Source organism: Shimia fortis (assembly GCF_040225985.1).
Taxonomy (GTDB): domain Bacteria; phylum Pseudomonadota; class Alphaproteobacteria; order Rhodobacterales; family Rhodobacteraceae; genus Shimia.
This window is the reverse complement of record NZ_JBBPEU010000002.1, coordinates 55,626-111,286: the sequence shown is the minus strand read 5'-3', so window position 1 is coordinate 111,286 and position 55,661 is coordinate 55,626. Positions and strand designations below refer to the sequence as shown.

The window sequence follows — 55,661 nt, the reverse complement described above, 5'->3', positions numbered from 1 at the left end:
ATCGGCTATTGGCATTTCTTTCCGTCCGGCATCACGGGACAAGGCATCGTGCCGGTCTGGGGCTTTGCCGAGGTGGTCGAGACCCGCTCGGACCTTGTGACGGTGGGCGAGCGGTTATACGGCTTCTACCCTCTGGCGGAGGAATTGGTCATTGCTCCCACCAAGGAAGGCGAAGCCGTGATTCTGGACGCCGCACCGCATCGTGCCAAGCTGCCGCCGGTCTATAACCGTTATGTGCGCAGCGCGCCCAAATCCGCGACGCAGGAAGGGTTGCAATCGCTTTTGCAGCCGCTTCTGGCGACGTCCTACCTTTTGTCAGACTGGCTGCAGGACAACAGTTTTTTCGATGCAGAACAGGTGGTTGTCGGCAGCGCCTCATCAAAAACGGGGCTGGGTCTGTGCAAGTTCCTGGCCGAACTGTCCCCGCGCCCCGTGCGGGTCGTGGGCCTGACGTCGTCGGGCAACAAGCCCTTTGTTGCGGCCGAGGCGGGCTGTGACGCTGTGATGAGCTATGACGACATCGAGACGCTGGAAAAATGTCCGTCTGTCTATGTGGACATGGCAGGCAATGCCGAGGTCAAGGCACGGCTGCACAGCCATCTGGGCGACCAATTGCGCCATTCCAGCGCCGTCGGCACCAGCCACTGGGATCAGTTCCAGCCCAAGCAAAAGCTGGCCGGCCCCAAGCCGCAGTTCTTCTTCGCCCCCAGCCAGATCGAAAAGCGCCGCGCCGACTGGGGCCCGGGTGAGATCGAGCGCCGGATTTCGGCGGCGTGGAAACGGATCGCGGCAGATGCGGAAAGCTGGCTGACCTTGCGCGAACATGCGGGGCTTGAGGCGGCGGTACCCGTCTATACTGCGCTGGCCAAAGGGCAGGCGGCGCCGGGCGACGGGCATGTCGTCGTGATCTAGGCCGAGCAGGAGGCCCCCCCCAGAACGCAGAACTTGGCGCAATGGGGGTGGTTCAGATGTACCGGGCGTTCGGCCTCTTCCAGTGTCTGGCCAAGGTCGAATTCCCGTTCGTAGGGCAGCAGGGTACAGGCGATCACCGAAGGGGCCTCTGCGCCCTTGTGTTTGACCACCATGCGGGATGACGCGCACATCACGTCATCAGGCGATTTGCCAAGAATGCCCCAGCAGGCCGTGGTGATCTCGGGCACCTCGACGGTTTCGTCCATTTCTGGAAACAGAACCGTCTCTGCGGGGTTCGTGGCGTCGATGTCGAAGCGGTGCGCCGCAAACAGCGCCGCATAGCCCGCGCGCGCCTCTGTCTCGGTCTCGCCCCAGACGGTGCGGCCCGCGACGGTCATGCGGATCCCGTGGTCGCGCAGCCATGCCATCCCGTCCAGCGTCCGCGCAAAGCTGCCGGCCCCGCGTTCCCTGTCATGCTGTGCCGCGTCCCAGTGATCGACCGAGATCCGCAAGGTCAGCTTGTCGCCATACTCTTCGTGCAGGTCCAGCAGGCCCGCCCGCACCCGTTTGCGCATCATCGGCTGCATGGCGTTGGTCAGGATCAATACCTCGTACCCCCGCGCCAGCGCGCGCCGCGCCATCTCGATCATCTCGGGGTTCATAAAGGGTTCGCCGCCGGTGAACCCGATCTCGCGCACGCCCCAGTTGCGGGCTTCAAGCTGGTCCAGATAGGTGCTGACCTCATCCGCAGTCAGATAGACCAACGCGTCATTGGTGGGCGAACTGAGGATATAGCAGTTCTCGCATTCGATATTGCAGAGCGTGCCGGTGTTGAACCAGAGCGTTTCAGGGTGGCTGAGCGCCACTTCGGCGCGCGTTTCGCCTTTGGCCGTGACAAAAGGATCCTGAAACTTGCCGAGATTGGCTTGCGGGGTCACGTGGTCTTTCATCTGGTCTTTCCTGTGGTCTGGCCGCGGTCCGGCCCGTTTTCCTGCACGCTAACCTACCCGCGTGTTTCGTAAAACCGCCATTCCGTCCGACTGACACGGTTGTGATACACGGTTGTGATGAAGACGGGGGATGTTACAGTCATCGCAACGAAGGCTTTCGGCCCTGATTGGGGGCGCGGATCACAAGAAAAGGGGCGGAACGACCATGGAGTCCCGCGAAAACCCGGTAGACCCGTTCGATCTGGTGGTGTTTGGCGGCACCGGTGATCTTGCACAGCGCAAGATTCTGCCGGCGATGTTCAAACGCTTTTGTGCGGGGCAGATGCCCGGTGAGTCGCGGCTGATCGGGGCGGCGCGACGCGAATTGTCGTCGGAAAGCTATCGCGTGCTTGTGGGCGAGGCGCTCGCGGCCCACCTTCCGGCACGCCCGGATGGCGACACTTTGGCGGCGTTTCTGGCGCGCATCGACTATGTGCAGATTGACGGGCGCGGCGATACCGGCTGGCAGGATCTGGCGGCGCTGCTGTGCCCCGACCGGATTCGCGCGTTCTATTTCTCGGTCGGGCCATCGCTGTTTGGCGATCTGGCGCAACGCATCCGCGCCGAGGGGCTCGCCGATGACCAGAGCCGGATCGTGGTTGAAAAACCCTTCGGGCATGATCTCGACACCGCCCAGAGGCTGAACGCCGACCTGGACCGCCAGTTCATGGAATGCCAGATTTACCGGATCGACCATTATCTCGGCAAGGAAACCGTGCAGAACCTGATGGCGGTGCGCTTTGGCAACATGCTGTTCGAGCCGCTGTGGAACTCGCAATATATCGACCACATCCAGATTACGGTGGCCGAAACCGTGGGTGTGGCGGGGCGCGGCGACTATTACCAGAACGCTGGCGCGATGCGCGACATGATGCAGAACCACATGATGCAGCTTCTGTGCCTCATCGCGATGGAACCACCCGCCAAGTTCGACCCCGACGCGGTGCGTGATGAAAAGCTGAAAGTTATCCGCGCGCTGGATCCGGTCGAGCCGCACCACATCATCCGGGGCCAGTATACCGCCGCCGAAGGCGTGCCCAGCTTCCGCGAAGACGTGGACAATCCTCGCTCCAAAACCGAGAGTTTCATTGCCTTGCGCTGTCACCTGAGCAACTGGCGGTGGGCGGGCACTCCGTTTTACCTGCGCACGGGCAAGCGGCTCAAGACCCGCAGTTCACAGATCACGGTGGTATTCAAGGATGCGCCGCATTCGATCTTTGGGCGCGAATCTGGGCGTCATAACAACGAGTTGACGATCCAACTTCAACCGGACGAGGGGATCACGCTGGACGTGACCATCAAGGAGCCGGGCGCGGGCGGGATGAAATTGATCGACGTGCCGCTGGATATGAGTTTCGCCGAGGCGCTTGGCCCCGAGGCGGATGGGCCGGATGCCTATGAACGGCTGATCATGGACGTGATCCGTGGCAACCAGACCCTGTTCATGCGTAACGACGAGGTCGAGGCCGCCTGGGCCTGGACCGATCCGATCATCAAGGGCTGGGAATTGCGGGGCGATGTGCCGAAACCTTATGATTCCTTTACCAACGGGCCGGACGATTCGTCCCAGTTGTTGCGCCGGGACGGACGTGAGTGGCGGGGGATAAAACGTTGAATATCATAGACTATCCCGACGCAGACATGATGGCGATCGACGTTGCCGCCAAAATTGCAGGCGAGTTGACCGAGGCGCTACATCTTGGTGAACGGGTGCTGTTCGCTGTGCCGGGCGGCACCACGCCGGGGCCTTTGTTCGATGATCTTTGCGGGGTGGATCTTGACTGGTCGCGGGTGGACGTGGTGCCCACCGATGAACGATGGGTGCCCGAGGATCATCCACGTTCCAATGCCCGCCTTATCAAAGAGCGTTTGTTGGTGAACCGGGCCGCCAAGGCGCGCTTTTTGCCGTTGTTTACGCCCGCCCATGCCCCGACCGAGGTTTTGCCGGAACTGGAATCGATGATCGCGCCGGAATTGCCGATTGCCGTTGCCCTTCTGGGTATGGGGGCGGATATGCACACGGCCTCGCTGTTTCCCGGCGCAGCTGAACTGGAGGCGGCGCTGGATCCGCATGCGCCGATCCTTGTGCCGGTCACGCAGCCGGGCACCGGAGAGCAGCGTATTTCCGTGTCGGCGCGTGTGCTGGACGAGGCGCTGTCCAAACACATCCTGATCACTGGGGCTGCCAAGCGTGACGCCCTTAGGGAAGCGACGAATTTGCCAGTTGCGCAGGCGCCGGTCCGAGCCGTATTAACGGGCGCGACAATCCATTGGGCGGAATGAATTTTATGTGGACTGAATTAGAGGCTTTGGCCGTCGAAACGCGCAGGCGCGACATGGCGGGTCTGTTTCGAGATGAAGCCCGGGCCGAGACATTTTCTCTGACGCATGACGGTCTTCTGTTCGACTTTTCCAAGACCCAGATCGATGGCCCGATCCGCAGGGCGCTGCTTGATCTTGCGCGCCAATCCGGCGTCGAAGACAAGCGCGCCGCGATGTTCCGGGGCGACAAGATCAACGAAACCGAGGGCCGGGCGGTACTGCACACGGCCAGCCGTGCCCTGGTGAGCGCACCCACGGCATCAGAGATTCAGGTCGACGGACAGGACGTCATGGCGCAGGGCCGCGAGACCTATGCCCGCATGGTGGCCTTTTGCAGCGACGTGCGTTCGGGCAACTGGCCCGAAGCGGGGCCCAAGGTCACCGATGTGGTGAATATCGGCATTGGCGGGTCCGATCTGGGGCCGGTGATGGCCTACCGGGCACTGGCGCCTTATGTCGACGGGCCGCGCTGCCATTTCGTGTCCAACGTGGACGGGGCCGATATCCATGACACGCTGAAAGGGCTTGATCCCGAAACGACGCTGGTCATCGTCTCGTCCAAAAGCTTTGGCACGCAGGAAACCCTGATGAATGCCCGCACCGCGCTACGCTGGATGCAGGCGGGCAGCGACAGCGCGATGGACCGGTTTGTGGCGATCTCGACCTCACGTGAACGGACCGAGGCCTTTGGCATCGCCCCGGAACGCGTGTTCGGCTTTGGCAGCTGGATCGGCGGGCGCTATTCCGTCTGGAGCCCGATCGGCCTGTCGCTGATGCTGGCCATTGGCCCCGATAATGCGGCCGAATTCCTGCGTGGCGGACATGCCATGGATCGGCATTTCACAGATGCGCCGCTGGACCGGAACATGCCGGTGCTGCTGGCGCTGGTGGGGCTGTGGCACCAGAAGTTCTGCGGCTATGCCACCCGCGCCGTAGTACCTTATGAACACCGCCTGTCGCGCCTTCCGGCGTATTTACAGCAGCTGGAAATGGAATCGAACGGCAAGAGCGTCGCGCTTGACGGCAGCCCGCTGGCCCATGGCGGCGGCCCCGTGGTCTGGGGCGAGCCTGGCACCAACGGGCAGCACGCATTTTTCCAGCTGATCCACCAGGGCAGCGACGTGGTGCCGGTGGAATTCCTTGTCGGGGCCAACGGACACGAACCCGAGCTGCGCGACCATCACGAGGCGCTCTTGGCGAACTGCCTCGCGCAATCCGAGGCGCTGCTCAAAGGGCGCACCTTTGAAGAGGCCCGCAACCAGTTGATCGCGCAGGGAAAACAGGGAGATAACCTGGATGCTCTCGCGCGCCATCGCGTGTTTCCGGGCAACCGCCCCTCGACCACGCTGGTCTATGAAAAACTGACGCCCTATGTGCTGGGCCAGATCATTGCGCTCTATGAACACCGCGTGTTTGTCGAGGGCGTGATCCTCGGACTGAACAGCTTTGATCAATGGGGCGTGGAACTTGGCAAGGAACTGGCCGACGGTCTGGTGCCCGCGATTGCCAAGGGACAGGCGCCCAAAGGTGCGAACGGATCGACAAAGATGCTGCTGGCGCATCTGGTCGGGCTGGCAAACTCGCAAGGCTGATCTGGAGCGGGTAACGGGAATCGAACCCGTAACTTAAGCTTGGGAAGCTCGCGTGATACCTTTTCACCATACCCGCGCCTGAGACCTGACCTATTGAAACTGTGGGGGGAGGTCAAGCGGGCGACGACGGGAAATTCTTCCAGAAGAATTTCCCGCGTCAAATTTTCAGAAAATTGCTGATTACCCGCGTCTGCGGCGTCTGCGGCGGCCGCCCTCGGCGCCATCCTCGCCGGTGCCCGCGTTGAAATCGCCGGTGGGCAGGGTGACGATGCTGTTCAACTCGGGGAACGGATCGGTCGCGTGCGGAATGGCGTTGGCGTTGACGAAATGTTCCTGGAAGCGGGGTTCGATCGCGGTCTCGACCTTGGTGATCTGGCGCACGACGCGTTCGATCTCGCGGCGGGCGGCAAGGTTTGACAGGGCGATGCGCGCGCCAGTGCCCGCCGCGTTGCCCGCCGAGGTGACCTTGTCCAGCGGGGCGTCGGGGATCATGCCCAGCACCATCGCGTGCTTGGTCGAGATATGCGCCCCGAAGGCCCCGGCCAGCACCACGCGGTCCACGGTGTCGACCTGCATTTCATCCATCAACAGCCGCGCGCCGGCATAGAGCGCCGATTTGGCAAGCTGGATCGCGCGGATATCGCCCTGGGTGACGGTGATGCGCGGGCCGCCCTCGGCGCTGCCGTCATAGATCACATAGGCGTGGGTACGTCCCTCGGCGACACAGCGGTCGGTGCCGGTCTGGGCTGCGGATCCGATCAGGCCCTTGGCGTCCAGAAGCCCAGCGATCCGCATCTCTGCCACGGCTTCGATGATACCAGACCCGCAGATGCCGGTGATGCCGGTGGTGGCGACGGCTGCTTCAAACCCGTCTTCGTCGGACCAGATGTCCGACCCGATTACGCGGAAGCGGGGTTCCTTGGTCTTGGGGTTGATCTCGATCCGTTCGATGGCGCCTGGGGCGGCACGCTGGCCGCTGGAAATCTGCGCGCCCTCAAAGGCGGGGCCAGTGGGCGAGGAACAGGCCAGAACCCGTTCCTTGTTGCCCAGCAGGATTTCCGCATTGGTACCCACATCGACGATCAGGACCAGATCGTCGGATTTGCCCGGCTCTTCCGACAGCGCCACGGCGGCGGCATCCGCCCCCACATGGCCTGCGATACAGGGCAGGATATAAACCTGTGCGTTTTCATTCATGACCGTAAGGTCAAGGTCACGCGCCGCCAGCGACAGCGATTCCGAGGTGGCCAGCGCAAACGGCGCCTGTCCCAGTTCAACGGGGTCGATACCCAACAGCAGGTGGTGCATGACCGGGTTGCAGACAAAGACGGTTTCCAGAATTTGGAAAGGACGAATGCCGGCCTCGGTCGCGATGGCCTCGGTCAGCCCGTTGATGGCATTCCGGACCGCATTGGTCATCTCCTGATCCCCGCCGGGGTTCATCATCGCGTAAGAGACGCGGCTCATCAGGTCTTCGCCAAAGCGGATCTGCGGGTTCATCACACCGGAAGAGGCCGCGACCTCGCCATTGCGCAGGTCACAGAGATGCGCGGCGATGGTGGTCGAACCAAGGTCGATGGCAAGGCCATAGATCCGGTCTTCGGTCATGCCGGGCCAGATTTCGAGCACCTTGTGCACGCTGTCCTTGTGCGATTTGTGCAGGGCGACCGTGACCGCCCATTTGCCCTTGCGCAGTACGGTTTGCAGGCGTGACAGGATCGACAGGTCAGCAGTGATGCCCTCGATCTGCCATTGCTCGCGCAGGGCGCGTTCGAGCCGTTCCAGATCGCCGGTCGGTTCGTGCATGTCGGGTTCCTGCACCTCGACATAATAAAGATGCGTGGCGGGATCCATGGTGATGGTGCGGGCCGAGGCGGCCTTGCGCACCACCTGCCGATGGACCTGCGATTCCGGCGGCACGTCGATCACGATGTCGCCCTGCACCGTCGCCTGACAGCCCAGACGCCGCCCGTCAATCAGGCCGCGCTTGTCCTTGTAGCGCTGTTCGACCGCGTTCCATTCCGAGATCGCGCCCTCCTGCACCGTAACGCCATGCTTGGGGAATTCCCCGAACGAGGGCGTGATCTGGCATTTCGAGCAGATGCCCCGCCCGCCGCAGACCGAGTCGAGGTCCACGCCAAGTTGGCGGGCGGCGGTTAGGATGGGCGTGCCGGCGGGGAAATGCCCGCGTTTGCCGGACGGGGTAAAGATGACGAGGGGATCGCTGCTCATGGTGGAGGCCCTGTTTCAGTGTTCGCGCGTGTGTGAGGATATGTGACCTGTGCGCAAGGGAAAGGCAAGGAGCGGCATGGAAAGGTAAAAGCGCGGCATTTGGAGGAAAAAGTTTCGGGGTATGGGGGGCAGGGGCGCTGCCCCTCTTGGCCCCGGGCGGGGCCAATTCACCCCGGAGTATTTTCACGAAGGTGAAGCAGGGGTTTTGGCGGCGACAGCGCTTTGTGCATTTAGGGGGTTTAACGTTTCTGCCGCACATGCGATATGGACGCGCCAAACGAGGTTCCCCCAGGAGATGTGTGATGGAGATTCGTGAGGCGCTCACTTTCGATGATGTACTATTGGTTCCGGCGGCGTCTGACGTTCTGCCCACGACGGCGGATACGCGCACGCGCGTGACGCGCAGCATCGCGATGAACATCCCCCTTTTGTCGAGCGCAATGGACACCGTGACCGAGGCCCGCATGGCGATTGCCATGGCGCAGGCTGGCGGCATGGGGGTGATCCACAAGAACCTGGATGTCGAGGCGCAGGCCCGCGAGGTGCGGCGCGTGAAACGGTTTGAATCGGGGATCGTTTACAACCCCGTCACCCTGCGCCGGGACCAGACAATTGCCGATGCCAAGGCGCTGATCGAACGGTACAATTTCACGGGCTTTCCGGTGGTGGACGCCGAAGGCCGTGTCGAGGGCATCGTGACCAACCGGGACATGCGGTTTGCGACCTCGGATGATACGCCGGTGAGCGTGGTGATGACCGCCGACAACCTTGCCGTGCTGCAGGAACCCGCCGACCTTGAGGAAGCCAAGAGCATGATGCGGGCGCGGCGGATCGAAAAGTTGCTGGTGACCGATGGCAAGGGCAAGTTGACTGGCCTTCTGACGTTGAAAGACACCGAACAGGCCGTGCTCAACCCTACCGCCTGCAAGGACGATCTGGGGCGGTTGCGGGTCGCGGCGGCCTCGTCCGTGGGCGACAGCGGCTTTGCCCGCTCCGAGGCTCTGGTAGATGCGGGTGTGGATATCGTGGTTGTTGATACGGCGCATGGTCATTCCGCCGGCGTGATCGAGGCGGTCCAGCGGATCAAGGCCCAGTCGAACGCGGTGCAGGTGATCGCGGGCAATGTCGCCACGGCGGATGCCACGCGGGCGCTGATCGACGCGGGCGCTGATGCGGTCAAGGTGGGGATCGGGCCGGGCTCGATCTGTACCACGCGGATGGTGGCGGGTGTGGGTGTGCCGCAGTTGACCGCGATCAGCGATTGTGCCGGAGCCGCCGGGGACACGCCGGTGATCGCCGACGGGGGCATCAAGTTCTCGGGCGATTTCGCCAAGGCCATTGCGGCGGGTGCGTCCTGTGCCATGGTCGGCTCGATGATTGCGGGCACGGATGAAAGCCCGGGCGAGGTGATCCTGTACCAGGGCCGCAGCTTCAAGAGCTATCGCGGCATGGGCAGCCTTGGCGCGATGGCGCGGGGGTCTGCCGACCGCTATTTCCAGAAAGATGCCGCCAGTGACAAGCTGGTGCCGGAAGGGATCGAGGGGCAGGTGCCCTATAAAGGCTCGGCCGGGGCGGTCATTCACCAGCTGGTGGGCGGTCTGCGTGCAGCCATGGGCTATACCGGCAACGCTACGGTCGAGGATATGCGCCGGAACTGCCAGTTCGTGAAGATCACCGGCGCGGGTCTTAAGGAAAGTCACGTGCATGACGTCCAGATCACGCGTGAAAGCCCGAATTACCGGATCGGCTAGGTGACACCGGCGGCGCGCGTCCAGACGGCGATCGAGATTCTCGATCAGGTATTCGACGGGGCCCCGGCGGAAAAGGCCCTGACGGGATGGGCGCGCCGGTCGCGGTTTGCCGGATCCAAGGACCGCGCGGCGGTGCGTGATCATGTCTATGATGCCCTGCGGCGGCGCGCCAGCGCGGCGCGGATGGGGGGCGGCCTGACCGGTCGGGCGGTGATGGCGGGCCTGTTGGTGCAGGATGGCGCCGAGCTTGAGGCGCTGTTCACCGGCGCGGCTTATGCGCCCTCTCGGCTGAGCGAGGCCGAGTTGGCCGCATTGGCGGCGGCGGCCCCGGCGGATGCGGTCGAGGATATTCCGGAATGGATGCGGCCGGCGTTTGACCGCACCCTCGGGGCAGACCTGCCGCGGGTGGCCGAGGCGATGCGCCAGCGCGCGCCCGTGTTCCTGCGGGTCAACTTGCGAAAAGGAACACGTGCGGCAGCGCAAGCTCAACTAAAAGGTGAAGGTGTGCAGACGGAGGCGCACGACCTGAGCGACACCGCGCTCGAGGTTGTCGAGGGCGCGCGGCGCGTGGCGGGAAGCGCGGCTTATCGCAACGGGTTGGTGGAGCTGCAAGATGTTTCCAGCCAAGCCGCAGTGCAGGCCCTGCCACTGACCGAAGGGCAGCGCGTGCTGGATTTCTGCGCCGGGGGCGGGGGCAAGGTGTTGGCCATGGCCGGACGCTGCGCCGCGCGGTATTATGCCCATGACGCCCACGCGCAGAGGATGCGGGACCTGCCCGAGCGTGCGCGACGGGCTGGCGTGGATATCAAGGTAGCATCCCTGAAAGACTTGGAAAAAGGCTATCCTTTTGATCTCGTGTTTTGCGATGTTCCCTGTTCGGGCAGCGGTACTTGGCGTCGGACGCCGGATGCAAAATGGCGGTTTGACGCGTCGGATCTGGCAGATCTGCAGCGTATCCAGAGCGACATTCTGCGACAGGCTGCGGGGTTGGTTGCCCCGGGCGGCACGCTGGCTTATGCAACCTGTTCTTTGTTTGCCGAGGAAAACGGCGCGCAGATTGAAAGCTTTCTTTCCGAGTTTTCCGGCTGGCATTTGACGTTTCAGAACCAGTGGACCATGCAGGCCGGATCAGATGGGTTTTTCCTTGCTTGTTTGACGCGCCGCGCAAACTGAATTATCAACTTTAAGTAGAGTAGCGACAGTGCGGCCCTTCAGGGTTTCTTAAGGTTTCTGTCTTTTGCTGCCGCAAAGCCGCCTAAGGAGGAGCCTTGTTTGTCCGAAATATCCGTGCCTGAGACCTCACATACCGGCCTGCCTGCGCGCGCGATCACCGTGGGGGTGACCCTTTTGATCCTATGCCTTGGGCTGGGTATGGCGTGGTGGATGGCGGAGATACGTCCGGTGTCCCCATTTCTTGCCTTGGCGGCGGGGGGCGTGGTGACTGCGGCGCTTTGGGGGGGGATCCGGGCCGTCTATGGCCGTCTTCTGGGCCTGCTTGGCGACCTGTCAGATGCGGGCGTGCAGGTCTGGGTGACAAACGGGCAGGGGCGGAAGTTGGGATCGGGGCCGGATCCGGGCCAGTTTTCCCTTGCATTTGATGCGCGCGACACAACGCAGATACTTTCCGAAGCGCGGGCCGGGGTATCGGCTCTTCGAACGGGACTGGGCCCCGAGGCACGGCAGTGTTTGCAGGTCGTATCTGTGGGGTTAGGTCTTTTTTTGTGGCGGTTGCAGACCGTGATGCCTGTTTCGGAAGATCGGTCAGAGACCGGTTTGGATCATCTTCCCCATTTCGTGCTCGCACGAGATGGGTCGCCGATTTATTTGAACGCTGCCGCGCGTCGCCTGTTCGGATCACATCCGCCCACGATTCCCGAAACGGAACCGCCCGGCGCGCCCGTCTTTATCGAAACCGCGGCGCGCCCGGTTCAGTGCCTTGTGTCGCGCGTCGCCTTGCCTGAGGGGCGCAAGGCGGTGTTTCTGGTGCCGCTTGATCCCGGTCAAAGTGACCGCGAGGCGATCGGGTTCGAGGATCTGCCCGTGGCCCTGTTAAAGGTCGCGCGCGCGGGGCAGGTGCTGGGCGCGAACAAGGCCGCGCGTGCCATGCTTGCGAACGAGACGGTCGAGGGACTGCAACTGCACGACCTGATGGAGGGGCTGGGGCGGTCGATCAATGACTGGCTGGCCGAGGCGGCCTCTGGGCTTGGCGACAGCCATACCGAATTTCTCGTCCTCAGACGTGCAGACCGAGAGGTGTTTGTGCAGGTCTCGCTGACGCGGGTGATTGACGACGAAGGGGTCGCGCTGATGGCGGTCCTGACCGATGCAACCGAGTTGAAGTCGCTTGAGGCGCAATTCGTGCAAAGCCAAAAAATGCAGGCCATTGGTCAGTTGGCGGGCGGGGTTGCGCATGATTTCAATAATCTTTTGACCGCAATAACAGGGCATTGCGACCTTTTGTTAATGCGTCACGATCCGTCAGATCAGGATTATGCCGATCTTGTGCAGATAAATCAGAACGCCAACCGCGCGGCCGCGCTGGTGGGGCAGTTGCTGGCGTTTTCGCGCAAGCAGAATCTACGGCCCGAGGTGCTTGACCTGCGCAACACGCTGGCGGACCTGACCCATCTTCTCAACCGTCTGGTTGGGGAACGGATCCGGCTGACGCTTTGCCATGATCCCGACCTGCGATCCGTTCGGGCGGACAAGCGGCAACTGGAACAGGTGCTGATGAACCTTGTCGTAAACGCCCGCGATGCGATGCCGGACGGGGGCGAGATTGTCATTGAAACCGAAAGCATGACTTATGCGGATCCGGTGCGGCGCGACCGTGCGACCGTGCCCGCGGGCGACTATGTCTGCGTGCGGGTCAAGGACCAGGGCACCGGCATTGCACCTGACAAACTGCAGAAAGTGTTCGAGCCTTTTTACACCACCAAGCGCACGGGCGAGGGCACGGGGTTGGGCCTGTCGACGGCCTATGGCATCGTCAAACAGACCGGCGGCTATATCTTTGTCGACAGCACGCCGGGCGCGGGCACGGTGTTCTCGCTCTTGTTTCCGGTTCACGAGGTATATGAGGCCGCGGCGCCGCCCGTGCCCGAATTGCCCGAGCATCCCGTCCGCCACGTCGACGGGGGCGTCTTGCTCTTGGTCGAGGACGAGGCACCGGTGCGGTCCTTTGCGTGCCGGGCGCTGCGCCTCAAGGGGCTGACGGTGCTTGAAGCTGCGTCGGGGGAAGAGGCGCTCGAGATTCTTGAGGATCCCGCGCTGGGGGTGGATCTGTTCGTGTCGGATGTGGTCATGCCCGGGCTGGACGGGCCGGGATGGGTCACGCAGGCGCTTCAGTCGCGCCCAGACGTGCCGGTGGTATTCATGTCAGGCTATGCCGAAGACAGTTTTTCGGACCGGCAGGCCGAGATCCCGCACACGGCCTTTTTGCAAAAACCGTTTTCGTTGAACGATCTGACCCAGACGGTACAGACCATGCTGCAAGAGGTTCAGGAAAGAGAGTCGTAAAGTTCAAACTCGGCGCTGCATTTGCGTCTCAACTTGGCCTCGGTCCGGGCGGACAGGTCCAGCGGGTGCTGTTCCGACACGTTGCGCCGGGGCAGGTCGATCTTTGTGGCAAGGCGGTCTTCCAGAAAACCGATCAGTGCGGGTTGGTCCTCGTAACGGAACAGGTGATTCACCCGCGTGCCATTGGGGCGGGGTTCGAGAAACTTGGCCTGGCTGCCAACATTGGCAAAGGCGGGCTGGTCGCCGCGCGTGTAGGCATCGACAAAATCATCAAAGTTCATCCCGCGGGTGGACCGGTTGGTCCCGACCAGAAAATCCCGCTGGCGATACCGGTACCAACTGCCCAGCCAACTGATCGGTTCCCGCATCACGGCAAGGGTTTCCATGTTCTCTTCATTGCAGGCTTTTTCGAACATGGGCCGGAAAAACCGATTATAACGATAGACCGGCGCGTGTTTCAGTTCGGGCGGGTTGGAGACCACAATTGACGCAAGCGGCGCAAGGGCGGCCTCGATCGCGGTCGTGCCTGTCTTGGGAACCGACAGGAAGACCAGCTTTTCTTTCCAGAAAACAAGCATTTAATCGCCTCCATCTCAGATTGCCCGATGTTTTTTGCAATCGTAAACCACTCTTTAACCTGCGGGCCAGAAAAATATCATCGGAAAATTTATGTTGAAATGTTCTTGTTTTGATCTCATAAACAAAAAGAACAAGACAAGAACAAACCGAGGCATTGCCGCAGGCAGCGCCGTGTGGAATAAGGAACTGAACCTATGGCAACGGCAGATCTTTTGGAAATGAGCAGCAAGAAAACCGCAGACAAGCAAAAGGCGCTGGATAGCGCGCTGGCCCAGATCGAACGGCAGTTCGGCAAGGGGTCAATCATGAAGCTCGGGGCGGACAATCCTGCCCAGGAGATCGAGGCGACCTCGACCGGATCGCTGGGGCTGGATATTGCCTTGGGAATCGGCGGTCTGCCCAAGGGCCGGATCATCGAGATCTATGGCCCGGAAAGCTCGGGTAAGACGACGCTGACCCTGCATTGTATCGCGGAAGAGCAGAAAAAAGGTGGCGTTTGCGCATTTGTCGACGCCGAACACGCGCTGGACCCGCAATATGCCAAGAAGCTGGGTGTGGATCTGGACGAGCTTCTGATTTCGCAACCCGACACGGGCGAGCAAGCCCTAGAGATCACCGACACGCTGGTGCGGTCGGGTGCCGTGAATATGGTGGTGGTCGATTCGGTTGCGGCCTTGACTCCCAAATCGGAACTTGAAGGCGACATGGGCGACAGCAGCGTCGGCGTGCAGGCCCGCCTGATGAGCCAGGCCATGCGTAAACTGACCGGGTCGATCGCGCGGTCGAACTGCATGGTCATCTTCATCAACCAGATTCGCATGAAGATCGGTGTGATGTTCGGCAGCCCGGAAACGACCAGCGGCGGCAACGCCCTGAAATTCTACAGCTCGGTACGTCTGGACATCCGCCGCGTTGGCGCGGTCAAGGATCGGGACGAGGTCATCGGCAGCGAAACCCGCGTCAAGGTCGTCAAGAACAAGGTGGCCCCGCCGTTCAAACAGGTGGATTTCGACATCATGTACGGCGAAGGAATCTCGAAAACCGGCGAATTGCTGGATCTTGGGGTCAAGGCCGGTGTCGTCGAGAAATCCGGTAGCTGGTACAGCTATGGCGACGAACGGATCGGGCAGGGGCGCAACAACGCCAAGATTTTCCTGAAGGAAAACAAGCGTATCGCCTATGAGATCGAAGACAAGATCCGCGCGGCGCACGGGCTTGAGTTCGACATGCCCCCGGGGATGGAAGACAACGATTCCCTGATGGAAGACGAGGCGTGACGCAGGTCACCCGCGCAGAAATGGATCGGGCCTTGCCCGACGTGATGGCCGCCCCAAAGGATGGGGCGGCCATTTCCATGTTGTGCTTGCGCCCGGACCGGAACCAACGCCGGTTCGTGGAGAACATCACCCTGACACGAGAACACGGGATTCCGGGTGAACGCTGGGCCACGCAGCCGTGGTTGCGCACCGCAGATGGCATGCCGCATCCGGGCATTCAGGTCAGCGTCCTGTCGCAACGGGTTCTGGATCTGGTCTGGCGCGACCGCGAAAACACCGTGCATCCCGGTGATACCTTCATTGTGGATATGGACCTGTCTGAATCCAACCTGCCCGCAGGTCAGCTGCTTTCGGTGGGGGACGCGGTGCTTCGGGTGTCTGAGGTGTTCAATGACGGCTGCGTCAAATGGAAGGCGCGCTATGGCGCGGATGCCAAAGACTGGATCACGGCACCGGGGCACCCCGCGCTGCGCCTGCGGGGAATTCTGTGCAGCATCGAACAGGATGGCGTGATCCGCATCGGCGACCGGATGCAAAAGATCGACGCGATATAAGGCCAGTTGACGCGTCGCGCGTATGAGATGTGGACAGGCGCGGGCAGGGGTTATAAACCCTGCGGGAACCTGAAAATACAGCCGCGAGTGAGCATCTCATGCCCAGCCTGAACGACATCCGGTCGACCTTCCTCAACTACTTTGCCAAGCAGGGCCACGAGATCGTGGAGTCCTCGCCCCTGGTGCCGCGCAATGACCCGACGCTGATGTTCGTGAACTCGGGCATGGTGCAGTTCAAGAACTGCTTTACCGGCGTCGACAAGCGCGACTATGTCCGGGCCACCACGGCGCAGAAATGCGTGCGTGCCGGCGGCAAGCACAACGATCTCGACAACGTGGGCTATACCGCACGCCACCACACGTTTTTCGAGATGCTGGGCAACTTTTCCTTCGGGGATTACTTCAAGCATGAAGCGATCCCGTTTGCGTGGGAGCTGATCACCAAGGAATTCGATATTCCGAAAGAGAAGCTATATACCACCGTCTATCACACCGATGACGAAGCCTTTGAAATCTGGAAGAAAGTCGGCGTTCCCGAGGACCGGATCATCCGCATCGCGACCTCGGACAATTTCTGGCAGATGGGCCCGACCGGCCCCTGTGGTCCGTGTACCGAGATCTTCTATGACCATGGTGATCACATCTGGGGTGGCCCTCCGGGGTCGCCAGAAGAGGACGGCGACCGCTTTATCGAGATCTGGAACATCGTTTTCATGCAGAACGAAAAGTTCGAAGACGGTTCGATGGTGGATCTCGACATGCAGTCGATCGACACCGGCATGGGGCTGGAGCGGATCGGCGCGCTGCTGCAAGGGTCGCACGACAACTATGACACCGACCTGTTCAAGGCGCTGATCGAGGCCTCGGCCAATGTCACCTCGACCGATCCTTACGGCGACAAGAACGTGCATCACCGCGTGATTGCGGATCACCTGCGCTCGACCTCGTTCCTGATTGCGGATGGGGTGATGCCGTCGAATGACGGGCGCGGCTATGTGCTGCGCCGGATCATGCGCCGTGCCATGCGCCACGCGCACCTGTTGGGGGCCAAGGATCCGGTGATGCACCAGTTGGTGCCATCGCTGGTCACACAGATGGGGCAGGCTTATCCGGAACTGGGCCGCGCTCAGGCGCTGATCGAGGAAACTCTGAACCTTGAAGAAACCCGCTTCAAGCAAACGCTGGATCGCGGTCTGAAACTTCTGGATGATGAGTTGGAGGGGCTGGCCGAAGGTGCGCCGCTGTCTGGCGAAGCCGCGTTCAAGCTCTATGACACCTACGGCTTCCCGCTTGACCTGACGCAGGACGCGCTGCGGGAAAAGGGCCGCGAGGTTGACACCGACGGCTTTGACAGCGCGATGGCCGAGCAGAAGGCCAAGGCGCGGGCGGCATGGGCCGGCTCGGGCGATGCGGCTGACAACGCGATCTGGTTTGATGTGGCCGAACAACACGGCGCGACCGAATTCCTGGGCTATGACACAGAGAGTGCCGAAGGCCAGATTCTGGCCATCGTCGTGGATGGAGCCGCAACCGACAAGCTGGACGCGGGCGCGACCGGCTGGATCGTCATGAACCAAACGCCATTCTACGCTGAGTCCGGCGGTCAGGTGGCTGACCACGGCTATGTGGCGCGTCTGGAAAACCGCGACGAGATGGCCAAGGTTGTGGATGTTCAGAAGTTCGCTGAAGGCAAGCTGTTCGCCCACAAGGTCACCGTGGAACGCGGCGTGATTGCCAAGGGCGACCCCGTGGCGATGGAGGTCGATCACATCCGCCGCAGCGCGATCCGGGCCAACCACTCGGCCACGCACCTGTTGCACGAAGCCCTGCGCGAGACGCTGGGCGATCACGTGGCACAGCGCGGCTCGCTCAATGCCGAGGACCGTCTGCGCTTTGATTTCAGCCATGCCAAGGCACTGAGCGCGGACGAGCTGCATAGGGTCGGTCTCGACGTGAACGCCTATATTCGCCAGAACACCGCGGTTGAAACGCGGGTCATGACGCCCGATGACGCCCGCGAAATCGGGGCGCAGGCACTGTTCGGCGAAAAATACGGCGACGAGGTGCGGGTCGTGTCGATGGGCCGTGCCAATACGGGTAAGGGGCTGAATGGCGACACCTATTCGATCGAACTCTGTGGCGGCACCCACGTGAAACAGACCGGCGATATCGGGGTGTTTGTCCTTTTAGGAGACAGCGCGTCGTCGGCGGGTGTGCGCCGGATCGAGGCCCTTACCGGGCAGGCCGCGTTTGAACATCTGGAACGCGAAGCGGGCCGCATGGCCGAGGTTGCAGGCGCTCTCAAGGCGCAGCCAGCCGAGGTTCTGGACCGCCTGAAGGCCATCATGGACGAGCGTAAGGCGCTGCAAAACGAAGTCGCGCAGCTGCGCCGCGAACTGGCCATGGCCGGTGGCGCGGGGCAGGGCGGGGCGCCCGAAGCCAAAGAGGTGAACGGCATCAAGTTCCATGCACAGGTTCTGACCGGCGTATCGGGCAAGGATCTGCGCCCGCTGCTGGACGAACACAAGTCCCGCCTGGAAAGTGGCGCGGTGCTGTTGATCGCGGACGAGGGCGGCAAGGTTGCCGTCGCGGCGGGTGTGACCAAGGACCTGACCGATTCTCTGTCGGCGGTTGATCTGGTGCGCGCCGCGGTCGAAGCCCTGGGTGGCAAGGGCGGCGGGGGCCGTCCCGACATGGCCCAGGGGGGTGCCAAAGACGCCAGCAATGCCGAGGCCGCCATGGCCGCCGCCGAGGCGGTGATCGCAGGCTGACCATTTGGTCAAAAAATACTTGGCCTGCCCGGCGCTTTGTCTAAACTGCCGGGCAGGACATCAAATTGGAGACCTCCCATGCCCGCACTCTGGATCGCCCACGTGACCGTCACCGATGCTGACGCCTATGGCAGATATGCCGAACTGGCCGGCCCCGCGATTGCCAAACATGGCGGGACGTTCATCGCGCGCGGCGGGCGGTTCGTACAGCTTGAGGGCAAGGAGCGTCCGCGCAACGTGGTGGCAAAGTTCCCCGATGTGGACACGGCGGTCGCCTGCTATCACAGCCCCGAATACCAAGAGGCGCTGAGCCATGCGCGCGATGCGTCGGAACGTGAACTGATGGTCGTGGAGACCAGCGAATAAAGGAGCAGTCGGATGTGCCGTTGGGCCGCCTATATCGGGCAACCCTGTTTTCTTGAGGATGTTGTCACACGGCCCGATCATTCGCTGATCCATCAATCCATTCAGGCGACCGAGTGCAAGACCCAGACCAATGCCGATGGCGTTGGGCTGGCATGGTATGATCACCGGCCCGTACCGGGGCTGTATCGTGACACGCATCCGGCCTGGTCCGATCCGAACCTAAAATCGCTAACGGCGCAGGTGCGTTCGCGCCTTTTTCTGGCGCATGTGCGGGCCTCGACCGGCACGGCCACCAGCCGTAACAACTGCCACCCTTTCGTGGTGGACAACTGGGCGTTCATGCATAATGGGCAGGTCGGCGGATTTGAAAAGTTCCGCCGCCGCGCCGATATGCTGATCCCGGACGAGCTGTATCATGAACGCAAGGGCGCGACCGACAGCGAGGTGCTGTTCCTCCTGGGACTGAGCGAAGGGTTGGACGAACGCCCGCTGGAAGCGATGGAAATCGTGGTCGGGCTGTTGCAGCGGATGAGCCGCAACAAGGGCTGCAAGCCCCATATCCGGCTGGCGGCAGCTTTTAGCGATGGTGAGAAACTCTATGCGGTGCGCTATGCGTCCGACGATCATGCGCCGACGATCTATCACCGCTGGAGCAAGAGCCGGCAGGGTCGCGCGGTGGTCAGCGAACCCCTTGTCCAGACCGAGCGCGACTGGCAGGCGGTGCCACCCGGATCCTTCTGCACGTTTACGGAAACGGATGTCGAGATCCAACCCTTCCGCCCGCTGCTTTAGTTCCCCGAGAACATAAAGAACCGGATCGCCCAGAACAGGAAGCCGGCATACATCAACGGGTAGACCCAAATCACCAGATAGCGGTCGATCTTGCGGGCAAGGACCTCGCGGTCGTTGAGTTTCAGTCGGCGCAGCGCAATGTTTACCAGAACCATCGACCCGGTGATGATGAACATGCCCACCAGAAGCGAATCCATGAAGGTGAGATAGCCCAGACGGGGCAGGGTCGTGGAAATGGCAAAGTTGAACGCCACGAAGACCAGAAGATTGGCATTCGCCATGTCGATGCGGCGGCGGTACTCTTCAAGGAAGAACGTGGCCCAACTGACGAACAGGATGATCAGCAAAGGCAGCAGGATGCGCAGCGCGTAATACTGGATGTGGCGGTGCGCCTCGAAGGAAAGCTGCACCTGTGTTGTCTCAAGCCCCGTGGCCCCCGCTGTCACCAGCGATGCCATGCGGGCGTTATAAGGCACCCATTCTTCCTCGCCCAGCATATCGCCAAGCCCCGACAGGTCGTCCAGCGGGTAGAATTCGTAGTAATCCGCCGGGAGGACGGACAGAACTTCGACGAAAAACTTCTGTGTATCAAAGGGGTATTTGCGAAAGTTGAAGTGCGGCGCCTGCAGGGTTGCGCTGAACCGTTCAAGGTACATCACGTCACCATGGCTGTGCTGGATGACGATTTCCTGCTGGGCAAATCGGCGCCCTTGCTGATTTTTCAGGATGAAGGCAGGCAGGTTGACCCGTTTCTCACCCGCCAGTTTGACAAAGGCATCCAGTGGCATGGTGCGGAACGTCTCGCCGCCGGGGGCAACTTCGAAGCCGAGACGGGGATCATTGAAGCGCAGGATCAGGGTCGCGACGATACCGAAATTCTCGGCCTGCTGGTCGATAAAGGTGATCTGGTCGACCTGAATGGCGATACCGACCCGCGTCGGGGTGTCGGGTGCCTCGGCCGGGGTCCAGTTCGCGCCGCTGGAAAACCCTTCGGCCTTGGCGGGGACGGCACACAGCAACAGAAGGCTGGTCAGAAGAAGGGCGGTGTAATGTCGAAGGCAGAACAGGGACATGGGCAGGCGGCTTTGTCAAAGTGATACGCCACCTTCCGACAGAACCGCGATCCTGACAACCCGCCACGTTCAAAGAAAAAGGCCACCCGAAGGTGGCCCGTTCCGATCATTGGGTGGTTTTCGACATGCGCTTGCGCTCGTGCGGGTCAAGGTACCGCTTGCGCAACCGGATGTTGTTCGGCGTCACTTCGACCAGTTCGTCGTCGTTGATATAGGCAATCGCCTCTTCCAGCGACAGGGTCATCGGCGTGGTGAGGCGCACTGCTTCGTCCGAGCCCGAGGCGCGTACGTTGGTAAGTTTCTTGCCCTTGAGCGGGTTCACCTCGAGGTCATTGTCGCGGCTGTGTTCACCGATGATCATGCCGGTATAGACGTCGGCCTGTGCGCCGATCATCATCTTACCGCGATCTTCGAGGTTCCAGAGGGCATAAGCGACGGACTGGCCGTTTTCCATCGAGATCAGAACGCCCGCGCGACGGCCAGGGATCGAGCCTTTGTAGGGGGCCCAGCCGTGGAATACGCGGTTCAGCACGCCGGTGCCGCGGGTGTCGGTCAGGAATTCGCCGTGATAGCCGATCAGACCGCGCGACGGGACATGCGCAATGATGCGGGTCTTGCCCGCGCCAGCGGGGCGCATCTCGACCAGTTCGCCCTTGCGCGAGCCGGTCAGTTTCTCGATCACGGCGCCGGAATATTCGTCATCCACGTCGATGGTGGCTTCTTCGATGGGTTCCATCTTCTGGCCGTCTTCTTCGCGCATGATCACCTGCGGGCGCGAGATCGAGAGTTCGAATCCTTCGCGGCGCATGTTTTCGATCAGAACGCCCATCTGGAGTTCGCCCCGACCCGAGACTTCGAACGCTTCACCGCCGGGGGTGTCGGCGATTTTGATCGCGACGTTGGATTCGGCCTCTTTGTAAAGGCGGTCGCGGATCACGCGCGACTGGACCTTTTTGCCGTCCCGACCGGCCAGCGGGCTGTCGTTGATGCCGAAGGTCACGGTGATGGTGGGCGGGTCGATCGGCTGGGCCTCCAGCGGTTCGTCCACCGCAAGCGCACAGATGGTGTCGGCCACGGTGGCCTTGGCCATACCCGCAATGGACACGATGTCGCCGGCCTGCGCCTCGTCGATGTCCTGTTGGGCCAGACCGCGGAACGCCTGAATCTTGGTCACGCGGAACTGTTCGATTTTCTGGCCGATGCGGGAAATCGCCTGCACGGTGGCACCCACTTTGAGCGTACCGGATTCCACGCGGCCGGTCAGGATACGGCCCACGAACGGGTCACTGCCCAGCGTGGTGGCCAGCATGCGGAAATCTTCGTCCTGGTGGTTGACCTGCTTGGGGGCGGGCACATGGTTCACGATCAGGTTGAACAGGGCGTGCAGATCCTTGCGCGGGCCGTCGAGTTCAGCATCGGCCCAGCCGTTGCGCCCCGAGGCATACATGTGCGGGAAATCCAGCTGGTCGTCATTGGCGTCGAGCGAGGCGAAGAGGTCGAAACATTCGTCGAGCGCGCGGTCGGGTTCGGCGTCGGGCTTGTCGACCTTGTTCAGAACGACAATCGGGCGCAGACCCAGCGCCAGCGCCTTGGAGGTCACGAACTTGGTTTGCGGCATCGGGCCTTCGGCGGCATCGACGAGCAGAACCACACCATCGACCATGCTCAGAATACGCTCAACCTCGCCACCAAAATCGGCGTGGCCGGGGGTGTCGACGATGTTGATCCGCGTGCCTTTCCATTCGACCGAGGTCGGCTTGGCGAAAATGGTGATGCCGCGCTCGCGCTCGAGGTCGTTGGAGTCCATGGCACGTTCGGCCACTTCCTGGTTCTCACGGAATGCGCCGGACTGTTTCAGCAGCTCGTCCACGAGGGTGGTCTTGCCGTGGTCAACGTGCGCGATGATTGCAATATTGCGAAGGTCCATACTACATGCCTTTCCTGTTCGCGCCCCGCCTATAGCGTGTTGCGCGAAAAGGCCAGAGGTAAATAGAGCGCCCTTGCGGGCGCGCAGGTTTTGCCGGTCTGACGACCGGCGGTTTGCCTCCGGCGGAGGTATTTTTGACCAAGAAAAAGCCGGGGGGCATCAGGCGTGTGTCAGTGGCCGACGGTTTTCGAGAACATGTTGATCACGAGGATGCCCAGCACGATCAGCCCCAGCCCGAGAACGGCGGGCAGGTCAAGTGACTGTTTGAACACAACATAGCCGATGATCGCGATAAAGACGATGCCCAGCCCCGACCATATGGCATAGGTGATGCCGACGGGCAGGTATTTCAGGGTCATCGACAGAAGGTAGAACGAGATCACATAGGCCACCACCACCAGCACCGAGGGCCAGAGGCGTGTGAACTGCTGGCTGGCCTGAAGCGCAGAGGTTCCGACGGTTTCCATGAACACGGCGGCGATCAGGAACAGGTAGGCATTGTGCATGGGTGGGGTCCTTTGTCGCGAGTCACTGCCTGTTGCTAGCCTGTTTTTGCCGGGGCGGACATCTTTAGCGCGACACGCCGTGCGGATTTTTCGCCCTTTTGTGTGTGGCGCGGCCTATTGGATCAGGTTGTGGGCTTTGCTGGCGGCGGGGTTTTCGAATTCGTAGCCGAACATCTCGATATCGCGGGGGTGGCGGCGGGCCACGATATCAACGCCCTCGCTGTCATATTCGCTGCGGTAATCGCCGAAGAAAGACTGGTTGCGGCGGGTTTTCGGGATATGCAGGCGCAGCCCGTGTTTGGCCTGCAGGCGTTCGAGGTCTTCGACCAGGGCCTCCTGGCGCAGGATATCGGGCACCCTGACAGTCCCTGCTTCATCGACGAACCAGTCCGAGACCTGGTTCAGGTAATACTGGTTGGGTTTGCCGGTGATCAGCGGATCTTGGAGCCAGCGCAGGTAGTCGAGGAACGAAAAATTGCGAAACAGCGCATGTTCGTCGGGCAGGCCCGATTTCTTGCCGTCCGTGTCCTTGCGGATGTAGTTGTACCAGCTCAGGTGCCATTGCCACGGGTTCCGAATGACCGAGAACAGGGCATAGTCGTCCAGCGCCCACCCGTTTTTGCGGAAGGCGTCGCGGTACTGGATATAAGTCAGGTGACCGCGCAGGTCGGGGTGATGCAGGCTGAAACAGGTCTTGAAGCGGCGGCCAAAGGCGCTGCCGATGAATTTGCCGCCGCATTTCGGCGTGTGGATGAACAACATTTTCTTGCCAGCCTTGGGAAAGAGGCGGTCCAGCGGTTTCTGGGGCACATACACGGGCGCTCTCCTTTGCTGCGGCGGCTGCGGGTCTATCGGGATTGGCCCGCGGGCGCGGCCAAGTCAAGCACTCAGCGCGCGATATAGCGGTCGCGGCGATGGTTGGTGAGGATTACGATATTGGTGACGACCGCCCCGAACAGCGACCAGCCGACCACCGGAAGCGGGAACAGCAACAGGGCCAGCGAGAAGACCACCACGTCAAAGCCCAGCTGCACGTGGCCCGCCTTGATGCCGCGCGTATCCTGCAGCCAGACCGCGACGATGCCGACCCCGCCCAGCGTGGCCCCGTGCCGGAACAGCGCCAGGAGACCGGCCCCCGCCGTGACGCCTGCAAGCCCGGCTGCCGCGCCGGGGTGAATACTGCCGATCAGGAACAGCTGTGGCAACACATAGGTCCAGGCGGTGAGCGTGGCGACCGCAGCAAAGGTTTTCAGGGTGAACACCCATCCCATGCGCAGAATGGCCACGGCGTAGAAGGGCAGGTTCAGCACGAAGAACACCGCGCCAAAGGCCCAGTCACCCCAATAGGCGACAAGCAATGACAGGCCCGCGATCTGCCCCGTGATCAACTGGCTGGCCTGCAAGAACTGGACCGACAGGGCCACCAGAAGGGTGCCCACGATCACGCCCTGCACATCCTCAGTCACGGAATGGCGGTCGGCGGGCGGGGTATCAAGCAGGAAGGTCATGTCCTGCATCTGCGCCGATCCTCCGGGTTTGTCCAGAGGGGCAACCCGCGCGCGATGCATAGCCGATATGCGCTGCTCAAAAGCGGGGCATTGCACGGTCGTCAGATGCGAAAAAGCGCATCTGGATTGTCGACCGGCGCGGCAAAAGGCGCTAGGCTTTTTCCAAGAGGCAGGAGGCACGACATGCAATCAGAAAGATCACTCGGGGTTTACGACGCATTTGCAATTGCATGGCGGTTGCGCTGGCCCTTCCTGCTCAGTCACTTGACCTTCAACGTGGTACTGACGGCCTTTCTCGCGCCGCTGGTGGCGATAGTGGTTCGGGTGGCGATTTCACTTTCGGGCAATCCGGCGCTGTCGGATTTCGACATTGCATTTTTCCTATTGTCTCCAGTGGGTTTCGTGGCGTTCCTTATCCTTGCGGGGATTTTTATTTCGCTGATGGTGATGAATTCGTCCTTCATGATGGCGGTGGCGCTGCATGACCGGCGGACCGGGCAGCACCGGTTTCAGGAGGGGCTTTTGCTGGTGGTGCCGCGCCTGCCGCAGATTGCGACCTTCGGCGGCCTTCTGGTCCTGCGGGTGCTGGCGATCACCGTGCCGTTCCTGATCGTGGCGGGGTTGATCTATCAGTTCCGACTGACGGCCTATGACATCAATTATTACCTGACCGAGAAACCGCCCGAGTTTATGACCGCCGTGGCGGCCATTGCTGTGATCCTTGCGGTGATGGGGGTGATCCTTGTGCGGCGGTTGCTGGGCTGGGCGGTGGCTTTGCCGCTGGTGATCTTTGACAAGGTGGCGCCGCGCCAGAGCTTTGCAGCCAGCGAACAACATATGGACGGAGCGCGCCGTATCCTGTTCGTGAAACTGATTGGCTGGGCGATTTCAGGCGCGATCGCGGGCGCGGTCGCCTTTGCGGCTGTCAACTGGCTGGCGGAATGGTCCATCGGCGGGGCGGCCGAGTCGCTGCGTGACCTCGTACGCCTGTTGGTGGTGTTTGGCGTGGTCTGGAGCGTTTTGAACCTGATCGTGTCGACGGTGGTGACCGGGGCGCTGGCGGTGCTGTTGATGGACGAGGCGGGGTGGCCCGGGCAGGCCGCAGCGGCCGGCGCGCCGCCGCGCTGGATCCTGCCCGCCGTGATCGTCGCTTTTGTTGTGACGGCGGGGGTTCTGGCAGGGGCCATTGCCAACCTCAACCAGTTGCGCACCGACCAGCCCGCCGAGGTGATCGCCCACCGGGGCGCAGCGGGCGCGCGGCCGGAAAACACCATGGCGTCGATCGAGAAAGCCCTTGAGGACAAGGCCGACTGGGTCGAGATCGACGTGCAGGAAACCGCAGATGGCGAGGTCGTGGTGATCCATGACAGTGACTTCATGAAAATCGCGGGCGTGGACCTGAAAATCTGGGATGCCACGATGGAGGATCTGGCCGGGATCGACATCGGCAGTTGGTACGCGCCGGATTATGCCGCGGAACGCACGCCGACCCTGTTGCAGGTGCTGGAAGCCGCCAAAGGGCGCAGCAACGTTCTGATCGAATTGAAATATTACGGCCATGATGAGATGCTGGAACAGCGCGTGTCCGATGTTGTCGATGCGGCGGGCATGGCAGACTCGGTCAAGGTCATGTCGCTGAAATATGACGCGGTGAAAAAGATGAAGGGCATCCGGCCCGAGTGGGACACCGGGCTTTTGGCCTCGGCCTCGGTCGGGCGGGTTTGGGACCTTGAGGCGGATTTTCTGGCGGTGAACCAGGCGATGCTGACCCCGCGCCTGTCTCGGGAAATGAAGGCACGCGACAAGGCGCTTTATGTCTGGACGGTGAATGATCCGCTCAGCATGTCGCGGGTGCTGTCGCTGGGGGCGACCGGGCTGATCACGGACGAGCCTGCTCTGGCCCGCGAGGTGATCACCCAGCGCGCGGCCCTCAGCAATGCCGAGCGCCTGGTGCTGGCGATTGGCAGCCTGATGGGTGTGGATCTGGAACAGAAGGTGTATCGTGACAATTCTCCGTAAATTTGTGCTGACCGTGTTGGCGGCCTGCCTTTGGGCGCCGGTCGCAGGGGCCGAAGAGCCCGGCCTGTTCGAACGGCTGGAACTGCGCAACCATGCCAAGCTGGCCGAGGTGCGGAAAGGGGCCGAACTGGCGCCCTTTACCACGGATGGCTGTTCGGGCGGGATGTCGGCGACATGGTCGCTGGTGGCGCGGATGTTCCCCGATTTCGAGGATATCCACCTTGAAACGCCCCCCTGGCAGGGCTGTTGCGTGACTCATGACCGGGCCTATCATCTTGGCAATGCCGATCCTGCGCCCGAGGCCAGTTTTGCAGCACGGCTGGCGGCGGACGAGGCTCTGGCCGCTTGTGTGACCGCAGTGGCCGAAGACCGGCGCGCGGTGTTGCAGTCGGAATACGGGATGAGCGACGCGCAGATCGACATGGCCTATCGGCTGATCGGGTCGGCCATGTATGATGCGGTGCGCTTTGGCGGTGGGCCCTGTTCCGGGCTGCCCTGGCGCTGGGGCTATGGCTGGCCGCAATGTCTTTTGGAATAGGCGGTTGCGTGTGTGGCGATGCCCGATTGGGGGCCAGCCCCCAAACCTCTGCAAAATTGGGGGCCAGCCCCCAAACCCCCGAGGTATTTGACCCAAGAAAAAGAGTAGGGTGACGTCAGCCGTGGGCGGCGAACCAGGCGCGGATGCGCGATTGTAGATGGGTCCACAGGGCAGGCGCGCCCTTGGCCACTTTCCAGCCGACCCGCGCCTCGAGCTGTTCGGCGGTGACCTTGTATTCGGGCCATGTGCCGCCGCCGGTTTCAAGGTTGCAGATCACCGGCTGGACCCTGTCGATGGACTTGGCGAAAACCGCGTCATCCGTTTCAGCCGCTTCGAATTCATCCCAGAGCGCGCGGAATGTGGCGGCCTGATCGGGCGGCAGCAGGTTGAAAATCCGGTCGGCGGCGGCCTGTTCGGCGGCTTCCATCGCGGCGATGTCATGATCGCCGTGGATCGGGCTGTCGCCCACGTCGATTTCCACAAGGTCATGGATCAGCAACATGCGGATCACCCGGTCGATATTGACCGGGCGGGTGGCGTGCTCGGCCAGAACCATCGCATAGAGCGCAATGTGCCAGCTGTGTTCGCCGGAATTTTCACGGCGGCTGTTGTCAAGCAGGCGCGTTGCGCGGATCACCGATTTCAGCCGGTCCGCTTCGTTCAGAAAGGCGATCTGAGCGTCGAGACGATTGGTCATTGCGACCGCAGGGCAAAGCCCTTGGCCTTGAGCCTCGCGGTCAACTGTGCGCGGGCGCGTTCCTCGGCCATGTAAACGCGCACCGCAGTCATGAATGCTTCGTGCATGGTGGACGATGTCGCCTCGAGCGTCTTGGCGATGTCCTGGATCAGTTGGTCATCGTCCATCGCCTTTTGCGCCTCGATCACGTCGAGGGCCAGCTTGTTGGCAAGATCGTCGTAATAGGCCATGGTTTAGCGCGAGGTTTCGGTCAGGCGGCGTTTGACGTAGTCGGAGACGTTGCCGACCATCGTGTCCATGTAGTCTTCGGTTTCGAAGAAATGGCCCGCACCCTCGATCTGCTGGTGGGTGATGGTGATGCCCTTTTGTTCGTGCAGCTTGTTCACGAGGATCTCGGTGTCAGCCGGCGGCGCGACGCGGTCGGCGGTGCCGTTGATGATGAGACCGGACGAGGGGCAGGGGGCGAGGAACGAAAAATCGTACATGTTCGCCGGAGGAGCCACCGAGATAAAGCCGGTGATCTCGGGGCGGCGCATCAGAAGCTGCATGCCGATCCAGGCCCCGAACGAGAATCCGGCCACCCAGCAGTGTTTCGAGTTGTTGTTCATCGACTGCAGGTAATCCAGCGCCGAGGCCGCATCGCTGAGTTCGCCGACGCCCTGATCGTATTCGCCCTGCGACCGGCCCACGCCACGGAAATTGAACCGCAGCACGGTAAAGCCCATGTTGAAGAACGCGTAATGCAGGTTGTAGACAACCTTGTTGTTCATGGTGCCGCCGAATTGCGGGTGCGGATGCAGCACGATCGCAATGGGGGCGTCACGGTCTTTTTGAGGGTGGTAGCGGCCTTCAAGGCGGCCTTCGGGTCCGGGAAAAATGACCTCGGGCATGTGTGTCCCTGTCTCCTGCGGCAAATGTGACAGAAATTCTTGACGAATTTGCTCGGTCACATTAGAACGTTTCTAAACTTGCAGACATATTGTCGAATGCGTTCCTAGCGACTTAAGGGCTGGCGCGCCGCTCGTCAATCAATTCGCTATGGGGTTGTGCCATGAAACTGTCCACCAAGGGGCGCTATGCCGTCGTCGCGCTGGCCGATATCGCGCTGCAGAAGGACAAGCCCCTTGTGTCGCTGTCCGAGATTTCCGAGCGGCAGGACATTTCGCTGGCCTATCTGGAGCAGCTTTTTGTGAAGCTGCGCCGTGCCGGGTTGGTGGAGTCGGTGCGGGGCCCCGGCGGGGGCTATCGCCTGTCACGGCCTGCCGCCGAGATCCGCGTGGTGGATATCCTGTCGGCGGTGGACGAGACCGTTTCAGCACTGCACACCGGTGCGGGCGCCTCGGGCGGCCTGTCCGGGTCGCGGGCGCAGTCGCTGGCCAACCGCTTGTGGGAAGGGCTGTCGGCGCATGTCTACGTCTTTTTGCACCAGACGCGCCTGTCGGATGTGGTCGAAAACGAGCTGGCGCCCTGTCCGGCATTGCCGAATATTTTTGCCGTGGTGGACGAGGCATGAGTTTGCGACGCGACACCCTGCAGGACAGGGCGCGGGATGCAGTCCCGTGCGCCCGTACCGTTGAGGCGAGGGGCGCTGCCCCTCGCGCTCCACGAGGTATTTTGCCCAAGAAAAAGCCCGGGGTGGTGGTGTGATGGCCCGCGTGTATCTTGACCATAACGCCACGACCCCGCTGCGTCCCGAGGCGCGGGCGGCGATGATCGAGGCGATGGACGTGGTGGGCAACCCGTCGAGCGTGCATGCCGAGGGGCGTGCGGCCAAGGCATTGCTGGAACGGGCGCGGGGCGCGGTGGCGTCGGCTTTTGGAGCGGACGGGGCGGACGTGATCTTTACCGCGACGGCGACCGAGGCGGCGGCTTTGGCGCTGCGCGGGCGGGGCCTGCATGCGGGTGACATCGAACATGATGCGGTGGCCGCATGGGTGACATCGGATTTGCCGGTGGGCCGGGATGGCGCAGTGCAGGTGGCTGACCCCGCGCAGACCGCTCTGCAGGCTGCCAATTCCGAAACCGGCATCGTACAGACCCTGCCCGAGGGGCTGGCCGTGAGCGACATGACACAAGCCTTCGGCAAGCTGCCCGTGGCCTTCAACTGGGCCGGTTGCGAGATGGCTCTGATCTCGGCGCACAAGCTGGGCGGGCCGAAAGGGATTGGCGCGCTCGTGGTCAAGCGCGGCACCGATGTCGCGGCCCAGATCAAGGGGGGCGGTCAGGAGATGGGCCGGCGCTCGGGAACGGAAAATATTATTGGCGCAGCGGGGTTTGCGGCCGCTGCAACCGCCGCGGCGCAGGATCTGGCCGCGGGGGTCTGGGACCGGGTTGCATCTCTGCGCGATATGCTGGAAGAGACCCTTGCCGCCGAGACAGAAGATACCATCTTTGTGGGGCAAGGCGGGGCACGGTTGCCCAATACGCTGTGTCTCGCGACACCGGGCTGGAAAGGCGAAACGCAGGTCATGCAGATGGACCTTGCCGGATATGCCATTTCCGCAGGATCGGCCTGTTCTTCGGGCAAGGTCCGCGCCAGCCGGGTGTTGAAGGCGATGGGATATGACGAACAGGTCGCCGCCGGGGCGATCCGGGTCTCTTTGGGGCCCGAGACAACGAAACAGGACGTGATGGGGTTTGCCGACAGATGGCTGACCCAATATCGGAAACACCGCGCCCGAGCGGCGTAAGCGAACAGGAGACGAACATGGCCAGTCTGGACCAGACCACCGAAGTCAAGGAAGGTGTCGATCAGGAAACCGTGGATGCCGTGCGCGAAGTGGGCGGCAAATACAAATACGGTTGGGAAACCGAGATCGAGATGGAATATGCCCCGAAAGGGCTGACCGAGGACATCGTCCGCCTGATTTCGGACAAGAATGAAGAGCCCGAGTGGATGACCGAATGGCGCCTCGAGGCGTATCGCCGTTGGGTGCAGTTGGAAGAGCCGGAATGGGCGATGCTGGACTATCCCGAGGTGGATTTCCAGGATCAGTATTACTATGCCCGCCCCAAGAGCATGGAAGAAAAGCCGAAGTCGCTGGACGAGGTCGATCCCAAGCTACTGGCCACCTATGAAAAGCTGGGAATTCCGCTGAAAGAGCAGATGATCCTTGCCGGTGTCGAAGGCGCAGAAAACGCCCCGGCCGAAGGCCGCAAGGTGGCCGTGGACGCGGTGTTTGACTCGGTTTCGGTGGGCACGACCTTCCAGAAAGAACTGAAAGAGGCGGGCGTGATCTTTTGCTCGATCTCCGAGGCGATCAAGGACCACCCCGAATTGGTCAAGAAATACCTTGGCTCGGTTGTGCCGGTCAGCGACAATTTCTATGCCACGCTGAACAGCGCGGTGTTCTCGGACGGCTCGTTTGTCTACGTGCCGCCGGGCGTGCGCTGCCCGATGGAGCTGTCGACCTATTTCCGCATCAACGCGGAAAACACCGGTCAGTTTGAACGTACCCTGATCATTGCCGACAAGGGATCGTATGTCTCGTATCTTGAAGGCTGTACCGCGCCCCAGCGCGACACCTCGCAGCTGCACGCGGCCGTGGTCGAGATCATCATCGAGGAAGACGCAGAGGTGAAATACTCGACCGTTCAGAACTGGTATCCGGGCGACGAGAATGGCAAGGGCGGTATTTATAACTTCGTGACCAAGCGTGCCGATTGTCGGGGCGACCGCTCCAAAGTGATGTGGACGCAGGTGGAGACCGGGTCTGCCGTGACATGGAAATACCCGTCCTGCATCCTGCGCGGCGACGACAGCCAGGGCGAATTCTATTCGATCGCCATCACCAACAATTATCAGCAGGCCGACACCGGCACCAAGATGATCCATCTTGGCAAGAACACCAAGTCGCGGATCGTGTCCAAGGGGATCTCGGCAGGCTTCGCCCAGAACACCTATCGCGGGCAGGTGTCGATGCACCCAAAGGCCAAGAACGGGCGCAACTATACCCAGTGTGACTCGCTGCTGATCGGTGACAAATGCGGGGCGCATACTGTGCCTTACATCGAAGTGCGCAACAACTCGGCCCGTGTGGAACACGAGGCGACCACGTCGAAGGTGGACGACGAACAGATGTTCTATTGCCGCCAGCGGGGCATGGACGAGGAAGAGGCCGTGGCGCTGATCGTGAACGGCTTTGCCAAGGAGGTGCTGCAGGCGCTGCCGATGGAATTCGCCATGGAAGCCCAACAGCTTGTGGCGATCTCGCTGGAAGGCTCGGTCGGGTAACATGGAGACCCTGAACCAGTTGATGCAGCAATCCGCCGGGGTCGGTGGCGGTGTTGCGATTGGTGCGGCCGTCGGGTTCAGCATCAAGAAACACCGCACCGGATCGACGGACGGCCTGATCGGCGGATCGGTCTTCGTGACGTCGGCGGTCTGCGGCATGGTCGGCATGGGATGCTACATGCTGGTGCTGTATCTGGGCTTCGGGGGGTAAGCGATGATCGTGACAACCACACCTTCGGTCGAGGGGCGCAAGATCACAGAATATCGTGGCATCGTCGTGGGCGAGGCCATCATGGGCGCAAATGTCGTGCGGGATGTCTTTGCGTCGATCACCGACATCGTGGGCGGCCGCTCGGGCGCCTATGAAAGCAAATTGCAGGATGCGCGCGACACCGCGCTTGGCGAGCTGCGGGCGCGCGCAGAAGCGCTCGGGGCCGACGCCGTGGTGGGTGTCGATTTGGATTACGAGGTTGTGGGCGGGTCGATGCTGATGGTGTCGGCCAGCGGCACGGCAGTGGTTTTGGAGTAGGTCATGGCAGCAAAAGATACGCAAAACACGATTGCCCGGCCCGACCTGACTTTTCCCGACGAGGTGAGTGATTGGGTGCGGTCACACTATGAAAGTGCTGGGGTCATTCTCGAATATGGCTCGGGCGGATCAACCGTGATGGGGTCGGAACTGTCCGGCAAGCACCTGTTCTCGGTCGAATCCGATCGCCGTTGGTATCGCATGATGCTTCGATATCTGCGTCAGGCGGGCACGACATCGCCGGTGAAACTGTCTTATGCCAATATCGGTCCTGTTGGGAAATGGGGGCGTCCGAAAGACGACGAAGGCTGGCGGGGCTATCACCGGTATCCGAACCTGGTTTGGGACAGCGAGGGCTTTCTGGCGCCTGATCTTGTGCTGATAGACGGGCGGTTTCGGGCGGCCTGCCTGATGACGGTGATGCTCCGCACGGAGAAGCCCGTGACCGTGCTGTTCGACGATTATGTCGGGCGCAAACAATATGAACGGGTCGAGCGGTGGCTCAAACCCGTCGAAATCCGGGGGCGCATGGCAAAATTCGATGTGTCCCCGACCGAACTGCCGCGAAAGGATCTGACCGAGATCCTGACGCTTTATACGAAACCGTTTTAATGCCACTGGCATTGTTGGAAATGCGCGAAGGAACAAAAAATGCTGGAAATCAAGAATCTGCACGTCAAACTTGAAGAAGAGGAAAAGCAGATCCTCAAGGGTGTAGACCTCACGGTCGAGCCGGGCAAGGTGCATGCCATCATGGGGCCGAACGGATCGGGCAAATCGACCCTGTCCTATGTCCTGTCGGGGCGTGACGGCTATGAGGTGACCGAGGGCGCGGCGACGCTGGAAGGCGAAGACCTGCTTGAGATGGAAGCAGAAGAGCGCGCGGCAGCGGGCCTGTTCCTGGCGTTCCAGTACCCGGTCGAAATTCCCGGCGTGGGCAACATGACCTTCCTGCGCACCGCCGTGAACGCCCAACGCAAGGCGCGCGGCGAAGAGGAAATGAGCGCGACCGACTTCCTCAAGGAAGTGCGCGCCAAGGCCAAGACCCTAAAGATCGACGCCGACATGCTCAAGCGTCCGGTCAACGTGGGCTTCTCGGGTGGTGAGAAAAAGCGCAACGAAATCCTGCAGATGGCGATGCTGGAGCCCAAGATGTGCATCCTGGACGAAACCGACTCGGGCCTCGACGTGGACGCGATGAAGCTGGTGTCGGAAGGCGTGAACGCCCTGCGCGACGCCGGTCGCAGCTTCCTTGTCATCACTCACTACCAGCGCCTGCTGGACCACATCAAACCCGACGTGGTGCACATTATGGCCGATGGCCGCATCGTGAAATCGGGCGGTCCCGAGCTGGCGCTCGAAGTGGAACATAACGGTTATGCAGACATTCTGGCGGAGATCGCATAATGGCTCTTTCGCAACCCAAACAGGACGCCACCGAGGCGCGCTTGTCGGCGATGACGCTGCCCGAGGGCGGTGCATGGCTGACCGAGGCACGCGGGGCCGCCTTGACGCGGCTGCGCGAAATGGGCCTGCCGGCCCGTCGCGACGAATACTGGAAATACACCCGCCCCGACACGCTGACCGCGTCCGAGGTCACACCCGCAGCGGTGTTCGACCATGGCGAGTCGCCGGTCTTTGGCGACATTGATCGTCTGAAAGTCGTGTTCGTGGACGGTGTGTTCGACCCCGAACAGTCGGATGATCTGGAAGGCGAGAACCTGACCATTGAACGGCTGGCCGATGTGGCCGCGTCGGATATTCACTGGGCCAAGGATCTTTATGGCGTGCTGGAAGCCAAGGGGCAGGATCCCGTGGAGCGCCCGCTGGCCGCGCTGAACTCGGCCTATGCCACCGATGGCGTGGTGATCCGCGCCACGGGCAAGGTTTCGCGCCCCGTGAGCCTGATTTATCATCACCAGTCCGAAACCTCGGATGCGATCCTGCACCATGTCATCAAGCTGGATGAAGGTGCGGACCTGACCCTGCTGGAAAACGGCCCGGCTGCGGCGCGGTTCAACAAGGTGATGGAAGTGGACGTGGCCGACAATGCCGGGTTCCACCATGTGCGTGCGCAGGGGCGGGACCATGAACGCCGCGCGGCGACCTTCATGTTTGGCCGTCTTGGCACGGAAAGCACCTTCAAATCCTTCACGCTGACCGTGAACGGCGTGATGACGCGCAATGAATGCGTGCTGGAACTGACCGGTGACGACGCGATTGCACATGTCGCGGGCGCAGCACTGGGGGATGGCGATTTCCACCATGACGACACCGTGTTTATCACCCATGACGCGGTGAATTGCGAAAGCCGCCAGGTGTTCAAGAAGGTGCTGCGCAACGGTGCGACCGGCGTGTTCCAGGGCAAGATCCTCGTGCAGCCGGATGCCCAGAAAACAGACGGCTACCAGATCAGCCAGTCGCTGCTTCTGGACGATGACAGCCAGTTCTATGCCAAGCCCGAGCTTGAAATCTATGCCGATGACGTGGCCTGTTCTCACGGGTCCACTACCGGCGCGATCGACGAAGAGGGCCTGTTCTATCTGCGCGCCCGTGGTGTGCCCAAGGATATCGCGACCGATCTGATGACGCTGGCCTTTCTGGCCGAAGCGGTGGAAGAGATCGAAAGCGAGGAACTGGCCGACGAGATCACCAGCCGACTTGAAGGCTGGCTCGTACGTCGTCGGCAGGGCTAGGGGACGGGCCGCATGTCGGTGATCCGTGATATCGGGGCGACCTATGCCGGCCCCCACAAGGTGGTGGCCCGGCATCTGGCCGTGGGGCCGCGTGAAGACCGGGCGCTGGTCATCCTGATTGCGGCCTGCGCCCTGTTTTTCGTGTCGTCTTGGCCGATCAATGCGCGGATTGCTCATCTGGAAGGCAAAGAGCTGAACCCGCTTCTGGGCGGGTCGCTCATGGCGTGGATCTTCATGGCGCCGCTGGCCTTTTACGTGCTGTCCTTTGTCGTGAAGATCGTGCTGTCGCTGTTCGGCTGGAAAGGCGGCGCCTATGGCAGCCGCATCGCTCTGTTCTGGGCGCTTTTGGCGGCATCGCCAGTGGTGTTGCTGAACGGGCTTGTGCTGGGCTTTATCGGGCCCGGCATTCAGGCGCAGATCGTCGGACTGATCTGGTTCGTGCTGTTCATGTGGTTCTGGATTTCGGGTCTGTTTCAGGCCAACAGGAGTGCTGCCGCATGATGCCGTTTCTGACTGCGCTTCTGGTCCAGACCCTTCGCGCGCCGGCTGAGGCGGGCCGCACGCTCTGTGCGCTGAACCTCAATCGCGAGATGGGGTGGAGCGCGCTGTTTCTGGCCTGTATTCTGAACACGCTGGCCTATTTCGCCTCGATCAGCCTGTTTCCGGTCCCATCCGAGGCGATGCTGCCCATGATGGCAACGCCGATCCTGACGCTGATCACGCTGTTTTCGGCGATGACCGTGACCGTGTTTGCGCTGTTCTGGACCGGACGCATTCTGGATGGCGAAGCGCGCTTCGGCGATATCCTGACCATGATTGCCTGGATGCAGTTCCTGCGCGTGCTTGTACAGGTCGCCACCATTGTCCTGATGTTTGTTCTGCCCAGCCTGGCCTATGTTCTGGTCATGGGGGCGGGTCTCTACGGGATTTGGATCATGGTGCATTTTCTTCAGGTGGCACACGGGTTTGACGGCCTGGGCAAAGCCATCTTCACACTTGTTTTGGCCGTCCTCGGCATGACCATGGGCCTGTCCCTGTTCCTGTCTGTGATGGGCGTCACCGCCATGGGAATAAGCTGATGTATGACGTGAACGATATCCGCCGCGATTTTCCGATCCTGTCGCGCGAGGTCAACGGCAAGCCGCTGGTCTATCTTGACAACGGGGCGTCGGCGCAGAAACCGCAGGTGGTGATCGACGCGATCACCAATGCCTATGCCCATGAATATGCCAATGTGCACAGGGGTTTGCACTATCTTTCTAACCTTGCCACCGACAAGTACGAGGCCGTGCGCGGCATCATTGCGCGGTTCCTGAATGCCAAATCCGAAGACGAGATCGTTCTGAATTCGGGCACCACCGAGGGCATTAATATGGTCGCCTATGGCTGGGCCATGCCGCGGATGCAGGCGGGCGACGAGATTGTCCTGTCGGTGATGGAGCACCACGCCAATATCGTGCCGTGGCATTTCCTGCGCGAACGGCAGGGCGTGGTGATCAAATGGGTAGATGTGGATTCTACCGGTGCGCTTGACCCGCAGGCGGTGATTGACGCGATCGGCCCGAAAACGAAACTGGTCGCCGTCACGCAATGTTCAAACGTGTTGGGCACGATGGTCGACGTCAAGGCAATCACCGAAGGCGCCCATGCCAAGGGCGTGCCGGTTCTGGTTGATGGTTCGCAAGGGGCGGTGCACGGGCCTGTGGATGTGCAGGAGATCGGCTGCGATTTCTACGCGATCACCGGCCACAAACTGTACGGGCCTTCGGGGTCGGGGGCGATCTATTGCAAAGCCGAACGCATGGCCGAAATGCGCCCCTTCATCGGCGGCGGCGACATGATCAAGGAGGTCTCGAAAGACGCGGTGGTCTATAACGATCCGCCGATGAAATTCGAGGCCGGCACACCGGGGATCGTGCAGACCATCGGTCTGGGCGTTGCGCTGGACTACATGATGGGCTTGGGGATGGAAAACATTGCCGCCCACGAGGCCGGTTTGCGCGACTATGCGGTGCAGAAATTCGCAGGCCTGAACTGGATGCAGGTGCAGGGCACCACGGCAGACAAAGCCGCGATCTTCTCGTTCACGCTGGATGGGGCGGCACACGCGCATGACATCTCGACGATTCTCGACAAGAAGGGCGTCGCGGTGCGGGCCGGGCATCATTGTGCCGGTCCTTTGATGGATCACCTCGGGGTTTCGGCCACCTGTCGCGCGTCGTTCGGGCTCTATAACACCACCGACGAGGTCGACACGCTGATCGAGGCGCTGGAACTGGCGCACGAGTTGTTCGCCTGACGAAAAACCGATTGCGGGGGGCGGCAAGGCTGGCTATACCCCCGCATAACGCACCTTTAGCTCAGCTGGATAGAGCGCTGCCCTCCGAAGGCAGAGGCCAGAGGTTCGAATCCTCTAAGGTGCGCCACTTTTCTTTCGATATTTCAGGTATCTGTTGCGGGCGCATCGCGTTGCCGCCGGTTTACGCACGCCGTGGCTTTGCGAACGCCCTGCATTGGGGCAATATGCGCGTGAAGGGGTCTGGACAGGGCCAAGAGGCACGGGCGTATGCGGACAGGATGGATCAGGGTAGGGGCACTGACCGCCGGGATGGCGGCGACGGCGCTTTGGGCCGATCCCGACCGTGACGCCGGCGACACCGTGTCGCCGAATATCCGTCTATATGGGCATTTCACGCCCTCGATCCTGTCGATTGATGATGGTGTGGACACCTATACCAACCTCGTCGATAGCGCCCATTCCGGCGGACGGATTGGCCTGTGGTGGGACAATGCCTTTGGTGAGCCGCGCCTGCAGTTCAATGCCGAGTTTTCCCTGGGGCTGCGGTCGTCCTCGGCGATCAGTCAGGGGGCTGTGCCGCCGCTGATCGACTTTGGCACCTACAGTGTGCGCAAGTTCGAACTGGTCTACACCGCGGGAAACTGGGGCAGGGTCTCGGTCGGGCAGGGATCTATGGGGTCGGACGGGGTGACCGAATCCGACCTGTCGGGCACCGGTCTGGCGACCCATGTCGGCATCACCGACACGGCGGGGGGCTATCTGTTCCGCACGGCCGCCGGAACGATATCCACCCTGCGGATCAAGGATGTCTTTCCCACATTTGATGGCGGGCGCACGCGGCGTCTGCGCTATGACAGCCCTGATCTGAACCTGTCCTATTTTGGGCAGTTGCGCTTTGCTGCCTCGGTCGGGGTCGAGGATATCGGGAGGATTGAAACCCTCAACGATGCGTTGTCGGATGTGGGGGTGTTCTATAGCAACCGTCTGGGCACGTTCGATATCGCGGGCAGTGCGGGGCTTTCCCTTGCCGAGACGGCCACCGGCCGCGAACCCCAGATCGCCGGATCGTTCAGCGTGTTGCATGCGCCCACCGGGCTGAACGTGACCGCAGCGTCGGGCAGCCGGAACAATGGCGGCTCTTACGGCTATACCAAGATCGGCATCCGGCGGGATTGGTTCGATGTGGGCGAGACCCGGCTTTCGCTCGATCTTTATGAGGGGATCGACACGTTCGGGGCCGGCACGCGTACGCGGTCCGTTGGGCTTGGGCTGGTGCAGGATCTCGAAGCACAGAATGTCGAGGTCTTCCTTGGCCTGCGTGAATTTTCGGCCGATGGCACGGGCGCGGTGCGCTATCGCGACATGCGGTCGGTGATGTTCGGACTGCGCTGGAAATTCCGCAAACTGCAAAACCGCCGCAGTGTTTTCGAGGGAATGTGGCAGGGCTGAGCGAAACCTGTCTGACAGGGGCGAAAACCTGTGCAATGCCTCTTGCGCAGGGCGCGCGGGACCAATAGAAGGGCAAAAATTTTCGCCCGCGCGCGGACCCGCGCGCCGTTAACCTATGGGGAACCGACATGCAGGTCACCGAGACTCTCAACGAAGGTCTGAAGCGCGCTTACGCGATCACCGTCACTGCCGCCGAGCTGGACGAGAAAGTCAATGAAAAGCTGACAGAAGCTCAGCCCGAAATCGAAATGAAGGGCTTCCGCAAAGGCAAGGTGCCGATGCCGCTTCTGAAAAAGCAGTTTGGCGAGCGTCTGCTGGGCGAGTCGATGCAGGAAGTGATCGACGGTGCGATGAACAAGCACTTCGAAGACTCGGGCGACCGTCCCGCCCTGCAGCCCAAGGTCGAGATGAAAAACGGCGAAGACTGGAAACCCGGTCAGGACGTTGAAGTCACCATGGAATACGAAGCCCTGCCCGAAATCCCCGAGCTGGACCTGTCGGGCATCTCGCTTGAGAAAATGGTTGTAAAAGCCGACGACGCCGCCGTCGACGAGGCGCTGGCCAACCTTGCCGAAACCGCGCAGGATTTCAAAAAGCGCCGCAAAGGTTCCAAGGCGAAAGACGGTGACCAGGTGGTCATGGACTTCGTTGGCAAGATCGATGGCGAAGCCTTTGAAGGTGGTTCGGGCGACGACTTCCCGCTGGTTCTGGGGTCGAACCAGTTTATCCCCGGCTTTGAAGAGCAACTGGTCGGCGTGAAAGAAGAGGAAGAGAAGGACGTGACCGTCTCTTTCCCCGAAGATTACCAGGCCGAGCACCTGGCCGGTAAAGAAGCCGTGTTCACCTGCACCATCAAGGAAGTGAAAGAGCCGGTTGCGGCGGAAATCAACGACGAGTTGGCGCAGAAATTCGGCGCGGAAGACCTGGCCGCTCTGAAAACGCAGATCGGCGAGCGTCTGGAAGCAGAATATGCCGGTGCCGCCCGCGCCGTGATGAAGCGCGCCCTGCTGGACAAGCTGGACGAGATGGTGTCGTTCGACCTGCCGCCGTCGCTGGTCGAGGCCGAAGCCGGTCAGATCGCGCACCAGCTGTGGCACGAAGAGCACCCTGAAGTGACCGATCACAACCACGGTGAGATCGAGCCGACCGAAGAGCACACCAAACTGGCCGAGCGCCGCGTCCGTCTGGGCCTGCTGCTGGCCGAAATGGGCCAGAAAGCCGAGGTCGAAGTGACCGACGCCGAGATGACCCAGGCGATCATGAACCAGGCGCGCCAGTACCCGGGTCAGGAACGTCAGTTCTTTGAATTCATCCAGCAGAACCAGCAGATGCAACAGCAACTGCGCGCGCCGCTGTTTGAAGACAAGGTTGTCGATCACGTGTTCGACCAAGCCACCATCGCCGACAAGGAAGTCACCAAAGACGACCTGCAAGCGGCTGTCGAGGCCCTGGAAGACGAATAAACACGCCCTTTCCACTGAGGAAAAGCGTGGGGTCCGGTACCGAACAGGTGCCGGGCCTTTTTCTTTGCACGTTGTGTCTATGCGACAGTGGGATGTGAAGCGTGGCGGCTAGCGGATTGAAACAGTGCGGAAAATTAGGGTTCGCGCCGCGCGTCTGCAACCGCGCGGCGGTGTAAAACCATGCAACCTGCGACAATCCCGCACAGGGGCGGAATTCTGTGCTAGGCTTTCCCCGTTTGCAGACAGGGAGGAAGGTCATGACAAACAAACTGTTGGCGGAATGTTTCGGAACATTCTGGCTGGTCTTTGGCGGATGCGGCAGCGCCGTTCTGGCCGCGGGTGTGGCCGATGTGGGCATCGGGTGGCTGGGGGTCAGTCTGGCCTTTGGTCTGACTGTGCTGACCATGGCCTATGCTGTCGGCCATATCTCGGGCGGGCATTTCAATCCGGCGGTGTCGCTGGGTCTGATGATCGCGGGACGGTTTGAAGCCAAGGAACTGGTGCCTTACTGGCTGGCACAGGTGGTGGGCGCGGTGATCGCCGGAGGGGTTCTCTATGCGATTGTCTCGGGCGCACCGGGGTTTGAAGGCGCGGGCAGTTTTGCATCGAACGGCTATGGCGAGGCGTCGCCGCAGGGCTATACGATGATGGCGGGCCTTATTGCCGAGGTTGTCCTGACGGCGTTCTTCCTGATCATCATTCTGGGCGCGACGTCGGAAGGGGCGCCCGCCGGGTTCGGGCCGATCGCGATCGGTCTGGGGCTGACACTGATCCACCTGATCTCGATCCCGGTCACCAATACCTCGGTCAATCCGGCGCGGTCGACCGGCGTGGCACTGTTTGCCGATGCGCCTGCGCTGGCGCAGCTCTGGCTCTTCTGGGTGGCTCCGCTGATTGGCGCGGCGCTTGGGGCGATCCTGTGGAAACTGGTGACGTCGGACGAATAATCCGACGAGACGCTACGAAAGAATTGCAGAGGCGGGGTGGGTTGCTAGGCTTTCCTGACAGAAGAGGAGACTGTTCATGGCCCATCTCGCCTTTGACAAAGAAGATTTCGACGCTTTCAAGGCCAATGACAGGCCGGGTCCGATCCACATGCTGAACCTTGTCAAACTGCATGACACGGCGCGTTATGAGGACGGCACCGAAGTCACCGGCGCCGAAGCCTATGCTGCCTATGGGCGTGAAAGCGCGCCGGTTTTTCAACGGCTTGGCGGTCGGATCGTCTGGCGCGGCAAGATGGAGCAGATGGTCATCGGCCCCAAGGACAACGAGGACTGGGATCTGTGCTTCATTGCGGAATACCCTTCGGTACAGGCCTTTGTCGATATGCTGAAAGACCCCGACTATCGCAAGGCGATGGTGCACCGGCAGGTGGCGGTTGCGGATTCGCGGCTGGTCCGAATGCAGCCGGCGGACACGGGCGGCACTTTCGGCGAATGATCAGGTTTTGAGACCGGTTTCCTCCAAGAGACCAAGACGCTTGGCCTCGTAGTAATAGCCGCGCGCATACCAGTTGATCGCGCCGTCAATATCCCCGCCTGACACAAGCCATGCGCCGCGCAGGTATTTACCGGCATATTTCAGGTTGGTTTCGGCATCCAGAAGATCTTTGGGCTGGCCCTCGAATCCCATGGAGCGCGCGGTGGCGGGCAGGATTTGCAACAGGCCGTAATAGGGACGGTTCACCGCCCAGGGCCGGTGCGTGCTCTCGCGGATGGCCAGCTTGTGCAAAAGTTCCGGCGGCAGCTCGTAATGGCGTGCATATTTGTTGATCAGCACGCGCAGTTCCGGCGTCTCGTTCGGATAGAGCGGCGGGTTGAACTCTTGCCGTTCAAGTTTTTTGGCTCGACGCCCGCCGCCGCCACACGCGGCGACAGGGATTGCAAGGCCAAGGCCGAGAAAAGCGCGTCTGGACAGTCTGAACATTCGGGCACCCGTTGTTTTGCCGGCAGGATAGATCGGCGATGCACCGGCGCAATTGGCGATCTGCGACACCGGCACAAACCCGCCATTGCGCGACGGGGCCGATCTTAGTGCCCGCCCGAGAACACCAGCGTCTTGAAGGGCAGCAACACCGACCGGAAACGCAGGATCAGCGCATGGGCCAACCCGACCGTGTCGATGATATGCAGCCCGATATACCGGCCCATGCCGATGTCGGGGTCCTGAAGGCGGTCATGGTTGCTGGTGTAGGCGTTCACCTCGCAGCGGCTGCCCGGCGGGATGTTGTCGGCCTGTCCGGCATAAAGCGGTTCCAGATAGGCGACAATCGTACCCGGGCGCGGGGTGTCCTGTGGGTCGCGCAGCCGGTCGCTGGGGCGGATCTGGCCTGCCGGGATCACGTCCTGCACATCAACGATCACCATCGGAATGATCTTGAGAGGGTGCGAGAGGCAGGACATTTCCGCCACCATGCCCGGCTTGATGATCTGTGCCGCAAGCTGGCCGAACCCGGCCTGGAACCGGCCCTGGCCGCTGTCGCTTGGCACCAGAATGCCCGCCGGGCGCAATACGGGGTTGATGAAATCCCCGACCCGCAGGTCGAACTGTTCCACCCGCCCGTCGGTGCCCGCATAGACCGTCATCTTGGAAAGCTCGACCTCGGCCTGATGCAGGGCCGCCTCGGCGCTCTGGCGTTGGGCCGGAATCTGCGCCTCAAGGCGGTGGGTGGCCGAGGTGACACCGGATTTGGCGGCCTCGATCCCGGCCAGGCGTTCGTTCACGAGGTTTTCCAGCCGTTCAACCTCGCGCGCGGAGACCGCGGCCGAGTTTTCGCGGAACAGCGTGTCCTTGCGCACGAATTCATCCATGGCCTGTTCATGGGCCGCGATCGCGGCATCAAGGTTGGCCTGCGCAAGCCGCAGGTCGTCGCGTGCCAGAATTTCGGCGGCTTCCAGTTCGACCAGATTTGCGCTGGCCGTGGCCTCTGCGGCCCGCTGGCGGCTGTCATCCAGCCGGAAGATCGGTGCACCCGCCGCAACGGTCTGGTTGTTGTCAACCATGACTTCGACAACCCGTCCGCTGAGTTCGGGCAGGATCGTCACGGTGCGGAAATAGGACGAGACATTCTGCGTCGAGGGGTGGAAATAGAGGATCAGCGTGATCAGGGTCGTGGTCAGAACGAAACAGGCGCTCAGCCCGTAGCGCAGTTCGTACCACATTGAAAACAGGGTTATTTCCTGACCAATCCTCTTGCCTTGCCGGTAACGGCGAAACAGGTAATCGGGCAGGATGGTAAGCATCGAGCAGACAAGGAATTCCAGCATGGATCAGGCCTCCTCGGATTTCTGGGCGGGGGCCGCATCATGCGATTTGGCCGCGGAGTCCGGTTCCGGGTGCGGCGATGTACGCCCGGAAACCGCATCCGCGATCCGGTCCAGCGGCGTCTGGTAATCGGGTATCTGGATCACTGCCAGCAACAGCGCGGCCACCCAGTAAAGGTTGTTATGGGTGAACAGCGCGATCAGCCCCAGAATGCCCACGATCTGAAGCTGGGTCGCCCCGACCTTGTGGGCCAGTTGTTCGGGCAGAGAGTGCAGGCGCAGGAACAGGGTGATCAGGATAAACACCAGCACACTGACGAAAAGCACCATGTGGATCAGCATCGGGTCGTGGCCGGTGGCATCGGGCAGAAAACCGGGAAGATGGGCGGGGGCCATGGGGTGCAGCGTGGCGGCGGTGGGGTCTGACATGAGGAACCTGCGTGAAGTGTAAAATCAGCGTTGAAAAGCGATGGGCCCGCAGAGGGTAGGAAAGTGGATATAAAAAAACCGGCACGTTTGCACGTGCCGGTTTTGATATCTTTGGGTCGACTCTGTCGATTAGGCCTTGGTGTCTTCCTCGGCAGCTTCTGCTGCGTCTTCGGGAGTCGCGACCAGGTCGGAATCTTCGTCAGCCGCGGCGCCGATGTCTTCAAACAGCTCGGCAATTTCGAATTCTGCTTCGGCTTCTGCTTCGGCAGCCAGTTCCTGGATCGATTTGCCCGAGGCTTGCAGCTCGGCTTCTTCTGCCGAACGGGCCACGTTCAGCTGAATGGTGACGTCGACTTCGGGGTGCAGCATGACGTGAACGTCGTGCAGGCCCAGTTCCTTGATCGGACGCGACAGGACAACCTGTTTCTTGTCGACCGAGAAGCCACCTTCCGATGCGGCGTCTGCGGCGTCACGCGGGGTGACCGACCCGTAGAGGGCGCCAGCGTCCGATGCCGAACGAATCACGATGAACTGTTGTCCGTCAAGCTTTTCGCCCAGAGCTTCGGCTTCTTTTTTGGTTTCGAGGTTGCGCGCTTCCAGCTGTGCCTTTTGCGCTTCGAAGTTCGCCACGTTGGCGGCCGAAGCTGTCAGGGCCTTGCCTTGCGGCAGCAGGAAGTTGCGGGCGTAGCCGGGTTTCACGTCAACGACGTCACCCATCTGGCCCAGTTTGGCAACGCGCTCAAGCAGGATAACTTGCATGTCAGATACTCCTTACTTCACAGCGTAGGGCAGCAGGGCGAGGAAGCGGGCGCGCTTGATCGCACGGGCCAGTTCACGCTGCTTCTTGGCCGAGACGGCGGTGATGCGCGACGGCACGATCTTGCCACGCTCAGAGATGTAGCGTTGCAGCAGACGGGTGTCTTTATAGTCGATCTTCGGTGCGTTGTCGCCCGAGAAGGGGCAGACCTTGCGACGGCGGAAAAACGGTTTTGCAGCCATGGTTTAGTGTCCTTTCTTCAAGCGATGATCAGCGGCGCTCGCGACGGTTGTCGCGTTCGTCACGTTTCTGCATCTGGACCGAGGGGCCTTCGGCGTGCTCGTCGACCTTGATGGTCAGGACGCGCATCACGTCATCATGCAGACGCATCAGGCGTTCCATTTCCTGAACGGCAGCCGACGGTGCGTCGGTGCGCAGGAAGGCATAGTGGCCCTTGCGGTTCTTGTTGATCTTGTAGGCCATCGTTTTGACGCCCCAGTATTCGCTGTCGACGACTTTGCCGCCATTGTCAGCGAGGACGGTGCCAAAATGTTCGATGAGGCTTTCTGCTTGCGCGTTGGACAGGTCCTGGCGCGAGATGAATACATGCTCGTAAAGGGGCATGCGAACTCCATTCATGTTCAGGCGCATTTCAAAGAGCGGGGCATCTCGCCTTTCGCACCCCACCCACGAGAGACTGCGCGGTTCATAACTTTGCGAAAGGATGGCGCTGTATAGCCGAAATTGACCGGGGCGCAAGGCTTGATTGCCCTTTTGCGGAATGCCGCCGAGAGACCGGACAGAGCAGTCCGGGGCAGGGTATTTCCCCACTCGTGCCTCATTCTTGCCCGATTTCACAACCATGCTGGTTTCAGTTGAATTTGAACCCGCGAACCAAGGAGTCTCAGGGGATGGCTGCCGCTTCGGAATACCTTACCCAAATGCATGTGAAAACCGCGACCAAACCGGGTGCGGGACATACGATGCCGGTACGTATGGCCTGTATCGTGTTCGGCTTTGGCTTTATCTGGGCCGGGGCGGGGCTGTGGCTTGTGCCCGGGCCCGAGCTTGAGGCGTCTGTGCTGGCGGCCAAGATGATCCTGTCGGTGCTGATGGTGACGGCCGGGGTCGGCATGACCCATATCGCCACCGAGAAAGCCGAGCAGGATCTGCACTTCGATCCGCGCCACCGCCAGATCCATCTGGTGGAGACCATGCCGCGCGGGCGCACGAAGATCGTGAAAACCGTCAACTACGAAGACATTGGTCGCGCCGACGTCACCGACAGCTGCCTGTCTTTCCTCGATCACACCGGCAAGCCGATGCTGGAACTGCCGCTGGACGGTCCGCATGCGCGCCTTGATGCCATCGCCCGTCTGCGCAGCCAGGCACTCATCACTTCGTGATGTTCATTCTTCCACATCTGATGTGAAATTCTGGAGAATTGAGAGCTACGCCCAAAGGACACACATAGGGTACATCAACACTGCACCCTATGGAGTCCCATGATGAAGCTTCCCTTTCTCGCCGCCGGTCTGATCGCTGCCGCCGGATTTGCAACCGCGGAACCCGCGAAATACACGCTGGATGCCAGCCACAGCCAGATTGTGTTCAGCTATAACCACCTTGGGTTTTCGACCACTTACGGCATGTTCTCGGGCTTTGAAGGTGAGATCATGTTCGATCAGGAAAACCCCGCTGCGTCTTCGGTCACTGTGTCGATGCCCGTGAAATCGATGTTCACCGGCTGGGAAGAGCGCGACGCGCACTTCATGTCCGAAGATTTCTTTGGCGCGACGGATGGTGATCTCGTAACCTTCACCTCGACCGCGATCGAAGTGACGGGCGACACCACGGCCAAGATCACTGGCGACCTGACCCTGAACGGCATGACCAAGCCGGTCGTGCTGGACGCCACGCTGAACCAGGTTGCGAAACACCCGATGGCAGGCAAGGACTGGGCCGGGTTCGACGCGACCACCACCCTCAAGCGCAGCGATTTCGGCGTCGACAAGTTTGCCCCCTTCGTCAGTGACGATGTCGAGGTGATGATCTCGATCGAGGCAATGAAAGCCGAATAAGTTCAGACACATACGCCTTGCGAAGGGCCGCCGGGGATCACCGGCGGCCTTTTTTTGTGTGCGCACGGGGTGCGCCGGTGGCGTAACGGCTACAAAAAAGGCCCGCCACGCAGGCAGGCCCTCCTTGGGTCTTGTCCTTGGGATATCATCCACGCATGGCGGTCAGGGTCACCTCGATCTCCACTGGAAAGCCAAGCGAGCTTTCGTCGGGCATGTTGGTGCCGATCCCGAAATCAAGCCGGTTCAGCGTGGTCTGTCCCTGCATCGTGGCGGTGTCGCCTTTGATGGTCAGGGCAAAGGGCAGGGTGACGGGAACGGTCATGCCCTTCAACGTCAGAGTGCCCTTGGCAACATAGCCTTGTTCGGCGGCCATCAGATCGGCGGCAAAGTTGGCGGTTGGATGTGCGGCGACGTCAAAGAAATCCGCGCCGAGGGCCTGATCCGTGACCGATCCAAGCGTGAGCGAGTCGATGGCCACGGTCACTGCGACATCACCGTGACGCCCGTCCGTGGCGGTCTCGTCAAAACTGATGGCGGCGGTCCAGTTGCCAAAGCTGCCAGTGACCTCGGACCCGAACTGCACCACGGACAGGGACAGGGTGCCTTCCTGCACCTGCCAGTCCGACGGCACGGCCTCAAGCTGGGCGGTGGTGGCGGGTTTGTCGGTGCCAAGCCCTGTGACCACGCCCGCCGTGAGAGCCACGACCCAGATCACCAGCGCGGTGACAAAGGGGGCGCGGGAATGGGTTTCGGGCATCGGGTCGGGGGCGGTGTTGCGGCCCGGCAGCATCCGTTGCAGCGTCTGGTCACGGTCAATAACAAAGTGTTTCATCGCCCCGCCCACATGGGCCAGGATCGACAAGCCCAGAACGATGATAAAGGCAAAGTGCAGGTTGGCTGTCAGGTGGGCCAGCGTTTCGGATTTCGGCACGAGCGGCAAATCCTGCCCAAGCGGCCACAGGATCGGGGCGAAGCCCGTGGTCGCCGCGTGGTGGATCCAGCCGGTCAGCGGCACCATCAGCATTGCGCCATAAAGCAGCCAGTGCACCAGATGCGCGCCGAACGCCTCGAGCCGGTTGTCGGCGTTCAGAAGGCCCGGGCGGGTCTGGGTCAGCGCCCAGAGGATACGCAAAATCGCGGTAAAGAAGGCCGCGATCCCGACAGTCTTATGCAGGCTGAACAGCATCGCCTTGCGGGCCAGCTGCTCTCCGTCGGCATAAGGCGCGTTTTCCGCAATCAACCCCAGCGGCAGCGCCGTCAGGATCAAAAGGGCCGTCAGCCAGTGAAAGGTCTTGGTCAGGCCACCATATTGGCGGGTCGTGTTGGTGAGGGGCATGAAAGGGCTCCGCAATGTCGTGTTCTGTCCAAGATAGGGGGCTTGCTCCCGCTTGAACACGGCGCAAACCGCACAGGCCCCGTGCAAGGATGCGCAAGGCCGTTGCACCGCTGGGCAGGGCGGGGTATCCCAACGGCAGACGTAAAGTAAACGAGGTATCAGATGAGCCGCGCATTCGTATTTCCCGGGCAGGGTGCCCAAACCATCGGAATGGGCAAGGCCCTTGCCGACGCCTATCCGGCGGCCAAGGCCGTTTTCGACGAGGTGGACGAGGCTTTGGGCGAAAAGCTCAGCGCCCTGATCTGGGAAGGCGAGCAGGATCAACTGACCCTGACGCAGAACGCGCAACCGGCGCTCATGGCGACCTCGCTGGCGGCGATGCGCGCGCTGGAATCCGAAGGCGTGACGATTGACGCGGCCTCTTACGTGGCGGGGCATTCTCTGGGCGAATATTCGGCGCTGGCCGCCGCCGGATCGCTGAGCGTGGCGGACACCGCGCGCCTGCTGCGCACACGCGGCGAAGCCATGCAGGCCGCCGTGCCCGTGGGCGTGGGTGCCATGGCCGCGCTTCTGGGGCTGGATTTTGCCACTGCGCGCGATGTCGCGGCGGCGGCCTCGGAAGGCGAGATCTGCCAGGCGGCGAACGACAATGATCCGGGGCAGGTCGTGGTCTCGGGCCACAAGGGCGCTGTGGAACGCGCGGTCGAACTGGCCAAGGAACAGGGTGCCAAGCGCGCCGTGCTCCTGCCGGTTAGCGCGCCTTTCCATTGTGCGCTGATGAAACCGGCCGCCGAAGCCATGGCCGAGGCGCTGAGCCATGTCGATCTGCAGGAGCCGAAGGTGCCGGTGGTGGCCAACGTGATCGCTGAGCCGGTCAAGGATGCGGCCACGATTCGCGCACTGTTGGTCGATCAGGTGACAGGGTCCGTGCGCTGGCGCGAGTCGGTGGCCTGGATGAGCCAGAACGGCGTTACCGAGGCGTGGGAGATCGGCGCGGGCAAGGCGCTGTCGGGGATGATCCGCCGGATCGACCGCGCGATTGTCTGCAAGGCCGTCGGCACGCCCGACGACGTCAAGGCCGCCGCCGAGAGCCTGAACAACTGATCCGCGCAGAAGATTTGGGATATATTCCGGAACCGACCGCCAAAGCGGGCGTTCTGGACGAAGAAGGAAAAGTAAATGTTTGATTTGACTGGAAAAACGGCGCTGGTGACTGGCGCGTCTGGCGGTATTGGCGGGGCCATTGCCAAGGCCTTGCACGCGGCGGGCGCCACCGTGGGTCTGTCTGGCACGCGGGTTGAACCGCTCGAGGCGTTGGCCGCTGAACTGGGCGAGCGCGCGCATGTGCTGCCTTGTAATCTTGGCGATTCCGAGGCTGTGGATGCCCTGCCCAAACAGGCGATCGCGGCGATGGGCAGCCTTGATATCCTTGTGAACAATGCGGGTATCACACGGGACCAGATCTTCATGCGCATGTCTGATGAAGAATGGCAGAATGTGCTGGATGTGAACCTGACCTCGACCATGCGCCTGTGCCGTGGCGTGATGCGTCCGATGATGAAGGCGCGCTGGGGCCGGATCATCAATATCTCGTCCATCGTGGGTGCCACCGGCAACCCCGGTCAGGCCAACTATGCCGCGTCCAAGGCGGGCATGGTCGGGCTTACCAAGTCGATCGCCTATGAGGTCGCCAGCCGGGGAATCACTGCCAACGCCGTGGCGCCAGGCTTTATCGCGACGGCGATGACCGACAAGCTGACCGATGACCAGAAGGGCAAGATCAACGCCCAGATCCCGGCCGCCCGCATGGGGTCGCCCGAGGAAATCGCGGCGGCGGTTTTGTATCTGGCCAGCAACGAGGCCGGTTATGTCACGGGCACGACCCTGCACGTGAATGGCGGCATGGCCATGCTGTAACAAAAGCCCCGTCCGCGAACCGGGCGGGGTTGTAATTGCGCCAATAGCGCACATCTGTCGAAAGCGTTTGCCTCAGCAGTCGGATGTGCTATAGGCGGCGAAGATTTTACCGAGGGTGCCCTAGGGGACCTTGGGGGATTTCGGGTTTAACCGGATCAAAGAGCCGCCCCTTGGGGCACAACAGAACCCGCCGTTCACACCAGATGGGGAAACGGCCGGCGGGAGAGCACAGGGCCAGAGCGCCCATGACGAATGAGGAATTGACATGAGCGACGTCGCAGACCGCGTGAAGAAGATCGTTGTAGAGCACCTGGGTGTTGAAGAGGACAAGGTTACCGAAAACGCCTCGTTCATCGACGATCTGGGCGCAGACAGCCTCGACACCGTGGAACTGGTTATGGCCTTCGAAGAAGAGTTCGGCATCGAGATCCCGGACGACGCCGCCGAAACCATCCAGACCTTCGGCGACGCGGTGAAATTCATCACCGAAGCCTCCTAAGTTTCTGACACCCTTTTCAAGGGTATCGGGGAACCCCTGCCATTTGGCGGGGGTTTTTCTTTTGCGGGGGGCATCTAGAAACGCCTCCGGAATGCGCCCACCCGACAGGTTGATTTTCGCCTGTACGGGCAGAAACCTGGCGCAAGCCTGCAGAAAGGCGGGCTGGCCCTTGCCCCTAGGGGGTAAGGCGCGGTAATAGCGTTCGAAACGCTTTTGAGGAAAGGGCTGCAATATGCGTCGTGTCGTTGTCACTGGGCTTGGTCTGGTTACCCCGCTGGCTTGCGGAGTTGAGGAAAGCTGGTCGCGGGTTTTGGACGGTCAGTCGGGCGCAGGTCCGATCACCCGGTTCAACACCGAACGCGTGACCACCAAATACGCCTGTGAGGTGCCGTATGGCGACGGGACGGAGGGGACGTTCAACCCGGATGACTGGATGGCCGCCAAGGAGCGCCGCAAGGTTGATGACTTTATCCTGTATGGTATCGCCGCCGCGACGCAGGCGGTCGAGGATTCGGGCTGGAAGCCGGAAGACACCGAAAGCCGCGAACGCACCGGCGTGATGATCGGCTCGGGCATCGGCGGGTTGCAGTCGATTGAACAGACCACGCTGATGATGGCCGAGAAAGGCCCGCGCCGCGTGTCGCCTTTCTTTATTCCTGGCGCGCTGATCAACCTGATCTCGGGGCAGGTTGGCATCCAGTATGGGTTCAAGGGCCCCAACCACGCGGTTGTGACCGCCTGTTCGACCGGCGCGCATGCCATTGGTGATGCGGCCCGCCTGATCATGTTCGGCGACGCTGACGTGATGGTGGCCGGTGGCGCCGAGGCGGCGATCTGCGAGATCGGCATTGCAGGGTTCAACGCTTGCAAGGCGCTGTCGACCAGCCGCGCGGAAGATCCGAAATCGGCCAGCCGCCCCTATGATGCCGACCGCGACGGGTTCGTGATGGGCGAGGGCGCGGGTGTTGTCGTGCTGGAAGAATACGAACACGCCAAGGCGCGCGGGGCCAAGATCTATGCCGAGGTTCTGGGCTATGGTCTGTCGGGCGATGCCTATCACATCACCGCCCCGTCCGAGGACGGCGAAGGTGGCGAACGCTCGATGCGCGCGGCGCTGAAGAACGCGGGGCTGGAGCCGAAGGATATCGACTATATCAACGCGCATGGCACCTCGACCATGGCCGACACGATCGAACTGGGCGCGGTCGAGCGCATGATGGGTGATGCCGCGGCCAAGGTCACGATGTCCTCGACAAAGTCGATGACGGGGCACCTTTTGGGCGCGGCAGGCGCGATCGAGGCGATTTTCTCGATCCTCGCGATCCGCGATCAGGTGGCTCCGCCGACTATCAACCTTGACAATCCGGCGGTGGAAACCCCTGTGGACCTCGCGCCGAACAAGAAGGTCGAACGCGAGATCAACGTGGCCCTGTCGAACTCGTTCGGGTTTGGCGGCACCAATGCGTCGGTGATCTTCGGAAAGGTCGGCTAATGGCACGCCACATCGCGGCGAATGCGCTGACGCTGCTGATCGTGGCGGCGTTCCTGCTGGGCGGTCTGATCCTTTGGGGGCAGAACGAATACACGGCGGAGGGGCCGTCGGACACGGCGATCTGTTTGCAGGTCAAGCGTGGATCGAACATGAAGATCGTGTCTCAAGACCTTGAAAATAAACAGGCTATCTCGAATGGTTTGATCTTTCGCGTGGGTGTGGACTATGCCGACAAGGCGGACAAGCTGAAGGCGGGGTCGTTCCTTGTGCCGGCGCATGCGTCGATGGAAGAGATCGCCGATATCGTGACCCGTGGCGGCGCGAGCACCTGCGGCACCGAGATCGTGTACCGGATTGGCGTGACGCGTCAGAGCGTGCAGGTGCGCGAACTGGACCCGCAGACCGGCCGTTTTGTCGAGATTGCGGCGTTCAATCCGGCGGTGGATGAAGCCCCCGAAGCCTTTACCGAAAAGCGGGGCGAGGCCGATACGCGCTATCGCATTTCGGTGGCCGAGGGCGTGACCAGCTGGCAGGTGGTGGACGCGCTGCGCAAGATCGACCTGCTGGACGGAGAGGTCGACGTGCCCGAAGAAGGCAGTCTTGCGCCCGACAGCTATGAGGTGGTCAGCGGCGACACCCGCCAGAGCGTGATCGACCGCATGTCCGAAGCGCAGGAAATCCTTGTGGCGGCGGCATGGGAAGGGCGGTCCGAGGACACGCCGTTGAAATCGCCCGAAGAGATGGTGATCCTCGCCTCGATCATCGAGAAGGAAACTGGTGTGCCCGAGGAACGCCGTCAGGTGGCGAGCGTGTTTACCAACCGGCTTGAGCGCGGGATGCGGCTTCAGACCGACCCGACGGTGATCTATGGCATCACGCGGGGCGAGGGTGTTTTGGGGCGCGGGCTGCGTCAGAGCGAATTGCGCCGCGAAACCCCGTGGAATACTTATGTCATTCCGGGCCTGCCGCCGACGCCGATTGCCAACCCCGGCCGGGCGAGCCTTGAGGCGGCGGTCAATCCCGACACGACGGATTACATATTCTTCGTGGCCGATGGCACCGGTGGCCATGCCTTCGCGGAAACGCTGGCCGAGCATAACAGCAACGTGGCCAAGTGGCGCGAGATCGAACGGCAGCTTCGGGAACAGAACCAGTAAACAACTAACAGAGTGTCAAAAGGCGCGGAGAGGGAAACCTCTTCGCGCCTTTTTCGTTTGGCGCGAGGCACCGTCACGGTGGGGTAAGCGGCTGTAAGCGCGGCGTGGGTAGGGTGGTGGCTGTCGGATGGGCGCGGCCGGTGGGACGGGTCCACGTGTGCGGAGGGGAACTCCACGCATGAGAGGCAGTGAAAACATATGAAATCATTCGTGCCGCCTACGGGCGAGTTACCGCTGGATGGAGAAATCGAGCAACTGCGCAAGCTGCTGATGGATCTGCGCGATGTTCTGGACCAGGCAAGGGTCCGGTTGAAACAGGAAGACGCTGCAGCCCCCGGAGAAGCGGGCAAGGCGCTGAGCGAATTGCGGCAAACGCTGCGGTCCGCCATTGATACGGAGAAGATCTTTGAAAAACGCCGAAAGGACAGAAGCGGGATCGTTCACGAGTACAAGATCGACCTCGATGAAGCACGACTTGCGATCGGGAGCCGTCTGGCTTGCCTGCGCAGGGCCAAGCACCCGGGAGGGGTTCCTGAATAGTTTGGGAGAGGGAGAGCTGCTGGCTCTCCCGTACCTGTTCGAGTTCTGGGCCTTTGACCATCAGTTGCCGCCCGAGGGGGATTGGAAAACGTGGGTCATCATGGGCGGGCGCGGTGCGGGCAAGACGCGGGCCGGGGCCGAATGGGTGCGTAGCATGGTTGAGGGCGCGGGGCCGCTGGACAAGGGGCAGGCCGCGCGTATCGCGCTTGTCGGGGAAACCATCGAGCAGGTGCGCGAGGTGATGATCTTTGGCGAGAGCGGCATTCTGGCGTGTTCACCGCCCGACCGGAAACCAGCCTGGGAGTCAACGCGCAAGCGGCTGGTCTGGCCGAACGGGGCGATTGCCCAGGTGTTTTCGGCGCATGAGCCCGAGGCGCTGCGCGGGCCGCAGTTTGATGGAGCCTGGGTTGACGAACTGGCCAAGTGGAAGAAGGCGCGCGAGACCTGGGACATGTTGCAGTTCGGGTTGCGGCTGGGGACGCACCCGCAGGTTTGCGTAACGACCACGCCGCGCAATGTGGGCGTGTTGAAGGATATCTTAGAACAGGAGAGCACGGTTGTGACCCATGCCGCGACCGAGGCGAACCGCGCCTATCTGGCGGACAGTTTCCTTGAGGAAGTGCGCGCACGTTATGCCGGCACACGGCTGGGGCGGCAGGAATTGGACGGGGTGTTGCTGGACGAGGTCGAGGGGGCCTTGTGGACGCTTGGCGCGCTGGAAAAGACACGGGTGAAGAAAGCGCCCGAGATGGACCGGATCGTGGTGGCGGTGGACCCGCCGGTGACAGGGCATGGCGCGTCGGATGAATGCGGGATCGTGGTCTGTGGCGTGGTCATGCGGGGGCCTGTGCAGGACTGGAAGGCCTATGTGCTGGACGATGTGACGATGCGCGCGGCCAGCCCGGCGAACTGGGCCCGCGTGGCGATTGCGGCGATGGAGACCTGGGGCGCCGACAAGCTGGTTGCGGAAGTCAATCAGGGCGGCGACCTCGTGGCCGAGGTGATCCGGCAGGTGGACCCTCTGGTGCCCTATAAGGCGGTACGGGCGTCGCGCGGCAAGGTGGCGCGGGCGGAACCGGTAGCGGCGCTTTACGAGCAGGGCAAGGTGCATCACGTCGGCGCGTTCGATGCGCTTGAGGACCAGATGTGCCAGATGGCGCTGGATGGCTATTGGGGCACGGGCAGCCCTGATCGCGTGGATGCCTTGGTCTGGGCCTTGCACGAGTTGGTGATCGAACCCTCGGCCAAATGGCGCCGCCCGCAGATGCGCAGCCTGTGACGGGGCTGCGTACGGTGGTCTGAGGCGGTCTTAACACCTTTTTGAGATAACGGAATTGTCCAAGGCGCAAAGCGGCGACGCGGGCGGGGCAAGAGCAGGAGCGACACGCATGGTATTCGATTTTCTTCGCAGGCAAACCGCAGAAATGCCCGAGCAGAAGGCGAGTGCAACGGGGCCGGTCGTGGCCTATCACAGCGCGGGGCGCGTGGCCTGGAGCCCGCGTGATACGGTGTCTCTGACCCGGACGGGGTTTAGCGGCAATCCGGTGGGGTACCGCTCGGTCAAGTTGATCGCGGAAAGCGCGGCGGCTTTGC

Annotated in this window: 57 protein-coding genes and 2 tRNA genes (2 of these 59 cut by a window edge); 40 read left to right on the top strand and 19 right to left on the bottom strand. The window is 61.7% G+C overall.

Going from position 1 to position 55,661, the window contains the following annotated elements; translation table 11 throughout:
• Window positions 1-912, top strand: partial view of a DUF2855 family protein gene (locus tag WNE31_RS03765; protein ID WP_349978365.1) — the 3' portion only. Its footprint begins 153 nt before the window's first position; the window shows 912 of its 1,065 coding nt (coding positions 154-1,065); the start codon falls outside the window, past its left edge; the stop codon is at window positions 910-912.
• On the opposite strand, the gene WNE31_RS03760 is transcribed toward WNE31_RS03765, so the two are convergent.
• The gene (locus WNE31_RS03760; protein ID WP_349978364.1) at window positions 909-1,862 is read right to left on the bottom strand and encodes a radical SAM protein; all 954 of its coding nucleotides are present in this window, start codon (window positions 1,860-1,862) and stop codon (window positions 909-911) included. The genes WNE31_RS03765 and WNE31_RS03760 overlap by 4 nt on opposite strands.
• 205 nt (window positions 1,863-2,067) lie before the next feature.
• On the opposite strand from WNE31_RS03760, the gene zwf reads away from it, so the two are divergent.
• From zwf to pgi, 3 genes are read left to right on the top strand one after another with little or no spacing between them, the layout of a single operon-like run.
• Complete coding sequence (gene zwf, locus WNE31_RS03755; RefSeq protein WP_349978363.1) at window positions 2,068-3,516, top strand: glucose-6-phosphate dehydrogenase; 1,449 nt, start codon at window positions 2,068-2,070, stop codon at window positions 3,514-3,516.
• Window positions 3,513-4,184 (top strand): 6-phosphogluconolactonase, encoded by a 672-nt coding sequence (gene pgl, locus WNE31_RS03750; protein WP_349978362.1) that lies wholly within the window; start codon window positions 3,513-3,515, stop codon window positions 4,182-4,184. The genes zwf and pgl overlap by 4 nt, the downstream gene beginning before the upstream one ends.
• Window positions 4,181-5,815: a glucose-6-phosphate isomerase gene (gene pgi, locus WNE31_RS03745; protein ID WP_463407414.1), complete on the top strand. Its 1,635-nt coding sequence runs from the start codon at window positions 4,181-4,183 to the stop codon at window positions 5,813-5,815. Before pgl ends, pgi begins: the two co-directional genes overlap by 4 nt.
• 2 nt (window positions 5,816-5,817) lie before the next feature.
• Here the strand turns inward: pgi and WNE31_RS03740 are convergent.
• Window positions 5,818-5,891: transfer RNA gene (locus WNE31_RS03740), tRNA-Gly, on the bottom strand.
• A gap of 104 nt (window positions 5,892-5,995) precedes the next feature.
• Window positions 5,996-8,047, bottom strand: a complete 2,052-nt coding sequence (locus WNE31_RS03735; protein ID WP_349978360.1) for an ASKHA domain-containing protein — start codon at window positions 8,045-8,047, stop codon at window positions 5,996-5,998.
• Between the two features lie 302 nt (window positions 8,048-8,349).
• On the opposite strand from WNE31_RS03735, the gene guaB reads away from it, so the two are divergent.
• From guaB to WNE31_RS03720, 3 genes are all read left to right on the top strand, one after another.
• Window positions 8,350-9,798 (top strand): IMP dehydrogenase, encoded by a 1,449-nt coding sequence (gene guaB, locus WNE31_RS03730; protein WP_349978359.1) that lies wholly within the window; start codon window positions 8,350-8,352, stop codon window positions 9,796-9,798.
• Window positions 9,799-10,971 carry an RsmB/NOP family class I SAM-dependent RNA methyltransferase gene (locus WNE31_RS03725; protein ID WP_349978358.1) on the top strand — a complete coding sequence of 391 codons (1,173 nt, stop codon included), beginning with the start codon at window positions 9,799-9,801 and terminating at the stop codon, window positions 10,969-10,971.
• Window positions 10,972-11,085: 114 nt separating this feature from the next.
• On the top strand, window positions 11,086-13,317 hold the full coding sequence (locus tag WNE31_RS03720) for a hybrid sensor histidine kinase/response regulator (RefSeq protein ID WP_349978357.1): 2,232 nt from the start codon (window positions 11,086-11,088) through the stop codon (window positions 13,315-13,317).
• Here the strand turns inward: WNE31_RS03720 and WNE31_RS03715 are convergent.
• Window positions 13,299-13,895, bottom strand: a complete 597-nt coding sequence (locus tag WNE31_RS03715; protein WP_349978356.1) for a gamma-glutamyl kinase — start codon at window positions 13,893-13,895, stop codon at window positions 13,299-13,301. The genes WNE31_RS03720 and WNE31_RS03715 overlap by 19 nt on opposite strands.
• Window positions 13,896-14,090: 195 nt before the next feature.
• Between WNE31_RS03715 and recA the strand changes: the two genes are divergently transcribed.
• From recA to WNE31_RS03690, 5 genes are all read left to right on the top strand, one after another.
• On the top strand, window positions 14,091-15,173 hold the full coding sequence (gene recA, locus WNE31_RS03710) for a recombinase RecA (protein WP_349978355.1): 1,083 nt from the start codon (window positions 14,091-14,093) through the stop codon (window positions 15,171-15,173).
• Window positions 15,174-15,193: 20 nt separating this feature from the next.
• Window positions 15,194-15,727, top strand: a complete 534-nt coding sequence (locus WNE31_RS03705; protein ID WP_349978901.1) for a hypothetical protein — start codon at window positions 15,194-15,196, stop codon at window positions 15,725-15,727.
• A 98-nt stretch (window positions 15,728-15,825) separates the two neighbouring features.
• Window positions 15,826-18,498 (top strand): alanine--tRNA ligase, encoded by a 2,673-nt coding sequence (gene alaS / locus WNE31_RS03700; RefSeq protein ID WP_349978354.1) that lies wholly within the window; start codon window positions 15,826-15,828, stop codon window positions 18,496-18,498.
• A gap of 78 nt (window positions 18,499-18,576) precedes the next feature.
• Window positions 18,577-18,864 carry a DUF1330 domain-containing protein gene (locus WNE31_RS03695; protein WP_349978353.1) on the top strand — a complete coding sequence of 96 codons (288 nt, stop codon included), beginning with the start codon at window positions 18,577-18,579 and terminating at the stop codon, window positions 18,862-18,864.
• Between the two features lie 12 nt (window positions 18,865-18,876).
• Window positions 18,877-19,656 carry a class II glutamine amidotransferase gene (locus WNE31_RS03690; RefSeq protein ID WP_349978352.1) on the top strand — a complete coding sequence of 260 codons (780 nt, stop codon included), beginning with the start codon at window positions 18,877-18,879 and terminating at the stop codon, window positions 19,654-19,656.
• Here the strand turns inward: WNE31_RS03690 and WNE31_RS03685 are convergent.
• The 5 genes from WNE31_RS03685 to WNE31_RS03665 all read right to left on the bottom strand — a co-directional run bounded on the left by WNE31_RS03685 (window position 19,653) and on the right by WNE31_RS03665 (window position 24,679).
• Window positions 19,653-20,729, bottom strand: coding sequence for a ligand-gated ion channel (locus WNE31_RS03685; RefSeq protein WP_349978351.1), 1,077 nt, complete (start codon window positions 20,727-20,729; stop codon window positions 19,653-19,655). The two genes, WNE31_RS03690 and WNE31_RS03685, sit on opposite strands and share 4 nt — an antisense overlap.
• A 106-nt stretch (window positions 20,730-20,835) precedes the next feature.
• On the bottom strand, window positions 20,836-22,656 hold the full coding sequence (gene typA / locus WNE31_RS03680) for a translational GTPase TypA (protein ID WP_349978350.1): 1,821 nt from the start codon (window positions 22,654-22,656) through the stop codon (window positions 20,836-20,838).
• A 170-nt stretch (window positions 22,657-22,826) separates the two neighbouring features.
• Entirely contained in the window at window positions 22,827-23,162 is a 336-nt protein-coding gene (locus WNE31_RS03675) for a DMT family transporter (protein WP_349978349.1), read from the bottom strand.
• Between the two features lie 114 nt (window positions 23,163-23,276).
• Window positions 23,277-23,978, bottom strand: a complete 702-nt coding sequence (locus tag WNE31_RS03670; RefSeq protein ID WP_349978348.1) for a sulfotransferase family protein — start codon at window positions 23,976-23,978, stop codon at window positions 23,277-23,279.
• Between the two features lie 71 nt (window positions 23,979-24,049).
• Complete coding sequence (locus WNE31_RS03665; RefSeq protein WP_349978347.1) at window positions 24,050-24,679, bottom strand: YitT family protein; 630 nt, start codon at window positions 24,677-24,679, stop codon at window positions 24,050-24,052.
• 174 nt (window positions 24,680-24,853) lie between these two features.
• Between WNE31_RS03665 and WNE31_RS03660 the strand changes: the two genes are divergently transcribed.
• On the top strand, window positions 24,854-26,689 hold the full coding sequence (locus tag WNE31_RS03660; protein ID WP_349978346.1) for a glycerophosphodiester phosphodiesterase family protein: 1,836 nt from the start codon (window positions 24,854-24,856) through the stop codon (window positions 26,687-26,689).
• Entirely contained in the window at window positions 26,673-27,227 is a 555-nt protein-coding gene (locus WNE31_RS03655; protein ID WP_349978345.1) for a hypothetical protein, read from the top strand. The genes WNE31_RS03660 and WNE31_RS03655 overlap by 17 nt, the downstream gene beginning before the upstream one ends.
• 115 nt (window positions 27,228-27,342) lie before the next feature.
• Here WNE31_RS03655 and WNE31_RS03650 read toward each other — a convergent pair whose 3' ends face one another.
• From WNE31_RS03650 to WNE31_RS03640, 3 genes are read right to left on the bottom strand one after another with little or no spacing between them, the layout of a single operon-like run.
• On the bottom strand, window positions 27,343-27,924 hold the full coding sequence (locus WNE31_RS03650; RefSeq protein ID WP_349978344.1) for an HD domain-containing protein: 582 nt from the start codon (window positions 27,922-27,924) through the stop codon (window positions 27,343-27,345).
• The gene (locus WNE31_RS03645; RefSeq protein ID WP_349978343.1) at window positions 27,921-28,154 is read right to left on the bottom strand and encodes a hypothetical protein; all 234 of its coding nucleotides are present in this window, start codon (window positions 28,152-28,154) and stop codon (window positions 27,921-27,923) included. Before WNE31_RS03645 ends, WNE31_RS03650 begins: the two co-directional genes overlap by 4 nt.
• 3 nt (window positions 28,155-28,157) lie before the next feature.
• On the bottom strand, window positions 28,158-28,814 hold the full coding sequence (locus WNE31_RS03640; protein ID WP_349978342.1) for an alpha/beta hydrolase: 657 nt from the start codon (window positions 28,812-28,814) through the stop codon (window positions 28,158-28,160).
• A 161-nt stretch (window positions 28,815-28,975) separates the two neighbouring features.
• Here WNE31_RS03640 and iscR point away from each other — a divergent pair, with 161 nt between their 5' ends.
• The 16 genes from iscR to WNE31_RS03560 all read left to right on the top strand — a co-directional run bounded on the left by iscR (window position 28,976) and on the right by WNE31_RS03560 (window position 42,037).
• Complete coding sequence (iscR, locus tag WNE31_RS03635; RefSeq protein ID WP_349978341.1) at window positions 28,976-29,437, top strand: Fe-S cluster assembly transcriptional regulator IscR; 462 nt, start codon at window positions 28,976-28,978, stop codon at window positions 29,435-29,437.
• A gap of 133 nt (window positions 29,438-29,570) precedes the next feature.
• Window positions 29,571-30,614 carry a cysteine desulfurase family protein gene (locus WNE31_RS03630; protein ID WP_349978340.1) on the top strand — a complete coding sequence of 348 codons (1,044 nt, stop codon included), beginning with the start codon at window positions 29,571-29,573 and terminating at the stop codon, window positions 30,612-30,614.
• 17 nt (window positions 30,615-30,631) lie between these two features.
• Complete coding sequence (sufB, locus tag WNE31_RS03625) at window positions 30,632-32,158, top strand: Fe-S cluster assembly protein SufB (RefSeq protein WP_349978339.1); 1,527 nt, start codon at window positions 30,632-30,634, stop codon at window positions 32,156-32,158.
• Between the two features lies 1 nt (window position 32,159).
• Complete coding sequence (locus tag WNE31_RS03620) at window positions 32,160-32,369, top strand: hypothetical protein (RefSeq protein ID WP_349978338.1); 210 nt, start codon at window positions 32,160-32,162, stop codon at window positions 32,367-32,369.
• 3 nt (window positions 32,370-32,372) lie between these two features.
• Complete coding sequence (locus tag WNE31_RS03615) at window positions 32,373-32,687, top strand: heavy metal-binding domain-containing protein (RefSeq protein ID WP_349978337.1); 315 nt, start codon at window positions 32,373-32,375, stop codon at window positions 32,685-32,687.
• A gap of 3 nt (window positions 32,688-32,690) precedes the next feature.
• The gene (locus tag WNE31_RS03610; protein WP_349978336.1) at window positions 32,691-33,299 is read left to right on the top strand and encodes a hypothetical protein; all 609 of its coding nucleotides are present in this window, start codon (window positions 32,691-32,693) and stop codon (window positions 33,297-33,299) included.
• A gap of 39 nt (window positions 33,300-33,338) precedes the next feature.
• Complete coding sequence (gene sufC / locus WNE31_RS03605; protein WP_349978335.1) at window positions 33,339-34,094, top strand: Fe-S cluster assembly ATPase SufC; 756 nt, start codon at window positions 33,339-33,341, stop codon at window positions 34,092-34,094.
• On the top strand, window positions 34,094-35,383 hold the full coding sequence (locus WNE31_RS03600; RefSeq protein ID WP_349978334.1) for a SufB/SufD family protein: 1,290 nt from the start codon (window positions 34,094-34,096) through the stop codon (window positions 35,381-35,383). The genes sufC and WNE31_RS03600 overlap by 1 nt, the downstream gene beginning before the upstream one ends.
• A 12-nt stretch (window positions 35,384-35,395) precedes the next feature.
• A complete protein-coding gene (locus tag WNE31_RS03595; protein WP_349978333.1) occupies window positions 35,396-35,884 on the top strand; it encodes a YIP1 family protein in 489 nt (162 codons plus the stop codon).
• A complete protein-coding gene (locus tag WNE31_RS03590; RefSeq protein ID WP_349978332.1) occupies window positions 35,881-36,462 on the top strand; it encodes a Yip1 family protein in 582 nt (193 codons plus the stop codon). Before WNE31_RS03595 ends, WNE31_RS03590 begins: the two co-directional genes overlap by 4 nt.
• Window positions 36,462-37,682, top strand: coding sequence for a cysteine desulfurase (locus WNE31_RS03585; protein ID WP_349978331.1), 1,221 nt, complete (start codon window positions 36,462-36,464; stop codon window positions 37,680-37,682). Before WNE31_RS03590 ends, WNE31_RS03585 begins: the two co-directional genes overlap by 1 nt.
• 50 nt (window positions 37,683-37,732) lie before the next feature.
• Window positions 37,733-37,809 (top strand) — tRNA-Arg (locus WNE31_RS03580).
• A gap of 140 nt (window positions 37,810-37,949) precedes the next feature.
• A complete protein-coding gene (locus WNE31_RS03575; RefSeq protein WP_349978330.1) occupies window positions 37,950-39,131 on the top strand; it encodes a porin in 1,182 nt (393 codons plus the stop codon).
• A gap of 128 nt (window positions 39,132-39,259) precedes the next feature.
• On the top strand, window positions 39,260-40,594 hold the full coding sequence (gene tig / locus WNE31_RS03570; protein WP_349978329.1) for a trigger factor: 1,335 nt from the start codon (window positions 39,260-39,262) through the stop codon (window positions 40,592-40,594).
• A gap of 257 nt (window positions 40,595-40,851) precedes the next feature.
• A complete protein-coding gene (gene aqpZ, locus WNE31_RS03565; protein ID WP_349978328.1) occupies window positions 40,852-41,541 on the top strand; it encodes an aquaporin Z in 690 nt (229 codons plus the stop codon).
• A gap of 76 nt (window positions 41,542-41,617) precedes the next feature.
• Complete coding sequence (locus WNE31_RS03560) at window positions 41,618-42,037, top strand: DUF1330 domain-containing protein (RefSeq protein WP_349978327.1); 420 nt, start codon at window positions 41,618-41,620, stop codon at window positions 42,035-42,037.
• Here WNE31_RS03560 and WNE31_RS03555 read toward each other — a convergent pair whose 3' ends face one another.
• The 6 genes from WNE31_RS03555 to rpsF form a co-directional block, all read right to left on the bottom strand.
• Entirely contained in the window at window positions 42,038-42,523 is a 486-nt protein-coding gene (locus WNE31_RS03555) for a lytic transglycosylase domain-containing protein (protein WP_349978326.1), read from the bottom strand.
• Window positions 42,524-42,627: 104 nt separating this feature from the next.
• Window positions 42,628-43,863 carry an HlyD family secretion protein gene (locus WNE31_RS03550; protein WP_349978325.1) on the bottom strand — a complete coding sequence of 412 codons (1,236 nt, stop codon included), beginning with the start codon at window positions 43,861-43,863 and terminating at the stop codon, window positions 42,628-42,630.
• A 3-nt stretch (window positions 43,864-43,866) separates the two neighbouring features.
• A complete protein-coding gene (locus WNE31_RS03545) occupies window positions 43,867-44,289 on the bottom strand; it encodes a hypothetical protein (protein ID WP_349978324.1) in 423 nt (140 codons plus the stop codon).
• A 129-nt stretch (window positions 44,290-44,418) separates the two neighbouring features.
• Window positions 44,419-45,048 (bottom strand): 50S ribosomal protein L9, encoded by a 630-nt coding sequence (rplI, locus tag WNE31_RS03540; protein WP_349978323.1) that lies wholly within the window; start codon window positions 45,046-45,048, stop codon window positions 44,419-44,421.
• A gap of 12 nt (window positions 45,049-45,060) precedes the next feature.
• The gene (gene rpsR, locus WNE31_RS03535) at window positions 45,061-45,288 is read right to left on the bottom strand and encodes a 30S ribosomal protein S18 (RefSeq protein ID WP_005982441.1); all 228 of its coding nucleotides are present in this window, start codon (window positions 45,286-45,288) and stop codon (window positions 45,061-45,063) included.
• A 28-nt stretch (window positions 45,289-45,316) separates the two neighbouring features.
• Window positions 45,317-45,670 (bottom strand): 30S ribosomal protein S6, encoded by a 354-nt coding sequence (gene rpsF / locus WNE31_RS03530; protein ID WP_349978322.1) that lies wholly within the window; start codon window positions 45,668-45,670, stop codon window positions 45,317-45,319.
• Window positions 45,671-45,957: 287 nt separating this feature from the next.
• Here rpsF and WNE31_RS03525 point away from each other — a divergent pair, with 287 nt between their 5' ends.
• Together WNE31_RS03525 and WNE31_RS03520 are read left to right on the top strand one after the other, a co-directional pair.
• Entirely contained in the window at window positions 45,958-46,452 is a 495-nt protein-coding gene (locus WNE31_RS03525) for a hypothetical protein (RefSeq protein ID WP_349978321.1), read from the top strand.
• Window positions 46,453-46,554: 102 nt separating this feature from the next.
• The gene (locus WNE31_RS03520) at window positions 46,555-47,127 is read left to right on the top strand and encodes a YceI family protein (RefSeq protein ID WP_349978320.1); all 573 of its coding nucleotides are present in this window, start codon (window positions 46,555-46,557) and stop codon (window positions 47,125-47,127) included.
• A gap of 145 nt (window positions 47,128-47,272) precedes the next feature.
• Here the strand turns inward: WNE31_RS03520 and WNE31_RS03515 are convergent, their stop codons facing one another.
• Window positions 47,273-48,463 (bottom strand): cytochrome b/b6 domain-containing protein, encoded by a 1,191-nt coding sequence (locus WNE31_RS03515; protein WP_349978319.1) that lies wholly within the window; start codon window positions 48,461-48,463, stop codon window positions 47,273-47,275.
• A 162-nt stretch (window positions 48,464-48,625) separates the two neighbouring features.
• On the opposite strand from WNE31_RS03515, the gene fabD reads away from it, so the two are divergent.
• The 8 genes from fabD to WNE31_RS03475 all read left to right on the top strand — a co-directional run.
• Complete coding sequence (gene fabD, locus WNE31_RS03510; protein ID WP_349978318.1) at window positions 48,626-49,567, top strand: ACP S-malonyltransferase; 942 nt, start codon at window positions 48,626-48,628, stop codon at window positions 49,565-49,567.
• Between the two features lie 75 nt (window positions 49,568-49,642).
• Window positions 49,643-50,380 carry a 3-oxoacyl-[acyl-carrier-protein] reductase gene (gene fabG, locus WNE31_RS03505; protein WP_349978317.1) on the top strand — a complete coding sequence of 246 codons (738 nt, stop codon included), beginning with the start codon at window positions 49,643-49,645 and terminating at the stop codon, window positions 50,378-50,380.
• A gap of 265 nt (window positions 50,381-50,645) precedes the next feature.
• Complete coding sequence (locus tag WNE31_RS03500) at window positions 50,646-50,879, top strand: acyl carrier protein (RefSeq protein WP_028091986.1); 234 nt, start codon at window positions 50,646-50,648, stop codon at window positions 50,877-50,879.
• A gap of 232 nt (window positions 50,880-51,111) precedes the next feature.
• Entirely contained in the window at window positions 51,112-52,371 is a 1,260-nt protein-coding gene (gene fabF / locus WNE31_RS03495; protein WP_349978316.1) for a beta-ketoacyl-ACP synthase II, read from the top strand.
• Window positions 52,371-53,528 carry an endolytic transglycosylase MltG gene (gene mltG, locus WNE31_RS03490; RefSeq protein ID WP_349978315.1) on the top strand — a complete coding sequence of 386 codons (1,158 nt, stop codon included), beginning with the start codon at window positions 52,371-52,373 and terminating at the stop codon, window positions 53,526-53,528. The genes fabF and mltG overlap by 1 nt, the downstream gene beginning before the upstream one ends.
• A 198-nt stretch (window positions 53,529-53,726) precedes the next feature.
• Window positions 53,727-54,068, top strand: coding sequence for a hypothetical protein (locus tag WNE31_RS03485; RefSeq protein ID WP_349978314.1), 342 nt, complete (start codon window positions 53,727-53,729; stop codon window positions 54,066-54,068).
• Window positions 53,992-55,347, top strand: coding sequence for a DNA-packaging protein (locus WNE31_RS03480; RefSeq protein ID WP_349978313.1), 1,356 nt, complete (start codon window positions 53,992-53,994; stop codon window positions 55,345-55,347). The genes WNE31_RS03485 and WNE31_RS03480 overlap by 77 nt, the downstream gene beginning before the upstream one ends.
• Before the next feature lie 109 nt (window positions 55,348-55,456).
• Window positions 55,457-55,661 carry the beginning of a phage portal protein gene (locus WNE31_RS03475; protein ID WP_349978312.1) on the top strand. The gene runs 977 nt beyond the window's last position, so the window shows 205 of its 1,182 coding nt (coding positions 1-205); the start codon lies at window positions 55,457-55,459; its stop codon lies beyond the right edge, outside the window.

Coding starts and splice junctions, on each gene's coding strand:
- rpsR (WP_005982441.1), bottom strand. CDS start 45,288: ATGGCTGCAAAACCGTTTTTCCGCCGTCGCAAGGTCTGCCCCTTCTCG.
- WNE31_RS03760 (WP_349978364.1), bottom strand. CDS start 1,862: ATGAAAGACCACGTGACCCCGCAAGCCAATCTCGGCAAGTTTCAGGAT.
- WNE31_RS03595 (WP_349978333.1), top strand. CDS start 35,396: ATGTCGGTGATCCGTGATATCGGGGCGACCTATGCCGGCCCCCACAAG.
- WNE31_RS03575 (WP_349978330.1), top strand. CDS start 37,950: ATGCGGACAGGATGGATCAGGGTAGGGGCACTGACCGCCGGGATGGCG.
- WNE31_RS03675 (WP_349978349.1), bottom strand. CDS start 23,162: ATGCACAATGCCTACCTGTTCCTGATCGCCGCCGTGTTCATGGAAACC.
- WNE31_RS03610 (WP_349978336.1), top strand. CDS start 32,691: ATGGCAGCAAAAGATACGCAAAACACGATTGCCCGGCCCGACCTGACT.
- recA (WP_349978355.1), top strand. CDS start 14,091: ATGGCAACGGCAGATCTTTTGGAAATGAGCAGCAAGAAAACCGCAGAC.
- WNE31_RS03685 (WP_349978351.1), bottom strand. CDS start 20,729: ATGTCCCTGTTCTGCCTTCGACATTACACCGCCCTTCTTCTGACCAGC.
- tig (WP_349978329.1), top strand. CDS start 39,260: ATGCAGGTCACCGAGACTCTCAACGAAGGTCTGAAGCGCGCTTACGCG.
- guaB (WP_349978359.1), top strand. CDS start 8,350: ATGGAGATTCGTGAGGCGCTCACTTTCGATGATGTACTATTGGTTCCG.
- pgi (WP_463407414.1), top strand. CDS start 4,181: ATGAATTTTATGTGGACTGAATTAGAGGCTTTGGCCGTCGAAACGCGC.
- WNE31_RS03715 (WP_349978356.1), bottom strand. CDS start 13,895: ATGCTTGTTTTCTGGAAAGAAAAGCTGGTCTTCCTGTCGGTTCCCAAG.
- WNE31_RS03585 (WP_349978331.1), top strand. CDS start 36,462: ATGTATGACGTGAACGATATCCGCCGCGATTTTCCGATCCTGTCGCGC.
- WNE31_RS03550 (WP_349978325.1), bottom strand. CDS start 43,863: ATGCTGGAATTCCTTGTCTGCTCGATGCTTACCATCCTGCCCGATTAC.
- WNE31_RS03485 (WP_349978314.1), top strand. CDS start 53,727: ATGAAATCATTCGTGCCGCCTACGGGCGAGTTACCGCTGGATGGAGAA.
- fabG (WP_349978317.1), top strand. CDS start 49,643: ATGTTTGATTTGACTGGAAAAACGGCGCTGGTGACTGGCGCGTCTGGC.
- rplI (WP_349978323.1), bottom strand. CDS start 45,048: ATGCAAGTTATCCTGCTTGAGCGCGTTGCCAAACTGGGCCAGATGGGT.
- iscR (WP_349978341.1), top strand. CDS start 28,976: ATGAAACTGTCCACCAAGGGGCGCTATGCCGTCGTCGCGCTGGCCGAT.
- alaS (WP_349978354.1), top strand. CDS start 15,826: ATGCCCAGCCTGAACGACATCCGGTCGACCTTCCTCAACTACTTTGCC.
- WNE31_RS03690 (WP_349978352.1), top strand. CDS start 18,877: ATGTGCCGTTGGGCCGCCTATATCGGGCAACCCTGTTTTCTTGAGGAT.
- aqpZ (WP_349978328.1), top strand. CDS start 40,852: ATGACAAACAAACTGTTGGCGGAATGTTTCGGAACATTCTGGCTGGTC.
- mltG (WP_349978315.1), top strand. CDS start 52,371: ATGGCACGCCACATCGCGGCGAATGCGCTGACGCTGCTGATCGTGGCG.
- WNE31_RS03545 (WP_349978324.1), bottom strand. CDS start 44,289: ATGTCAGACCCCACCGCCGCCACGCTGCACCCCATGGCCCCCGCCCAT.
- WNE31_RS03515 (WP_349978319.1), bottom strand. CDS start 48,463: ATGCCCCTCACCAACACGACCCGCCAATATGGTGGCCTGACCAAGACC.
- WNE31_RS03590 (WP_349978332.1), top strand. CDS start 35,881: ATGATGCCGTTTCTGACTGCGCTTCTGGTCCAGACCCTTCGCGCGCCG.
- fabD (WP_349978318.1), top strand. CDS start 48,626: ATGAGCCGCGCATTCGTATTTCCCGGGCAGGGTGCCCAAACCATCGGA.
- WNE31_RS03640 (WP_349978342.1), bottom strand. CDS start 28,814: ATGCCCGAGGTCATTTTTCCCGGACCCGAAGGCCGCCTTGAAGGCCGC.
- WNE31_RS03665 (WP_349978347.1), bottom strand. CDS start 24,679: ATGCAGGACATGACCTTCCTGCTTGATACCCCGCCCGCCGACCGCCAT.
- WNE31_RS03645 (WP_349978343.1), bottom strand. CDS start 28,154: ATGGCCTATTACGACGATCTTGCCAACAAGCTGGCCCTCGACGTGATC.
- WNE31_RS03600 (WP_349978334.1), top strand. CDS start 34,094: ATGGCTCTTTCGCAACCCAAACAGGACGCCACCGAGGCGCGCTTGTCG.
- fabF (WP_349978316.1), top strand. CDS start 51,112: ATGCGTCGTGTCGTTGTCACTGGGCTTGGTCTGGTTACCCCGCTGGCT.
- WNE31_RS03695 (WP_349978353.1), top strand. CDS start 18,577: ATGCCCGCACTCTGGATCGCCCACGTGACCGTCACCGATGCTGACGCC.
- rpsF (WP_349978322.1), bottom strand. CDS start 45,670: ATGCCCCTTTACGAGCATGTATTCATCTCGCGCCAGGACCTGTCCAAC.
- zwf (WP_349978363.1), top strand. CDS start 2,068: ATGGAGTCCCGCGAAAACCCGGTAGACCCGTTCGATCTGGTGGTGTTT.
- WNE31_RS03735 (WP_349978360.1), bottom strand. CDS start 8,047: ATGAGCAGCGATCCCCTCGTCATCTTTACCCCGTCCGGCAAACGCGGG.
- typA (WP_349978350.1), bottom strand. CDS start 22,656: ATGGACCTTCGCAATATTGCAATCATCGCGCACGTTGACCACGGCAAG.
- WNE31_RS03480 (WP_349978313.1), top strand. CDS start 53,992: ATGAAGCACGACTTGCGATCGGGAGCCGTCTGGCTTGCCTGCGCAGGG.
- WNE31_RS03650 (WP_349978344.1), bottom strand. CDS start 27,924: ATGACCAATCGTCTCGACGCTCAGATCGCCTTTCTGAACGAAGCGGAC.
- WNE31_RS03705 (WP_349978901.1), top strand. CDS start 15,194: ATGGATCGGGCCTTGCCCGACGTGATGGCCGCCCCAAAGGATGGGGCG.
- sufB (WP_349978339.1), top strand. CDS start 30,632: ATGGCCAGTCTGGACCAGACCACCGAAGTCAAGGAAGGTGTCGATCAG.
- sufC (WP_349978335.1), top strand. CDS start 33,339: ATGCTGGAAATCAAGAATCTGCACGTCAAACTTGAAGAAGAGGAAAAG.
- WNE31_RS03555 (WP_349978326.1), bottom strand. CDS start 42,523: ATGTTCAGACTGTCCAGACGCGCTTTTCTCGGCCTTGGCCTTGCAATC.
- WNE31_RS03615 (WP_349978337.1), top strand. CDS start 32,373: ATGATCGTGACAACCACACCTTCGGTCGAGGGGCGCAAGATCACAGAA.
- WNE31_RS03630 (WP_349978340.1), top strand. CDS start 29,571: ATGGCCCGCGTGTATCTTGACCATAACGCCACGACCCCGCTGCGTCCC.
- WNE31_RS03520 (WP_349978320.1), top strand. CDS start 46,555: ATGAAGCTTCCCTTTCTCGCCGCCGGTCTGATCGCTGCCGCCGGATTT.
- WNE31_RS03560 (WP_349978327.1), top strand. CDS start 41,618: ATGGCCCATCTCGCCTTTGACAAAGAAGATTTCGACGCTTTCAAGGCC.
- WNE31_RS03660 (WP_349978346.1), top strand. CDS start 24,854: ATGCAATCAGAAAGATCACTCGGGGTTTACGACGCATTTGCAATTGCA.
- WNE31_RS03620 (WP_349978338.1), top strand. CDS start 32,160: ATGGAGACCCTGAACCAGTTGATGCAGCAATCCGCCGGGGTCGGTGGC.
- WNE31_RS03525 (WP_349978321.1), top strand. CDS start 45,958: ATGGCTGCCGCTTCGGAATACCTTACCCAAATGCATGTGAAAACCGCG.
- WNE31_RS03500 (WP_028091986.1), top strand. CDS start 50,646: ATGAGCGACGTCGCAGACCGCGTGAAGAAGATCGTTGTAGAGCACCTG.